Annotated in this window: 52 protein-coding genes, 1 other RNA gene, 2 pseudogenes and 1 other annotated feature (2 of these 56 only partly in view); of the genes and pseudogenes, 28 read left to right on the forward strand and 27 right to left on the reverse strand. The window is 53.4% G+C overall.

Translation table 11 applies throughout. The features are described 5' to 3' along the window. Positions 1 to 128: the beginning of a 7-cyano-7-deazaguanine synthase QueC gene (queC, locus tag AAYN39_RS14215; protein ID WP_000817201.1), read on the reverse strand. 568 nt of this gene lie to the left of the window's left edge; the window shows 128 of its 696 coding nt (coding positions 1-128); it begins with the start codon at positions 126 to 128; its stop codon lies off the left edge, out of view. A 64-nt stretch (positions 129 to 192) separates the two neighbouring features. Further along, complete coding sequence (locus AAYN39_RS14220) at positions 193 to 1893, reverse strand: SgrR family transcriptional regulator (protein WP_001238179.1); 1701 nt, start codon at positions 1891 to 1893, stop codon at positions 193 to 195. Between the two features lie 99 nt (positions 1894 to 1992). On the opposite strand from AAYN39_RS14220, the gene cof reads away from it, so the two are divergent. Both cof and tnpA read left to right on the forward strand, forming a co-directional pair. Next, positions 1993 to 2811, forward strand: coding sequence for an HMP-PP phosphatase (cof, locus tag AAYN39_RS14225; RefSeq protein WP_000113040.1), 819 nt, complete (start codon positions 1993 to 1995; stop codon positions 2809 to 2811). Positions 2812 to 2997: 186 nt separating this feature from the next. Then, complete coding sequence (tnpA, locus tag AAYN39_RS14230; protein WP_010989125.1) at positions 2998 to 3456, forward strand: IS200/IS605-like element IS200F family transposase; 459 nt, start codon at positions 2998 to 3000, stop codon at positions 3454 to 3456. A gap of 115 nt (positions 3457 to 3571) precedes the next feature. Here tnpA and cdsH read toward each other — a convergent pair whose 3' ends face one another. Continuing rightward, on the reverse strand, positions 3572 to 4627 hold the full coding sequence (cdsH, locus tag AAYN39_RS14235; protein ID WP_000987843.1) for a cysteine desulfhydrase: 1056 nt from the start codon (positions 4625 to 4627) through the stop codon (positions 3572 to 3574). Between the two features lie 112 nt (positions 4628 to 4739). Between cdsH and decR the strand changes: the two genes are divergently transcribed. The 5 genes from decR to amtB all read left to right on the forward strand — a co-directional run bounded on the left by decR (position 4740) and on the right by amtB (position 10654). Continuing rightward, a complete protein-coding gene (gene decR / locus AAYN39_RS14240; protein ID WP_000884593.1) occupies positions 4740 to 5198 on the forward strand; it encodes a DNA-binding transcriptional regulator DecR in 459 nt (152 codons plus the stop codon). A 40-nt stretch (positions 5199 to 5238) separates the two neighbouring features. Next, a complete protein-coding gene (locus AAYN39_RS14245) occupies positions 5239 to 7011 on the forward strand; it encodes a SmdA family multidrug ABC transporter permease/ATP-binding protein (RefSeq protein ID WP_001235563.1) in 1773 nt (590 codons plus the stop codon). Further along, positions 7004 to 8785 (forward strand): SmdB family multidrug efflux ABC transporter permease/ATP-binding protein, encoded by a 1782-nt coding sequence (locus AAYN39_RS14250; RefSeq protein WP_001256093.1) that lies wholly within the window; start codon positions 7004 to 7006, stop codon positions 8783 to 8785. Before AAYN39_RS14245 ends, AAYN39_RS14250 begins: the two co-directional genes overlap by 8 nt. Before the next feature lie 212 nt (positions 8786 to 8997). Continuing rightward, the gene (gene glnK / locus AAYN39_RS14255) at positions 8998 to 9336 is read left to right on the forward strand and encodes a P-II family nitrogen regulator (RefSeq protein WP_000780341.1); all 339 of its coding nucleotides are present in this window, start codon (positions 8998 to 9000) and stop codon (positions 9334 to 9336) included. Between the two features lie 31 nt (positions 9337 to 9367). Continuing rightward, entirely contained in the window at positions 9368 to 10654 is a 1287-nt protein-coding gene (amtB, locus tag AAYN39_RS14260; protein WP_000684912.1) for an ammonium transporter AmtB, read from the forward strand. Positions 10655 to 10753: 99 nt separating this feature from the next. Here the strand turns inward: amtB and tesB are convergent, their stop codons facing one another. After that, entirely contained in the window at positions 10754 to 11614 is an 861-nt protein-coding gene (gene tesB, locus AAYN39_RS14265) for an acyl-CoA thioesterase II (RefSeq protein WP_000084179.1), read from the reverse strand. 214 nt (positions 11615 to 11828) lie between these two features. Between tesB and AAYN39_RS14270 the strand changes: the two genes are divergently transcribed. Beyond that, on the forward strand, positions 11829 to 12398 hold the full coding sequence (locus AAYN39_RS14270) for a YbaY family lipoprotein (RefSeq protein ID WP_000779802.1): 570 nt from the start codon (positions 11829 to 11831) through the stop codon (positions 12396 to 12398). Between the two features lie 32 nt (positions 12399 to 12430). On the opposite strand, the gene AAYN39_RS14275 is transcribed toward AAYN39_RS14270, so the two are convergent. Next, positions 12431 to 12820 (reverse strand): MGMT family protein, encoded by a 390-nt coding sequence (locus tag AAYN39_RS14275; protein WP_000961285.1) that lies wholly within the window; start codon positions 12818 to 12820, stop codon positions 12431 to 12433. Between the two features lie 84 nt (positions 12821 to 12904). Between AAYN39_RS14275 and ffs the strand changes: the two genes are divergently transcribed. Continuing rightward, positions 12905 to 13001: signal recognition particle sRNA small type (gene ffs, locus AAYN39_RS14280), an RNA gene on the forward strand. Between the two features lie 49 nt (positions 13002 to 13050). Here the strand turns inward: ffs and AAYN39_RS14285 are convergent. Continuing rightward, positions 13051 to 14601 (reverse strand): EAL domain-containing protein, encoded by a 1551-nt coding sequence (locus AAYN39_RS14285; protein ID WP_000213129.1) that lies wholly within the window; start codon positions 14599 to 14601, stop codon positions 13051 to 13053. Between the two features lie 224 nt (positions 14602 to 14825). Here AAYN39_RS14285 and AAYN39_RS14290 point away from each other — a divergent pair, with 224 nt between their 5' ends. Both AAYN39_RS14290 and ykgO read left to right on the forward strand, forming a co-directional pair. Continuing rightward, entirely contained in the window at positions 14826 to 15086 is a 261-nt protein-coding gene (locus AAYN39_RS14290; RefSeq protein WP_000801415.1) for a type B 50S ribosomal protein L31, read from the forward strand. 5 nt (positions 15087 to 15091) lie between these two features. Then, complete coding sequence (ykgO, locus tag AAYN39_RS14295) at positions 15092 to 15232, forward strand: type B 50S ribosomal protein L36 (RefSeq protein WP_001197749.1); 141 nt, start codon at positions 15092 to 15094, stop codon at positions 15230 to 15232. Positions 15233 to 15287: 55 nt separating this feature from the next. On the opposite strand, the gene AAYN39_RS14300 is transcribed toward ykgO, so the two are convergent. From AAYN39_RS14300 to acrA, 6 genes are all read right to left on the reverse strand, one after another. Further along, the gene (locus tag AAYN39_RS14300) at positions 15288 to 15758 is read right to left on the reverse strand and encodes a YlaC family protein (protein WP_000136183.1); all 471 of its coding nucleotides are present in this window, start codon (positions 15756 to 15758) and stop codon (positions 15288 to 15290) included. 117 nt (positions 15759 to 15875) lie between these two features. After that, positions 15876 to 16427, reverse strand: coding sequence for a maltose O-acetyltransferase (maa, locus tag AAYN39_RS14305; protein ID WP_001278793.1), 552 nt, complete (start codon positions 16425 to 16427; stop codon positions 15876 to 15878). Between the two features lie 178 nt (positions 16428 to 16605). Next, entirely contained in the window at positions 16606 to 16824 is a 219-nt protein-coding gene (locus tag AAYN39_RS14310; RefSeq protein WP_001280991.1) for an HHA domain-containing protein, read from the reverse strand. Between the two features lie 27 nt (positions 16825 to 16851). Further along, positions 16852 to 17226, reverse strand: a complete 375-nt coding sequence (gene tomB / locus AAYN39_RS14315) for an Hha toxicity modulator TomB (protein ID WP_000344807.1) — start codon at positions 17224 to 17226, stop codon at positions 16852 to 16854. A 495-nt stretch (positions 17227 to 17721) separates the two neighbouring features. Continuing rightward, the gene (acrB, locus tag AAYN39_RS14320; protein ID WP_001132507.1) at positions 17722 to 20871 is read right to left on the reverse strand and encodes an efflux RND transporter permease AcrB; all 3150 of its coding nucleotides are present in this window, start codon (positions 20869 to 20871) and stop codon (positions 17722 to 17724) included. Positions 20872 to 20893: 22 nt separating this feature from the next. Beyond that, positions 20894 to 22087, reverse strand: coding sequence for a multidrug efflux RND transporter periplasmic adaptor subunit AcrA (gene acrA, locus AAYN39_RS14325; RefSeq protein ID WP_001039199.1), 1194 nt, complete (start codon positions 22085 to 22087; stop codon positions 20894 to 20896). A 141-nt stretch (positions 22088 to 22228) separates the two neighbouring features. On the opposite strand from acrA, the gene acrR reads away from it, so the two are divergent. Together acrR and mscK are read left to right on the forward strand one after the other, a co-directional pair. Continuing rightward, a complete protein-coding gene (gene acrR, locus AAYN39_RS14330) occupies positions 22229 to 22882 on the forward strand; it encodes a multidrug efflux transporter transcriptional repressor AcrR (RefSeq protein WP_000101755.1) in 654 nt (217 codons plus the stop codon). Between the two features lie 118 nt (positions 22883 to 23000). Then, positions 23001 to 26363, forward strand: a complete 3363-nt coding sequence (gene mscK, locus AAYN39_RS14335) for a mechanosensitive channel MscK (protein WP_000178243.1) — start codon at positions 23001 to 23003, stop codon at positions 26361 to 26363. 41 nt (positions 26364 to 26404) lie between these two features. Here mscK and AAYN39_RS14340 read toward each other — a convergent pair whose 3' ends face one another. The 3 genes and pseudogenes from AAYN39_RS14340 to priC all read right to left on the reverse strand — a co-directional run bounded on the left by AAYN39_RS14340 (position 26405) and on the right by priC (position 28106). Beyond that, entirely contained in the window at positions 26405 to 27328 is a 924-nt protein-coding gene (locus tag AAYN39_RS14340; RefSeq protein WP_000440515.1) for an Rpn family recombination-promoting nuclease/putative transposase, read from the reverse strand. A 69-nt stretch (positions 27329 to 27397) separates the two neighbouring features. Then, the gene (rsmS, locus tag AAYN39_RS14345; RefSeq protein ID WP_000051161.1) at positions 27398 to 27565 is read right to left on the reverse strand and encodes a pleiotropic regulatory protein RsmS; all 168 of its coding nucleotides are present in this window, start codon (positions 27563 to 27565) and stop codon (positions 27398 to 27400) included. 13 nt (positions 27566 to 27578) lie between these two features. Next, a pseudogene (priC, locus tag AAYN39_RS14350) lies at positions 27579 to 28106 on the reverse strand (primosomal replication protein N''). A gap of 68 nt (positions 28107 to 28174) precedes the next feature. Here priC and AAYN39_RS14355 point away from each other — a divergent pair. The 8 genes from AAYN39_RS14355 to hemH all read left to right on the forward strand — a co-directional run bounded on the left by AAYN39_RS14355 (position 28175) and on the right by hemH (position 36515). Next, positions 28175 to 28552 (forward strand): DUF454 family protein, encoded by a 378-nt coding sequence (locus AAYN39_RS14355; protein ID WP_001189860.1) that lies wholly within the window; start codon positions 28175 to 28177, stop codon positions 28550 to 28552. Positions 28553 to 28704: 152 nt separating this feature from the next. Then, positions 28705 to 29256: an adenine phosphoribosyltransferase gene (gene apt / locus AAYN39_RS14360; protein ID WP_000127348.1), complete on the forward strand. Its 552-nt coding sequence runs from the start codon at positions 28705 to 28707 to the stop codon at positions 29254 to 29256. 113 nt (positions 29257 to 29369) lie between these two features. Then, the gene (gene dnaX, locus AAYN39_RS14365) at positions 29370 to 31298 is read left to right on the forward strand and encodes a DNA polymerase III subunit gamma/tau (protein WP_000121969.1); all 1929 of its coding nucleotides are present in this window, start codon (positions 29370 to 29372) and stop codon (positions 31296 to 31298) included. After that, positions 30631 to 30695, forward strand: a sequence feature (DnaX frameshifting element). (Overlaps the previous gene by 65 nt.) A 45-nt stretch (positions 31299 to 31343) precedes the next feature. Then, a complete protein-coding gene (locus AAYN39_RS14370; RefSeq protein ID WP_000467098.1) occupies positions 31344 to 31673 on the forward strand; it encodes a YbaB/EbfC family nucleoid-associated protein in 330 nt (109 codons plus the stop codon). After that, positions 31673 to 32278, forward strand: coding sequence for a recombination mediator RecR (recR, locus tag AAYN39_RS14375; protein ID WP_001195023.1), 606 nt, complete (start codon positions 31673 to 31675; stop codon positions 32276 to 32278). Before AAYN39_RS14370 ends, recR begins: the two co-directional genes overlap by 1 nt. Before the next feature lie 110 nt (positions 32279 to 32388). After that, positions 32389 to 34263, forward strand: coding sequence for a molecular chaperone HtpG (htpG, locus tag AAYN39_RS14380; protein ID WP_001682145.1), 1875 nt, complete (start codon positions 32389 to 32391; stop codon positions 34261 to 34263). 415 nt (positions 34264 to 34678) lie between these two features. Next, positions 34679 to 35323: an adenylate kinase gene (gene adk / locus AAYN39_RS14385; protein ID WP_001220237.1), complete on the forward strand. Its 645-nt coding sequence runs from the start codon at positions 34679 to 34681 to the stop codon at positions 35321 to 35323. A 229-nt stretch (positions 35324 to 35552) separates the two neighbouring features. Beyond that, complete coding sequence (gene hemH, locus AAYN39_RS14390) at positions 35553 to 36515, forward strand: ferrochelatase (RefSeq protein ID WP_001250076.1); 963 nt, start codon at positions 35553 to 35555, stop codon at positions 36513 to 36515. On the opposite strand, the gene aes is transcribed toward hemH, so the two are convergent. After that, the gene (aes, locus tag AAYN39_RS14395) at positions 36512 to 37483 is read right to left on the reverse strand and encodes an acetyl esterase (RefSeq protein ID WP_000801788.1); all 972 of its coding nucleotides are present in this window, start codon (positions 37481 to 37483) and stop codon (positions 36512 to 36514) included. The genes hemH and aes overlap by 4 nt on opposite strands. 152 nt (positions 37484 to 37635) lie before the next feature. Between aes and gsk the strand changes: the two genes are divergently transcribed. Further along, complete coding sequence (gene gsk, locus AAYN39_RS14400) at positions 37636 to 38940, forward strand: inosine/guanosine kinase (RefSeq protein WP_001766867.1); 1305 nt, start codon at positions 37636 to 37638, stop codon at positions 38938 to 38940. A 48-nt stretch (positions 38941 to 38988) separates the two neighbouring features. Here gsk and ybaL read toward each other — a convergent pair whose 3' ends face one another. Together ybaL and AAYN39_RS14410 are read right to left on the reverse strand one after the other, a co-directional pair. Then, the gene (gene ybaL / locus AAYN39_RS14405) at positions 38989 to 40665 is read right to left on the reverse strand and encodes a YbaL family putative K(+) efflux transporter (protein ID WP_000546202.1); all 1677 of its coding nucleotides are present in this window, start codon (positions 40663 to 40665) and stop codon (positions 38989 to 38991) included. A gap of 214 nt (positions 40666 to 40879) precedes the next feature. Further along, entirely contained in the window at positions 40880 to 42100 is a 1221-nt protein-coding gene (locus tag AAYN39_RS14410) for an MFS transporter (protein WP_001251598.1), read from the reverse strand. 172 nt (positions 42101 to 42272) lie between these two features. Here AAYN39_RS14410 and ushA point away from each other — a divergent pair. After that, a pseudogene (gene ushA / locus AAYN39_RS14415) lies at positions 42273 to 43924 on the forward strand (bifunctional UDP-sugar hydrolase/5'-nucleotidase UshA). Positions 43925 to 44040: 116 nt separating this feature from the next. On the opposite strand, the gene ybaK reads toward ushA, so the two are convergent. The 4 genes from ybaK to copA form a co-directional block, all read right to left on the reverse strand. Next, the gene (gene ybaK / locus AAYN39_RS14420) at positions 44041 to 44520 is read right to left on the reverse strand and encodes a Cys-tRNA(Pro)/Cys-tRNA(Cys) deacylase YbaK (RefSeq protein ID WP_000186620.1); all 480 of its coding nucleotides are present in this window, start codon (positions 44518 to 44520) and stop codon (positions 44041 to 44043) included. A gap of 200 nt (positions 44521 to 44720) precedes the next feature. After that, positions 44721 to 45515, reverse strand: a complete 795-nt coding sequence (locus AAYN39_RS14425) for a TraB/GumN family protein (protein ID WP_000421856.1) — start codon at positions 45513 to 45515, stop codon at positions 44721 to 44723. A gap of 76 nt (positions 45516 to 45591) precedes the next feature. After that, positions 45592 to 46428, reverse strand: a complete 837-nt coding sequence (locus AAYN39_RS14430; protein WP_000488556.1) for a lysozyme inhibitor LprI family protein — start codon at positions 46426 to 46428, stop codon at positions 45592 to 45594. 353 nt (positions 46429 to 46781) lie between these two features. After that, positions 46782 to 49283, reverse strand: a complete 2502-nt coding sequence (gene copA / locus AAYN39_RS14435) for a copper-exporting P-type ATPase CopA (protein ID WP_000083918.1) — start codon at positions 49281 to 49283, stop codon at positions 46782 to 46784. 109 nt (positions 49284 to 49392) lie between these two features. On the opposite strand from copA, the gene cueR reads away from it, so the two are divergent. Continuing rightward, a complete protein-coding gene (cueR, locus tag AAYN39_RS14440) occupies positions 49393 to 49809 on the forward strand; it encodes a Cu(I)-responsive transcriptional regulator (RefSeq protein ID WP_001026762.1) in 417 nt (138 codons plus the stop codon). Here cueR and AAYN39_RS14445 read toward each other — a convergent pair whose 3' ends face one another. Together AAYN39_RS14445 and AAYN39_RS14450 are read right to left on the reverse strand one after the other, a co-directional pair. Then, positions 49810 to 50262, reverse strand: coding sequence for an NfeD family protein (locus AAYN39_RS14445; protein ID WP_000561177.1), 453 nt, complete (start codon positions 50260 to 50262; stop codon positions 49810 to 49812). After that, complete coding sequence (locus tag AAYN39_RS14450) at positions 50259 to 51176, reverse strand: SPFH domain-containing protein (protein ID WP_000906145.1); 918 nt, start codon at positions 51174 to 51176, stop codon at positions 50259 to 50261. The genes AAYN39_RS14445 and AAYN39_RS14450 overlap by 4 nt, the downstream gene beginning before the upstream one ends. A gap of 146 nt (positions 51177 to 51322) precedes the next feature. On the opposite strand from AAYN39_RS14450, the gene fetA reads away from it, so the two are divergent. After that, on the forward strand, positions 51323 to 52000 hold the full coding sequence (gene fetA, locus AAYN39_RS14455) for an iron ABC transporter ATP-binding protein FetA (protein ID WP_000166987.1): 678 nt from the start codon (positions 51323 to 51325) through the stop codon (positions 51998 to 52000). Beyond that, the gene (gene fetB / locus AAYN39_RS14460) at positions 51987 to 52766 is read left to right on the forward strand and encodes an iron export ABC transporter permease subunit FetB (protein WP_001002130.1); all 780 of its coding nucleotides are present in this window, start codon (positions 51987 to 51989) and stop codon (positions 52764 to 52766) included. Before fetA ends, fetB begins: the two co-directional genes overlap by 14 nt. 85 nt (positions 52767 to 52851) lie before the next feature. On the opposite strand, the gene cnoX is transcribed toward fetB, so the two are convergent. The 3 genes from cnoX to tesA all read right to left on the reverse strand — a co-directional run bounded on the left by cnoX (position 52852) and on the right by tesA (position 55305). Further along, positions 52852 to 53706 carry a chaperedoxin gene (cnoX, locus tag AAYN39_RS14465; protein ID WP_000116065.1) on the reverse strand — a complete coding sequence of 285 codons (855 nt, stop codon included), beginning with the start codon at positions 53704 to 53706 and terminating at the stop codon, positions 52852 to 52854. Positions 53707 to 53765: 59 nt separating this feature from the next. Beyond that, positions 53766 to 54536 (reverse strand): SDR family oxidoreductase, encoded by a 771-nt coding sequence (locus tag AAYN39_RS14470; protein WP_001172802.1) that lies wholly within the window; start codon positions 54534 to 54536, stop codon positions 53766 to 53768. Positions 54537 to 54690: 154 nt separating this feature from the next. Then, on the reverse strand, positions 54691 to 55305 hold the full coding sequence (tesA, locus tag AAYN39_RS14475) for a multifunctional acyl-CoA thioesterase I/protease I/lysophospholipase L1 (RefSeq protein WP_001010578.1): 615 nt from the start codon (positions 55303 to 55305) through the stop codon (positions 54691 to 54693). On the opposite strand from tesA, the gene ybbA reads away from it, so the two are divergent. Further along, positions 55276 to 55962 carry a putative ABC transporter ATP-binding protein YbbA gene (gene ybbA, locus AAYN39_RS14480; RefSeq protein WP_001110598.1) on the forward strand — a complete coding sequence of 229 codons (687 nt, stop codon included), beginning with the start codon at positions 55276 to 55278 and terminating at the stop codon, positions 55960 to 55962. The genes tesA and ybbA overlap by 30 nt on opposite strands. After that, positions 55959 to 57457, forward strand: partial view of a putative ABC transporter permease subunit YbbP gene (gene ybbP, locus AAYN39_RS14485; protein WP_000561782.1) — the 5' portion only. The gene runs 916 nt beyond the window's last position; only the first 1499 of its 2415 coding nucleotides appear in the window; its start codon is at positions 55959 to 55961; its stop codon lies beyond the right edge, outside the window. The genes ybbA and ybbP overlap by 4 nt, the downstream gene beginning before the upstream one ends.

A 57457-nucleotide genomic window follows, 5' to 3' on the forward strand; every position in this document is an offset into this window, starting at 1 on the left:
ATCTCTGCGCGGTGGCGCTGACCATAATCAAACGTGACACAATGCACTTCATCATACTGATGCCGCGCTTGCGCCAGACAAGTGGTGGAGTCCTGACCTCCACTAAATACAACAACGGCGCGTTTCATAGTTATCCTGATCAATGACGAAAGCCAATATGGTAACGCGTACGGATAATCCCGACCAGCTTCTTCACGGCGAAGGCGGCGGAAGCCAGGCTTCGCTAAATTCAAACCAGCCGCGAGGGGTGAGTCGAACGCCGTTAACGCCCGGTGGGGCGCTGATGCGATAGTGATAATTAAACAGCGGCGTAAGTGTGGCGTCATCCATCAGGTTGGCAAAAACTTGTTGTAGCGCGGCGCGGCGATCTTTTTCATTGGGCTGAATTTGCAGAGCGTCAAGCGTAGCCTGCAGATGGGAAAACGCAGGCGCGTCCAGGACATGTGACCAGATCTGATCGCAACGTAGCCACTGCTCCAGCGTATATTCCGGCGCTTCGCCGATCAGCCTGTCGCCCATCATCAGATCCGCTTGCGCCAACGCAGGGCAGTTATTCCAGTTTTTGGCATTATGAAAAATCAACGTTAACTCACAGCCGAGCGTCGCCAGGTAATGTCGAAGCTGTTCCGCCATCGTATGCAGCTCTACGGGAAGGTGATACGCCAGGGTAAGTTTTTTCGGCAATGGTGTTTCATCAACGTCCTGCCATTGCGGGATTGTCCAGCCGGGTAGCAGCCCCTGACTTGGCATAATCAAGTTCTCATCTACCGGTAAGGTTTTCAGCAGCGAAGTATGATGGATAATATGTATCAGACGCCGCGCCTGCTGTACGTTGAGCCGTGAGCCCTTTTTGAGGGTTAAATAACAAAAGCCAAGACTGATACCACTACTTACCTGACTCAGCGTCGCCAGCTCTTCCGGTTTGCCGATGGCAATCTGCACCGGATGGCGGCAACTGGTGCCCAGATCCTGGGCAAACAGTTGCGGGGTGATCCAGAATTCAATCGCTTTCAGCAGCGGATGGCTGAGGTGATAATGGTCATGACTTTCCAGACGCACCAGTTCCGGCGTGAACAACGCCAGGCGAAAAGGACCGGTGCCGATAAGCGGCAGGTCAGGATGCGCCAGACCGCTACAATAGCTCGCCAGACGATGCGCCAGCCAGTAATCAGGTCGGTGAAGGAGAAAGGTCAGGCACTGAGGATGCGTTACTTCGATCCGTGCGACGCTAATAAACAATTTGCTTAGCGCCGGTAGGGTAAGCAGCCTTTCCAGGCGTTCGTGTAACTGCGCGGTATCCACCGCATCGCCATTATGCCAGTGCAGCGTGGAGCGAATATAAAAATCCCAGCGTAAACCGTCGGCGGAAACCTTCCAGTGATGCGCCAAATCCCCGCAAGGATATTGGCTATCGCGATCGAAGCGCGTTAACCCGGAAAAAACTTGCCCTGCGAGATGCTGTTCCGCGCGTCCTGGCAGGAAACCCGGCTGCAGCGGATCAAGCGGACGATAGTAGGGAATACGCAATGTTGGCGTATCGTTTTGCCATTGGCCGCCCATAAAAGGCTGGAGCATCGCCCGTAACTCGCCAGGCGCCAGCTGCGCCAGTTCCAGTACGTTGAGCTGCTGCCCTTTTTCCAGCGCCTGTTCCATCATGGCGGTGCGGAGCGATTCCGGCGTGACCAGAAACTGGAGCCGTCCACGTTTCCCGCGCCCGGACTGCGCCTCCCATCTTAGCCAACCCGCCTGCTGGGCCTGACGCAGCAGCGTTCGCAGATGGCGCTCGCTACAAAAACAGCGTTCGGCCAGTTCGCTAACGGTGACATGTTGCGTTTCCCCGGCGGAAGGCTGCCAGAGGCGTTGATATTGATTAAGCCGATTCAGTAGCCTCATAAAACCCGGAACACTTCCTTTTATCTGTTCACTATTACTTCCGTATATCTCAGGTAATACTGAACAACAAGTTAACCGCGTTACAGTGTGGAGAAAGAGATGGCCCGTCTGGCAGCATTTGATATGGATGGCACGTTATTAATGCCCGATCACCATTTGGGTAGAGAAACGATCGCCACGCTGTCGCGTCTGCGCGAACGCGATATCACTCTGACATTCGCTACGGGTCGTCACGTGCTGGAGATGCGGCATATTCTGGGGACGCTTTCACTGGATGCTTATCTTATTACCGGTAACGGGACGCGAATTCACTCGCTGGAAGGCGACGTGCTGCATCGTCAGGATCTCGATCCTCAGGTTGCCGATACGGTGATGCACCATGCCTGGGATACCCGAGCCAGTATGCATGTGTTTAATGACAACGGCTGGTTTACAGGCCAGGAGATCCCCGCGCTACTCCAGGCGCACGTCTACAGCGGCTTTCGTTATCAGGTTATCGATATAAAAAGTATTCCGGCCCATCAGGTGACGAAGATCTGTTTTTGCGGCGATCATGACGATCTGATCCGTTTGCGCATTCAGCTCAATGAGGCGCTGGAAGAACGCGCGCACCTCTGTTTCTCTGCCGTCGACTGCCTGGAAGTGCTACCGCTGGGGTGCAATAAAGGATCGGCGCTGGCGGTATTGAGCAACCATTTAGGGCTTTCACTGGCAGATTGCATGGCGTTTGGCGACGCGATGAACGATCGGGAAATGCTGGGCAGCGTCGGGCGGGGGCTCATTATGGGCAATGCCATGCCGCAGCTTATCGCCGCGCTGCCACACCTTTCGGTTATCGGACATTGTGGTAATCAAGCGGTATCACACTTTTTGACGCATTGGCTGGACAATCCGCATCTACCTTATTCCCCCGAATGAGAGATCTCTTCCAGCAAGCCAAACATTCAGTCTGGCTTTTTTTGTCTATGGAAAACCCCCAACTAGGCTGGGGGTTCCGGAAAGCTTTCAGCTTTAAGCCAGTTATTAAAACCCCTTTTGATTTGTTAAAACATCTTGCGGTCTGGCAACTGCAAAAGTTCAACAAGAAATCAAAAGGGGGTCCCAATGAGGGACGAAAAGAGCTTAGCGCACACCCGATGGAACTGTAAATATCACATAGTTTTCGCGCCCAAATACCGAAGACAAGCGTTCTATGGAGAGAAGCGTAGGGCAGTAGGCAGCATATTAAGAAAATTGTGTGAATGGAAAAACGTACGAATTCTGGAAGCAGAATGTTGTGCAGATCATATTCACATGCTTCTGGAGATCCCGACGAAGATGAGTGTGTCGAGTTTCATGGGATATCTGAAGGGTAAAAGTAGTCTGATGCTTTACGAGCAGTTTGGGGATCTAAAATTCAAATACAGGAACAGGGAGTTCTGGTGCAGAGGGTACTATGTCGATACGGTGGGTAAGAATACGGCGAAGATACAGGACTACATAAAGCACCAGCTTGAAGAGGATAAAATGGGTGAGCAATTATCGATCCCGTATCCGGGCAGCCTGTTTACGGGCCGTAAGTAACGAAGTTTGATGCAAATGTCAGATCGTATGCGCCTGTTAGGGCGCGGCTGGTAAGAGAGCCTTACAGGCGCATCAGAAAAACCTCCGGCTATGCCGGAGGATATTTATTTGGTTTCTAGTCGCCGGTAAGTAATTTTGCGATGGCCGCTGACCACGGCGTCAAATCGCCGATATGGTCGCTAACCCAGGCCGGATGGTAATAGGTATCCAGATAGCGATCGCCGCTATCGCACAATAACGTCACGATAGCGCCGGTTTCTCCAGCCTCGCGCATCCGGGCCGCTAGCTGCAGCGCTCCCCACATATTCGTGCCGGTAGAGGCGCCGACTTTACGGCCTAGCTGCGTTTCCAGCCAGTGTGCGGTGGCAACGCTGGCGGCGTCCGGCACGCGCAGCATCTCATCCACGACATCCGGAATAAAAGAAGGCTCTACTCGCGGACGACCAATTCCTTCAATTTTACTGCCTACCGGGCTGCGTAATGAAGCGTCGCGATCCTGCCAGTAAGGTAAAAAGACAGAATTTTCCGGATCCACCACCATGAGCTGAGTATCATAGCCCTGGCAGCGAATATAGCGCCCAATCGTCGCAGAGGTTCCGCCCGTTCCGGCGCTCATGACGATAAATCGCGGTACCGGATGGGGTTCGTTGCGCATCTGGCGGAAAATACTGTCGGCAATATTATTGTTGCCCCGCCAGTCGGTAGCTCGTTCTGCGTAGGTAAACTGGTCCATATAGTGACCGTTCAGTTCATGCGCCAGCCGCTCGGAGGCGGCATAAATTTCGCAGGCGCTCTCCACAAAATGACAGTGGCCGCCGTAAAATTGAATCTGTTCGATTTTACGTTTTGCGGTACAGGCGGGCATGGCGGCGATGAACGGCAGTCCCAGTAAACGCGCGAACCAGGCTTCGGAAATCGCCGTTGAGCCTGATGACGCTTCAATAATCGGAGTGTCTTCTTTAATCCAGCCATTGCACAACCCATAAAGGAACAGCGAGCGCGCCAGACGATGCTTGAGGCTACCGGTGGGATGCGTGCTTTCGTCTTTCAGGTAAAGCTGGATACCTGGAAATGCCGACAGGGGCAAACGAATAAGATGCGTATCCGCTGAGCGCTGGTGGTCAGCGTTAATTTCATTAATGGCATTTTTAACCCAATTGCTACTCATCATTAATATCCATTTATCATTTTGTGCCAAGAGTAGCGAAAAGTACGGAAAAAATTGTTGCTATTTGACCTTTAAATTACAATGTAAGGAGAAAAATATTCTCTATGGAGTGGGTATGTTAGATAAAATTGACCGTAAACTGCTTTGCTTATTGCAGCAGGACTGTACCCTCTCTTTGCAGGCGCTGGCGGATGCCGTTAATCTGACGACAACGCCTTGCTGGAAGCGGCTTAAACGCCTGGAAGATGACGGTATCCTGCTTGGCAGGGTTGCGCTGCTGGACCCGGAAAAACTGGGGCTGGGGTTAACCGCTTTTGTGTTGATAAAAACGCAGCACCACAGCAGTGAATGGTACTGTCGGTTCGTGACCGTCGTCTCTGAGATGCCGGAAGTGCTTGGCTTCTGGCGGATGGCGGGGGAGTACGACTATCTGATGCGAGTTCAGGTGGCCGACATGAAGCGGTATGACGACTTCTATAAACGTCTGGTCAATAGCGTCCCAGGACTGTCAGACGTCACCTCCAGTTTTGCGATGGAACAGATTAAGTACACCACCTCTCTGCCCATTGAATAATTCTCCCGGTATTGCCGGAAATCATATCAGGAAATAACGCGTGCGATTATTTGCTCAATTAAGCTGGTACTTTCGCCGGGAATGGCGTCGCTATCTTGGCGCGGTGGCCCTGCTTATGCTTATTGCGATGCTTCAGCTGATCCCGCCCAAAGTGGTGGGGATTGTCGTGGATGGCGTAACCGCACAGCATTTTACTCCAGGCCGAATAGCGATGTGGATTGGCACCATTGCCCTGATCGCCGTAGTGGTCTATTTGTTGCGCTATGTCTGGCGCGTGCTGCTATTTGGCGCTTCTTATCAATTAGCCGTCGAACTGCGTGAAGATTATTATCGCCAGCTGAGTCGTCAGCATCCTGAATTTTATCAGCGCCATCGAACGGGCGATCTTATTGCGCGTGCGACGAATGATGTGGATCGCGTCGTATTTGCGGCGGGCGAGGGCGTTCTGACGCTGGTTGACTCGCTGGTAATGGGCTGCGCGGTACTGATTGTCATGTCGACGCAAATTAGCTGGCAGCTAACGCTATTAGCGCTGTTGCCGATGCCGATTATGGCGCTGATGATCAAACGTTACGGCGATCGACTGCATGATTATTTCAAACTGGCGCAGGCCGCCTTCTCCAGCCTGAACGACCGCACGCAGGAGAGTCTGACCAGCATCCGCATGATCAAAGCGTTTGGTCTGGAGGACCGCCAGTCTTCGCTGTTTGCGGCGGATGCCGAAGATACCGGCAAGAAAAATATGCGCGTGGCGCGTATTGACGCGCGTTTTGATCCAACCATTTACATCGCCATTGGCATGGCGAACCTGCTCGCGATTAGCGGCGGAAGCTGGATGGTGGTTAACGGCAGCCTGACGCTGGGCGAACTCACCAGCTTTATGATGTATCTGGGGTTGATGATTTGGCCGATGCTGGCGCTGGCCTGGATGTTTAATATCGTGGAGCGGGGTAGCGCCGCTTACAGCCGCATCCGCGCCATGCTGGCGGAAGCGCCGGTAGTTAAGGATGGCGAAGAGCCCGTCCCGGCGGGGCGGGGCGAACTGACGGCGGCCATTCGTGAGTTTTGCTATCCGCAAACGACGCATCCGGCGCTGGAGAATGTGAACTTTCGTCTTAAACCGGGTCAGATGCTGGGGATATGCGGTCCGACCGGCGCGGGGAAAAGCACAATCTTGTCGCTTATCCAGCGCCATTTTGATGTGACGCAGGGAGAGATCCGATTCCATGACATGCCGTTGACGCATCTGCAACTGGATAGCTGGCGTAGCCGACTGGCGGTCGTCAGCCAGACGCCGTTTTTGTTCTCGGATTCTATTGCCAATAATATTGCGCTCGGACGCCCGGAGGCGACCCAGGAAGAGATTGAACGGGTGGCGCGTTTAGCCAGCGTACATGAGGATATTCTCCGTTTGCCTCAGGGCTATGACACGCAGGTAGGTGAACGTGGCGTCATGTTATCGGGTGGGCAAAAACAGCGTATCTCGATAGCCAGAGCGCTACTGTTGAATGCGGAAATTCTGCTTCTTGATGATGCGCTTTCAGCAGTAGATGGTCGTACGGAGCATCAGATTTTGCATAATTTGCGCCAGTGGGGCGAAGGGCGTACGGTCATCATCAGCGCGCATCGTTTATCCGCGCTGACCGACGCCAATGAAATTATCGTTATGCAACATGGTCATGTTGTTCAGCGCGGCGATCACGATCAACTGGCGCAGCAGATTGGCTGGTATCGCGATATGTATCGCTATCAGCAACTGGAGGCCGCTCTGGATGACGCGCCGGAACGCGGCGAGGAGGCGGTGAATGCGTAGTTTTGGACAGCTATGGCCGACGCTGAAACGGTTGCTGGCGTATGGCTCGCCATGGCGAAAACCGCTCTCTGTCGCGGTGATGATGCTGTGGATTGCGGTGGCGGCGGAGGTTAGCGGTCCGCTGCTGATCAGCTATTTCATTGATAACATGGTGGCCCGCCACCATTTACCGTTGGGCAAGGTCGCGGGGCTGGCGGCCGCCTATGTGGGGCTACAGTTTCTGGCGGCGGGTCTGCATTACGCCCAGTCTTTATTATTTAACCGGGCGGCCGTTGGCGTGGTTCAGTCCTTGCGCACGGACGTCATGGATGCCGCCTTGCGCCAGCCGCTAAGCGCCTTCGACACGCAGCCTGTCGGACAATTAATTTCACGCGTGACCAACGATACGGAAGTCATCCGCGATCTGTACGTCACGGTCGTCGCAACGGTATTACGTAGCGCGGCGTTGATCGGCGCCATGCTGGTCGCCATGTTCAGCCTTGACTGGCGGATGGCGCTGGTGGCGGTTTTGATTTTTCCGGCGGTATTGACCGTGATGGTCATTTATCAGCGCTACAGCACGCCGATTGTACGCCGCGTGCGGGCATACCTGGCGGATATTAACGACGGCTTTAACGAAATCATCAATGGGATGAGCGTAATTCAGCAGTTTCGCCAGCAGGCGCGCTTCGGCGAACGCATGGGCGAGGCCAGCCGCTCGCACTACATGGCGCGGATGCAGACGCTGCGCTTGGACGGCTTTTTATTGCGTCCGCTGCTTAGCCTCTTTTCCGCGCTCATTTTATGCGGTTTGTTGATGCTTTTCAGCTTTACGTCTGCCGGCACGATTGAGGTCGGGGTGCTGTATGCGTTCATTAGCTATTTGTCACGTCTGAACGAGCCGCTCATTGAACTGACCACCCAGCAATCCATGCTACAGCAGGCGGTTGTGGCGGGAGAGCGTGTTTTTGAACTGATGGATCGCCCGCGCCAGCGCTATGGCAGCGACGACAGGCCGTTACAAAGCGGGGCGATTGATATTGATCATCTGTCGTTTGCTTACCGCGACGATAATCTTGTTTTACAGGACATTACGCTATCAGTACCGTCCCGTAGCTTTGTGGCGCTGGTGGGGCACACCGGCAGCGGGAAGAGCACGCTCGCCAGCTTATTAATGGGGTATTACCCCCTGACACAAGGCGAAATTCGGCTGGATGGGCGAGAAATCGCCTCTCTTAATCATCGCGTTTTACGCCAGGGCGTGGCGATGGTTCAACAGGACCCGGTAGTGATGGCGGATACCTTTCTGGCTAATGTGACGCTGGGGCGCGATGTCTCCGAGGCGCAGGTGTGGCAGGCGCTGGAAACGGTACAACTGGCAGATCTGGCGCGCGGCCTGAGCGACGGGCTGCATACGCATCTCGGCGAGCAGGGAAATACGCTGTCCGTCGGGCAAAAACAGCTATTGGCGCTGGCGCGCGTGCTGGTTGACGCCCCGCAAATATTAATTCTTGATGAAGCGACGGCCAGCATCGATTCCGGCACTGAGCAGGCGATACAGCAGGCGCTGGCGGCGATTCGCGAGCGCACCACGTTGGTGGTTATTGCCCATCGGCTATCGACAATCGTGGAGGCGGATACCATTCTGGTTCTCTATCGCGGCCAGGCGGTGGAGCGCGGGACGCATCAACAATTGCTGGCGGCGCAAGGGCGCTACTGGCAAATGTATCAATTACAGTTAGTTGGCGAGGAGTTAGCCGCCAGCGTACACGAAGAATCCGGCCCTACGGCGTAAGGTTTGGCGCCACAGGGCAAAACCTCGCCCATTATGCACCGTCGTGGTGCGTTTTTCTTTCCCTGCTTCGTTTTTGGGGCGCGTCAATATAAAGACGCGCCGCTAACCGCGCTTTTCCTCGCTCGCCAGCTTCTGGCACATCCTTTGCAATATCCATCCTGAAGAGTCCATGCGCGGCGGCAGCCGTTACCTAATTCTGACTGGAGGGTTCTATGAAGCTGGTTACCGTGATTATCAAACCGTTCAAGCTGGAGGACGTGCGGGAGGCGCTTTCTTCCATTGGCATTCAGGGACTGACCGTCACCGAAGTGAAAGGGTTTGGCCGTCAGAAAGGACACGCCGAACTGTATCGCGGCGCGGAGTACAGCGTGAATTTCCTGCCGAAGGTCAAAATTGATGTGGCTATCGCCGACGACCAACTGGAAGAGGTGATCGATATCATCAGTAAAGCGGCTTACACCGGAAAAATTGGCGACGGCAAAATTTTCGTCGCGGAGCTCATGCGCGTTATTCGGATTCGTACCGGCGAAGCTGACGAAGCAGCGCTGTAAGACCCGCCACACAGCAACAGGAAATGAAAAAATGAAGATAGCGATGATAAAAACCACACTGGCTTCACTGGCGCTGCTGCCTGGGCTAACGATAGCCGCGCCAGCGGTTGCCGATAAAGCGGATAGTGCTTTTATGATGATTTGCACCGCGCTGGTGCTGTTCATGACGATACCGGGTATCGCGCTGTTTTACGGCGGATTAATTCGCGCCAAGAATGTGCTGTCAATGTTAACGCAAGTGACCGTCACCTTTGCGCTGGTCTGTATTTTATGGGTGGTGTACGGCTATTCGCTGGCTTTTGGCGAAGGGAATCATTTCTTCGGTAATGCCGATGGGGCGATGTTGAAGAATATCGCGTTGACGGCGGTAACGGGTACGATTTATCAGTATATTCATGTCGCGTTTCAGGGATCTTTCGCCTGTATTACCGTCGGGCTGATTGTCGGCGCGCTGGCGGAGCGTATTCGTTTTTCGGCGGTACTGATTTTTGTCGTGGTGTGGTTCACGCTCTCTTATATCCCGATTGCGCACATGGTGTGGGGCGGCGGCCTGCTGGCTGCTCACGGCGCGCTGGATTTTGCCGGTGGTACGGTGGTGCATATTAACGCCGCTATCGCCGGGCTGGTGGGGGCTTATTTAATTGGCAAACGCGTCGGCTTTGGGAAAGAAGCATTTAAACCCCATAACCTGCCGATGGTCTTTACCGGTACTGCGATTCTGTATATCGGCTGGTTTGGATTTAACGCGGGTTCTGCGGGTAGCGCAAACGAGATAGCAGCGCTGGCCTTTGTGAACACCGTGGTGGCGACCGCCGCCGCGATTCTGGGGTGGATTATCGGCGAGTGGACGCTACGCGGTAAGCCTTCCCTGCTGGGAGCGTGTTCCGGCGCGATTGCCGGTCTGGTCGGCGTGACGCCAGCCTGTGGCTATGTTGGCGTTGGCGGCGCGCTGGTTATCGGCGTTATTGCGGGTCTGGCGGGATTGTGGGGAGTCACCATGCTTAAACGTCTGCTACGGGTAGATGATCCGTGCGACGTATTTGGCGTTCACGGCGTTTGCGGAATAGTCGGCTGTATCCTGACCGGCGTTTTTGCCGCCAGTTCGCTGGGTGGCGTCGGCTTTGTCGACGGCGTTACGATGGGACATCAGGTGATGGTACAGCTGGAAAGTATTGCTATTACGGTCGTCTGGTCCGGCGTTGTCGCGTTTGTTGGTTACAAACTGGCGGATATCCTTGTTGGACTGCGTGTACCGGAAGAGCAGGAGCGCGAGGGGCTGGATGTGAACAGTCACGGCGAGAATGCGTATAACGCGTGATTGCGCAACATGCCTGATGGCGCTGCGCTTACCCAGTCTACCGTAGGCCGGATAAGCGCAGCGTCATCAGGCCATTAACGCCGCATAGCGGCATGTTTTTTAATTGTGATTACGCATTACCCCTTCCTGCACGGTTGAAGCGACCAGCGCGCCATCCTGAGTATAAAACTCGCCGCGAACAAAGCCCCGGGCGCTGGAGGCGGAAGTGCTCTCCACGCTATAAAGTAGCCATTCATTAAAATTGAACGGACGATGGAACCACATAGAGTGATCGATAGTGGCGATCTGAATGCCCTTTTCCAGAAAACCGATGCCGTGAGGCTGAAGCGCGACGGGAAGGAAATTCAGATCCGAGGCGTATCCCAGTAAATATTGATGGACGCGAATGTCATCCGGAACGGTGCCGTTGGCGCGAATCCATACCTGACGCACAGGCGCGGAGACGTGACCTTTCAACGGATTGTGAAATTCGACGGGACGAATTTCCAGCGGGCGATCGCAGAGAAACTTTTCTTTCAGAATCGGCGGCAGTAAATGCGCCAGCGATTGCGCGATTTCCGTTTCTGACGGTAGTCCTTCCGGCCCGACTGCCGTCGGCATGGTTTTTTGATGTTCAAAACCCGGTTCCGGTGCCTGGAATGAGGCGGTCATGTAAAAGATGGGTTTCCCGTTCTGAATAGCGGCAACGCGGCGGGCGCTGAAGCTATTCCCATCGCGCAGCACTTCTACGTCATAGATAATGGGTTTTTGGCTGTCGCCTGGCCGCAGAAAATAACTGTGGAATGAATGCACCAGTCGCGCTTCCGGCACCGTTTCTTTGGCGGCATAGAGCGCCTGGCCCACCACCTGACCGCCAAATACCTGGCGCAGCCCTAAGTCTTCACTTTGGCCCCGAAAGAGTCCTTCTTCAATTTTTTCCAGATTCAATAATGTCAGCAAATTATTCAGTGTCTGACTCATACATACTCTCCAGGTGACAACGATGCCGAAGCGAGGTAGGGCAGAGTATAACGCAATTTTGCAAGTGGTCCGATGGGTACAAAAGTCTGAATAACAGACCAATTCCAGGCAAAAATGAGTGACATGTGCCACACTTAATCACGTTGTATTTCTGTTAACCACTCTTCCGGCGGGGGGAAAGGCCTGCTGGTGCATTGATGATAAGGAGAATTGAATGAAACTCGTGCACATCGTAAGTGGTTTAGCGGTTGCGATATCTCTGGCGGCCTGCGCTGATAAAAGCGCTGATATCCAGACGCCTGCGCCAAACCCTAACATGTCGATTACAGCTAACCAGTCTACTATTCAGCAACCCAATGTTTCCGGTACCGTCTGGATCCGCCAGAAGGTCGCTCTGCCGCCAGATGCGGTGCTGACCGTGACGCTTTCAGATGCTTCGCTGGCTGATGCGCCGTCTAAGGTGCTGTCGCAAAAAGCGGTACGTACCGAAGGTAAACAGGCGCCTTTCAGTTTTGTGTTGCCGTTTAACCCATCAGATATTCAACCTAACGCGCGTATTCTTCTGAGCGCGGCCATCACCGTTGACAATAAGCTGGTATTTATTACCGATAGCGTGAAACCGGTGATTAACAATGGCGGCACTAAAGCGGATCTGACGCTGGTACCGGTACAGCAAACGGCGGTGCCTGTGCAGGCCAGCGGCGGTGCGACGACGACGGTTCCATCGACTTCGCCGACCCAGGTCAATCCGTCTTCTGCCGTTCCTGCGCCTACCCAGTATTAATCCTGCGCCAACCCTCTCCGTTACGGAGAGGGTTAATACACCCAGCGATAGCGTTGTAAATCGATTTGTCCGCTTCCCGACACCACCACGCCTTCCGCCAGTAATGCCTGACGTTGCCGCTGTAGATCCGGCCCGGTAAGTGATATTGCGCCGTGGCGGTTCACCACCCGATGCCATGGTAAAGTGCTGCCTTCCGGCAGACGTTTTAAAACTCCGCCGACCTGACGCGCCGCCCGAGGGGAACCGGCAAGCCGGGCGACATCACCGTAGGTCGTGACAAACCCTTCCGGGATCGAGGCGACGATTTGCCAGACGCGTTGAGGAAATGTGTCCTGAATATCCATAATAGAATCCTGCGTTAATGCTTCAGGATAATCTGGAATAAGGGGGGAGGAAAGCCCGGATGCGCAAGAAACCAGCATCCGATGCCTGATAGGTTGCAATTGCACGATATAGCAGTGATAATGCGCCTGCGCGTTGGTTCACAACGCTCTCAATGGGGGCTCTGTTGGTTCTCCCGCAACGCTACTCTGTTTACCAGGTCAGGTCCGGAAGGAAGCAGCCAAGGCAGATGACGCGTGTGCCGGGATGTAGCTGGCAGGGCCCCCACCCAATTCTGCCTTTCCACACTGTTCTTTTCTGCTGTGCGACGTTATAGCCGCTGTTCCACCCAAAGAATAAATGCCGTAGCGGGTAGGGGCTTACTGTATAACCAGCCCTGACCATAATGTACGCCATGCTGGCGTAGCCACTGTTCTTGCCTGGTCGTTTCGATGCCTTCTGCGACCATCTTAAGTTTGAGCGTTTTCGCCATTTCAATAATATGCGGCGTGACGTTTTTATATTCCAGCGCATCGACAAAAGATTTATCAATTTTAAGGACATCCACATCCAGATTTTGTAAGTAGCTGAGGCTGGAATAGCCGGTGCCAAAGTCATCAATATAAATGGAATGTCCCGCGTTACGGTATCTGGCGACAATGGGCGCGCTGGTTTTCGGATCGGCGAACTCGCGCTCCGTTAACTCAAGCGCGATTTGCGACGGAGAAATTTGGCTACGGTTCAGCAGCGTGCTTAACAGCGTCGGGAGCGTTTCCGACGCCAGATCGGATGCCTCAAGATTGATTGAAATATGTTGTTCGGGATGGGACTTTAACCAACTCCCCATGTCTTCAAAAACGGTGTCGATGATTAGCCGGGTTAGCGGCTCCGTGAGCCCGGTTTGTTCAGCCAGCGCGATAAAAATTTCCGGCGAAAGGAAAGTGCCGTCCGCCTGTTGCCAGCGAGCTAAGGCTTCGGCACCGACAATTTTTCCGCTGCTCAGGGAGACAATAGGCTGATAGTGTACGTTAATTTCGCGATTGTCTATCGCATCCTGGAGACGGTGGCGGGGCGATTGTAGCCGACGCAAAATACGCAGAATAAAGGCCGCAGCCAGCAGACCCGTTACGATGCCCGCCGGTAGCCAGATAAACGCTTGTCGATACCAGCTCCTTTCCAGCGGAGCGGTCGGTGCCCAGCTTACGATAGTAATGCCCATTTCCGGAAAGGGGTGGATAGCATACTGAATGCCTCGGTTTTCCAGCCGCAGGGGCGTCTCATGGTGAATGAGCGGAAGAATAGCGTGGTCAAGGTTACCGCTGCTGGCAACCACAGTATTGCGTTCCCGGCCAATAATAGCGACGTCAATCGGCCATGCGCCAAACGGAATCACATCGATAAAGGACGCCGGGTCGATCATCACGATATAGCTGTCGCTCCCGAGTGCCGCCATATAGCGTTTTATACCCAGATCGTTTTGCGCCGTAAACCAGGCGCGATAACCGTCGCGAGTGATTTTCATGGGCGGAGGGAAAGCGGGAATATGGCTCTCTTTTTCAAGTGAGGAGCAAACGGGAATCGAATTTTTAAGATACAGAACTTCCTGGACATACCGAAAGCTATAAGACACGCGGCGCATGGCGAGTAAATGGGCGCTGCTGCAGGGCTCGCCTTTAAAGGAGGCAATATGCGTTAACGCGGCTTTTGCCTGGTCACTGACCCTTTCTGTACGTAGCGCCACCCGGGACGAGAAGATATCCAGCTCTTCGTTAAACCTTTTTTCAACTTGACGGTGCGCCAGCCACAGGCTCAATCCTATCGGGAAAAGGACAGACAGGATAAGCACTCCCGTTACCAGGCTGACCAGATGTCGTGTTGTCACAGTGATGTCCTTATAAACACAGCGTAGAGAAAGTATATCCGATCGTAAATCGCGCCCTCGAATGATAAAGCTATTTTATCGATTTTACAGATACAGGGGCCAGACTAACGCGTTACGCCACGTTGCTTTTGCCGCCAGGAAGAGATCGTGAATGTTTACCGGTTGAAAAAGGAGCGTTGATAGCGTATTTTATTGTTATGTTATAACATAATTGAGAGAGCGCAATGAAACCTGATATTCATCCTGTATACCGAACCGTCGTATTTCACGACACCAGCGCAAATGAATATGTGAAAGTGGGATCAACTATCAAAACTGAACGTGAAATCGAACTGGACGGCGTGACATATCCGTATGTCACTATTGATGTGTCATCAAAATCGCATCCTTTTTATACCGGTAGACAGAAAACGTTTGATAGCGAAAGTAGCGCCGCACGCTTCCAGAAACGTTTTGGTCATTTTATCGGCGCTAAACGGGGGTAAATGAAATGCAGGTGTTAAACTCACTTCGCAATGCAAAACAACGGCATCCGGATTGCCAGATAGTCAAACGCAAAGGACGCTTATACGTGATTTGTAAAACAAATCCGCGTTTTAAGGCGGTTCAGGGGCGTAAAAAAAGACGTTAAAAAACCAACAGTTCAGGGAAAGCAGTGCGTACCAGGGAGGGTGCGCACTTTTTTATTACCGGCTGGCTTCTGCGCGGGCCAGCGTAAAAATATCGTAGAAGGAAAGTTCGCCCTTACGGGCAACCATTTTTTGCAGCTGGACTTTATGTTCATTATCCACCTGTGGAGACTGAAGAATCGTCTCAATGAGCGTGGGGGGAACAAAGCGGGTGTTGTACCATTCGCCGTTGTAACAGACCCGGAGGTCCAGCACATCGATGTCGTTATAGTGATAACGCGGGGCGATGTCGAAAAAGAAGAAGCCATTAAATGCGATAAATAACACCACTAACAGCCACACTGACCCCACCAGCGTTTCTGATTGCAGCATGACCGCCAGCGTCGCAAACCAGGCTGCATACATCGCGATAAATAACCCAGGATGCTTGCGGATAAAACTTATACTAAAACGCGGCCTGTTATCGCGTTTTTCACGGACGTTTAAGTCATCAATAGTTTCGCTAAGCAGGCGCTGTATCTCTGTCATCTTTTGCCTTCATGATTTCTGCGACATAGGGGGTAGTAACAGCCCATTTTAAAGGGAGGTGTAACGTGAAAAAAGTAACAGATTAACCACGAATTAGCATAACAGTTATCATTTGAACTACAATTTTTTAATGATTCGCGCCGGATTTCCGCCTACCACGACGTCTGGCGGTACGTTTTTTGTCACCACAGCGCCTGAAGCGACGACGACGTTATCGCCGATGGTTACGCCAGGATTAACGACGGCTCGTCCGCCTATCCAGACGTTATTTCCGATAGTGACGGGTTTACCTAATTCTCTGCCGCTGTTGCGTTCGACGGCGTCCAGCGGGTGCGTGGCGGTATAGATATGTACCCCTGGCGCGAGCATACAATTATCGCCAATATGAATTGGGCAAACATCAAGCATGACGCAGTCGAAGTTAGCGTAAAAGGAGTGACCAAGAAAAATATTATAGCCGTAGTCGCAACGGAAGGAAGGTTCAATATAGGCGTCTTCGCATCGACCCAACAGGTCGCGTAAAATCGCCTGACGCTTATTTATTTCATCAGGCGTAGTATAATTGTATTGATGGATGAGTTGACGCGCCCGCAGTCGATCCTGGCATAAAGTTTCATCGGTCGGGCAATACAGTGCCCCAGCGATCATTTTTTGTTTTTCGTCACTCATCGCGCGCTCCCCTTGGTGGATATTATCGCAATAGAAGCAATAATAAAGTATTAGAGGGAACGTTCCCTGCTATTGGTATGTGATCTATATCACTGTTCTATAATAGCCCGTTGTGTTATTAGCCAGAACGAGGAGGCAGATAACACCTGCGTGTTCTCTAAAAAGTAATGTAGCGTGATTAACGAATGAATTTCCATACTGAAGAGGGGATCTTGTCGTAGAGTTTGTTCATCGTCAATTCTGCAAGACGGTGATCCGCAGCTGAGTAAAATACAGCCAGCTCATTGTCGGACAATTCATATTTATTTTTCTCAATGACGCGCTCCAGAGTGTCAATTGTCTGACAGCGCCGTAAACGCATCAAATAATCAGTTTTAGTTAATGGTTTATCAGACATAAATTCTACCTATGATTGTAATAATTTTTAACAAGACAAACTAACAGGATTAGCCCTGGTGGCGTTGACGAAACAACGGAACAGGCGGTTGCCCGATTTACGCCATTTTTGCAAATCCTGCGTATTAATACCATAGCTGCTGAACAACATAAAGGTGTCGTCCAGGTATTCATCTATCTGCGCAATCAATTTATTGTCTTCATTGTACTTAATTTTATAATTAAGCGCGAAAGTTGCAATATGCTCTATCAGCTCATTGAGCTGCAGGTTGACTGCTGAGGTCGGGTCATTAACCCAGCCATGGTTGCTTTCTTCAAGGTTTGCAAGACAGTCATGATACAGGGTTTCGCAAAGAAATTTAAGCTGTGCTATATCATGTCTTTTGGGTGAGTATTCGTCCATAATGCATCCCCTTTTTAGTGGCTTAAACTAACCGAACACCTTCGGGATGGATACAACTAACTAACCTGGTACTTCCCACGTCACCTTATGATTTAACTATAATCTACTCTAAAAAACTTTTCATCGTCATATTACTAAAAATTACAATTGCGTGAAAGCCGTGTGTCGCCATACTTTTTCGAATTTTAACAGTGAACGTCGGTCGCCTAAAAAGGAACCAGTTTTATTGCTCGTATAATCATTGGGTTAACGTTTTTTAGCTTTTCAGGCTAAAACAATAGACTCTGACAGGAGAAAATAGCTAGGAATATTCTTAATATTTCTTAATTAATGGCTGAATTAAGAAATGGCCAACTTTCCTAAGAAAAGCCTTTAACGCAGTAAGGATTATACCTTTTATTAATATGGCAAAAAATAATCAATCTAACAATAAGCGTATTTTATGATTTTTGCGTAAAAAAGGCCGCTTGCGCGGCCTTATCAACAGTGAGCAAATCAGCGATGTTCTGTCGAATGACTATGCTCAATATCTTCGCTTTTACGGCTAAAGCGGCGGCGTACCACCACGAAGAAGACTGGTACGAAGAAAATAGCCAGTACGGTTGCCGTTACCATCCCGCCCAGTACGCCAGTACCTACCGCATTCTGCGCGCCGGAACCCGCGCCGGAACTGATAACCAGCGGCATAACCCCCAGCATGAACGCTAACGAGGTCATCAGAATCGGACGCAAACGCATCCGGACGGCCTCCAGCATCGCTTCTACCAGACCTTTCCCTTCTTTATCCATTAAGTCTTTGGCGAATTCGACGATAAGTATCGCGTTCTTCGCCGACAACCCAATGGTTGTGAGCAGGCCCACCTGGAAGTAAACGTCGTTAGTCAGTCCGCGGAAGGTCGCGGCCAGCAGCGCGCCGATAACCCCAAGCGGAACAACCAGCATTACGGAGAACGGGATAGACCAGCTCTCATACAATGCCGCCAGACACAGGAAGACGACGATTAGCGAGATAGCATACAGGGCAGGGGCCTGGTTGCCGGACAACCGCTCCTGGTAGGACATCCCGGTCCAGTCATACCCAATGCCTGACGGCAGCTTGCTGGCCAGTTCTTCCATCATCGCCATCGCTTCACCAGTACTCTTGCCTGGCGCCGCCTGACCCAGAATTTCCATCGAAGGCAGACCGTTATAGCGTTCCAGACGCGGCGAACCATATTCCCAGCGGGAAGAGGAGAATGCGGAGAACGGCACCATCTGACCATCGCTACCACGAACGTACCAGTCGTTAATATCATCCGGCAACATGCGGTATTTCGCTTCGGACATCACGTAAACTTTCTTCACACGACCGCGATCGATAAAGTCGTTTACATAGCTGCCGCCCCATGCTGCGCCCAGCGTGGTATTAATGTCGCTAATAGACACGCCCAGCGCCTGAGCTTTTTCCTGGTCGATATCGATTTTAAACTGCGGCGTATCTTCCAGACCGTTAGGTCGAACGCCGACCAACAGATCAGGATATTTCGCCACCTCGCCGAACAACTGATTACGTGCCTGGGTGAGTTTTTCGTGACCAAGTCCCGCCTGGTCAATCAACTCGAAGTCAAACCCGGTTGCGGTGCCCAGTTCAACAATCGCCGGTAGGTTAAAGGCGAAGACCATCGCATCTTTAATTTGTGAAAACGCTGCGGTTGCCCGCTGGGTAATCGCTTCAACCTTGTTTTTTTCGCCTGGACGATCGGCCCAGTCTTTCAACGACACAAATGCAATACCGGTATTCTGACCGCGCCCTGCAAAACCGAAGCCGTTGACGGCGAATACCGATTCAACGTTGGCTTTCTCTTTGTTCAGATAGTAATCCGTGACCTCATCCAGCACTTTTTGCGTGCGCTCTTGCGTCGCGCCGGCGGGGAGCTGGACCATTGTCAGGAATACGCCCTGGTCTTCATCCGGCAAGAAAGAGCTTGGCAGACGAACGAACAGATAAGCCATACCGACGACGATAATGAGATAGAGCAGCAGATAACGCCCGGTGCTGCGCAGAATATTCCCTACGCTATCGGTGTAGTGATGCGTGCTCTTATCAAACAGGCGGTTAAACCAGCCGAAAAAGCCTTTTTTCCCTTCGCCATGATCGCCTTTGGCGACGGGTTTGAGCATCGTCGCGCACAGCGCGGGCGTCAGGATCAGCGCGACCAGCACCGACAGCGCCATCGCCGATACGATGGTGATAGAGAACTGACGATAAATTGCCCCGGTTGAGCCGCCAAAGAAGGCCATCGGAATAAATACCGCCGACAGTACCATCGCGATACCCACCAATGCGCCCTGAATCTGGCCCATGGATTTGCGCGTCGCTTCCTTCGGCGGAAGGCCTTCTTCCGTCATAACACGTTCGACGTTCTCGACCACCACGATGGCGTCATCCACCAGCAAGCCGATGGCGAGCACCATCCCGAACATCGTCAGCGTGTTTATCGAGAAACCGAATGCCGCAAGCACGGCAAAGGTTCCCAACAACACCACCGGAACCGCAATAGTCGGAATCAACGTCGCGCGGAAGTTCTGCAGGAACAGGTACATCACCAAGAACACGAGGATAATCGCTTCGACCAGCGTTTTTACCACTTCATGAATAGAGATCTTCACGAACGGCGTGGTGTCATACGGGTAGACGATTTTCATCCCTGGCGGGAAGAACGGTTCCATTTTTTTCAGTTCGGCGCGAATAGCGGTAGCGGTATCCAGCGCGTTGGCGCCGGTAGCCAGTTTGATGCCAAGACCTGACGCTGGCTGACCGTTAAATTTCGCGATGACGTCGTAGTTTTCGCCGCCAAGCTCAATTTTCGCTACATCCCGCAGACGAACCTGAGAGCCATCCTGATTCACTTTCAGCAGGATTTTGCCAAACTCATCCGTTGAGGTCAGACGCGTTTGGGCAATAATCGATGCGTTAAGCTGCTGGCCTTTTACCGGCGGTGTACCACCGAGCTGACCTGCCGCGACCTGGGCGTTCTGCGCTTTGATCGCGTTAATCACGTCGACCGGCGTCAGTTGGTATTTGGTCAGCTCTGTCGGATTCATCCAGATACGCATCGCATACTGCGAACCAAACAGCTGGACGTCGCCCACCCCAGAGGTACGGCTGATCGGATCTTTCATATTGGCGGCAACGTAATCCGAAATATCCTCCTGGGTCATGGTGCCGTCGGTGTTAATGACGCCCACTACCATCAGGAAGCTACTTGAGGACTTCTCAACGCTCACGCCCTGTTGCTGTACTTCCTGGGGAAGTAACGGCATTGCCAGTTGCAACTTGTTCTGAACCTGAACCTGCGCGATATCCGCATCGGTGCCGGATTCAAAGGTCAGCGTGATCTGTACGGTCCCCGTGGAGTCACTGTTGGAGGACATATACATCAGGTTATCGATACCGTTCATATTCTGTTCGATAACCTGCGTGACGGTATCCTGTACCGTTTTCGCATCAGCGCCAGGGTAGGTTGCGGAGATCGTCACTGCTGGTGGCGCAATCGTCGGATATTGCGCTACCGGCAATTTGAGGATCGCGAGCCCCCCTGCCAACATGATGATGATGGCGATCACCCACGCAAATATAGGGCGATCGATAAAGAAATTAGGCATGTCTTAACGGCTCCTGTTTAAGTTAAGACCTGGGCTGAGCAGGTTGATCACCGCTTGCGGCTTGCTGTTTGTTATCCGCGGTAATTTCCTGCACTTTAACCTGTGCGCCAGGACGTACTTTTTGCAGCCCGCTGACGACTACGCGGTCGCCCGCTTTCAACCCGTCAGTCACCAGCCACTTATCGCCGATCGCCTGGCTTGCGACGATTTGGCGGGTTTCCACTTTGTTATCAGCGCCAACCACCAGCACCGTGGCATCGCCGCGTGGAGTACGGGTAACGCCCTGTTGTGGAACCAGTAATGCCGTCGGTTTTGTCCCTTCCTGCAGACGTGCGCGAACGAACATTCCTGGCAATAAGGTGTGATCCGGGTTAGGGAAGATGGCGCGCAAAGTAATAGACCCGGTGCTTTGGTCAACGGTCACGTCGGAGAATTCAAGCGTACCGGACTGCGGGAATTTGATACCGTCGCTTGTCACCAGATCGACCTTCGCTTTGCCGTTTTCCTGCTTCAGCGAACCATTTGCCAGCTCCTGCTTCAGGCGCAGGAAGTCATTGCTGGACTGGGTCACATCGACATAAATAGGGTCCAGCTGCTGCACTGTCGCCAGCGCCGACGCCTGACCGTTCTGTACCAGCGCGCCTTCCGTTACGGACGACTTACCAATACGACCGCTAATCGGTGAGGTGACTTTGGTATACGCCAGGTTGATACGTGCGGTTTCAACGGCGGCTTTTGCTGCGACAACGGCGGCAGTCGCTTGTTGCGCGTCAGCCAGCGCCTGATCGTATTCCTGCTTACTGATGTACTGCGTACCCAGCAGCTTTTGATAACGCTTCACCGTCAGTTCAGCGATATTCGCGGCGGCCTGCGCTTTTGCCAGATCGCCCTTAGCGCTGTCGTAAGTCGCCTGGTAAGTCGCAGGATCAATCTGATAGAGAGAGACTCCCGCTTCGATATCACTTCCCTCAACGAAATTACGCTTCAGGATAATGCCGCTTACCTGCGGGCGAACTTCGGCGATACGGTAAGCAACGGTACGACCCGGAAGTTCAGTTGTGATTTGCAGTGGTTCCGTTTTTAGTGTGACAACCCCAACTTCTGGCATCTGCTGGCCGCCTTGCTGGTCCTGTTTGTCGTCACATCCTGTTAGCGCTAAGCTGCCTGAGAGCATCAGAACGACCGCCAGAGGCGTTAACCCTCTGTTTTTGTTCATATGTAAACCTCGAGTGTCCGATTTCAAATTGGTCAATGGTCAAAGGTCCTTAAACCCATTGCTGCGTTTATATTATCGTCATGCTATGGTACATACATCCATAAATGTATGTAAATCTAACGCCTGTAAATTCACCGACATATGGCACGAAAAACCAAACAACAAGCGCTGGAGACACGACAACACATCCTGGATGTGGCCCTGCGTTTGTTCTCGCAGCAAGGCGTATCGGCAACCTCGCTGGCGGAGATTGCGAACGCTGCTGGCGTGACGCGCGGCGCAATCTATTGGCATTTCAAAAATAAGTCGGATTTATTCAGTGAGATCTGGGAGCTATCAGAATCCAATATTGGTGAGCTTGAGATTGAGTATCAGGCAAAATTCCCCGACGATCCACTATCTGTATTAAGAGAAATTTTAGTTCATATTCTTGAAGCTACTGTAACAGAAGAACGACGCCGCTTATTGATGGAGATTATATTCCATAAATGTGAGTTTGTCGGAGAAATGGTTGTGGTTCAACAGGCGCAACGTAGCCTTTGTCTGGAAAGTTACGATCGGATTGAACAAACGTTAAAACATTGTATTAATGCTAAAATGCTGCCTGAAAATCTGCTGACCCGTCGTGCGGCGATACTGATGCGCAGCTTTATTTCAGGGCTCATGGAAAACTGGTTATTTGCTCCGCAATCGTTTGATTTAAAAAAAGAAGCTCGCGCCTACGTCACGATCCTGCTGGAGATGTATCAATTGTGTCCGACGCTGCGCGCGTCGACGGTCAACGGCTCCCCCTGATAATATTCCAGGAAAACTCCTGGACATTTTCTGTGTCGCTATTCTGTTTGTTACAGGCGTGATATTCTTGCGACTCAATTATTTCCGGTCTGCTTGCCGGTTCAGACACTTCATTCTCATGACTATGTTGCAGCTTTATAAACGTTCACAGCATTTTGTTTTTATTACAATTAGCGTTCTTATTATCCTGCTGTCCTGTCAGTCTCTGGCGTTTGCCCGGGGGCAAACGAATGGCGACCTGCCGTCAAAAGCGGATGTGCAAAACCAGCTGGATACGCTGAATAAGCAAAAAGATCTCTCCGCCCAGGATAAGCTCGTCCAGCAAGACCTTATTGATACGTTAGCTACGCTGGAGAAAATCGAGCGGGTAAAAGAGGAGACCGTACAGCTACGGCAGAAGGTGGCGCAGGCGCCTGAAAAAATGCGTCAGGCGACGGCTGCGTTGAATGCGCTGAGCGATGTCGATAATGATGATGAAATGCGAAAAACGCTGAGTGCGCTTTCGCTACGTCAGCTTGAGCTGCGCGTGGCGCAGGTACTGGATGATTTGCAAAACTCGCAAAACGATCTTGCCGCTTATAACAGCCAGCTTGTTTCGCTACAAACCCAGCCGGAGCGCGTGCAAAACGCCATGTATACCGCCTCACAGCAAATACAGCAAATCCGTAACCGTCTGGACGGCAATAACGTCGGCGAAGCCGCGCTTCGCCCCAGCCAACAGGTGTTATTACAGGCACAACAGGCGCTGCTTAATGCGCAGATCGACCAGCAACGTAAGAGTCTTGAAGGGAATACCGTTTTGCAGGACACCCTGCAAAAACAGCGGGATTACGTGACGGCCAACAGTAATCGCCTTGAACATCAGCTTCAACTTTTACAGGAGGCGGTCAACAGTAAACGACTTACGCTAACGGAAAAAACGGCCCAGGAGGCTATTTCGCCGGACGAAACGGCGCGTATCCAGGCGAACCCGTTGGTAAAACAGGAACTGGATATTAACCATCAACTCAGCCAGCGTCTGATTGTCGCGACCGAAAACGGCAATATGTTGATGCAGCAAAACATTAAAGTAAAAAACTGGCTCGATCGCGCTCTGCAGTCGGAAAGAAATATCAAAGAACAGATTGCCGTCTTAAAAGGCAGCCTGTTGCTGTCGCGTATTCTTTATCAACAGCAGCAAACCCTGCCCTCCGCCGACGAACTCGAAGATATGACCAACCGCATTGCGGATTTGCGTCTGGAGCAGTTTGAAATCAACCAGCAGCGTGATGCCTTATTCCAAAGCGATGCCTTTGTCGACAAGCTGGAGGAGGGGCATACCAGCGAGGTGAATGATGAAGTTCATGATGCGTTGCTTCAGGTGGTGGAGATGCGCCGTGAGCTATTGGATCAGCTAAATAAACAGTTGGGTAACCAGCTGATGATGGCGATTAACCTGCAAGTTAACCAGCAGCAGTTGATGAGCGTCTCGAAAAATCTGAAAGCCATTCTGACGCAGCAGATTTTTTGGGTGAACAGTAACCGCCCTATGGACTGGGACTGGCTTAAAGCGTTCCCCCAAACGTTAAAAGAGCAATTCAGCGCCATGAAAATCACGGTGAACTGGCAAAAAGCCTGGCCCGCAGTATTTATTGCTTTTTTGGCCGGGTTGCCGCTCTTGCTCATCGCCGGTTTAATCCGCTGGCGTCTGAAATGGTTAAAAGCGTATCAACAGAAGCTGGCCGCCGCCGTGGGATCGCTGCGTAACGATAGTCAGCTCAATACGCCAAAAGCTATTCTGATCGATCTGATCCGCGCGCTGCCGGTGTGCCTGATTATCCTCGCGATTGGATTGATCCTGCTGACCATGCAGCTAAATATCAGCGATCTGCTCTGGGCCTTTAGTGAAAAGCTCGCGATGTTCTGGCTGGTCTTTGGGCTGTGCTGGAAGGTGCTGGAAAAAGAAGGCGTGGCGATACGCCATTTTGGTATGCCGGCGCAGTTGACCAGCCACTGGCGTCGCCAGATTGTACGCATTAGCCTCGCATTGCTGCCGCTGCACTTTTGGTCTGTGGTGGCGGAGTTGTCGCCGCTGAATCTGATGGATGACGTGCTGGGGCAGGCGGTTATTTTCCTCAATCTGCTGGTCATAACATTGCTGGTGTGGCCACTGTGCCGGGAAAGCTGGCGCGATAAAGAATCTCACGGCATTCGACTGGTGACCGTGACGATTCTTTCCATTATTCCAGTGGCGTTAATGGTATTAACGGCGACTGGCTATTTCTATACCACCCTGCGCCTGGCGGGGCGCTGGATTGAAACCGTCTATCTGGTCATTATCTGGAACCTGCTTTATCAAACGGTGCTGCGCGGGTTAAGTGTAGCGGCGCGCCGGATTGCCTGGCGACGCGCGCTGGCTCGTCGTCAGAACCTGGTAAAAGAGGGAGCGGAAGGGGCGGAACCACAGGAAGAACCCACCATCGCGTTGGAGCAAATTAACCAGCAAACATTACGTATCACGATGCTGCTAATGCTTGCCCTGTTTGGCGTTATGTTCTGGGCGATTTGGTCCGATTTGATCACCGTATTCAGCTATCTTGATAGCATCACGCTGTGGCACTACAACGGCTCCGAAGCTGGCGCTGCGGTGGTGAAAAGCGTGACGATGGGCAGCTTGCTATTTGCCATTATTGCCGCGATGGTGGCCTGGGCGCTCATCCGCAACTTACCCGGCCTGCTGGAAGTGCTGGTGCTTTCACGCCTGAATATGCGCCAAGGGGCTTCGTATGCGATCACCACGATCCTTAACTACGTCATTATCGCTGTTGGCGCGATGACAGTATTCGGATCGCTCGGCGTCTCGTGGGATAAACTCCAGTGGCTGGCGGCGGCGTTGTCGGTAGGTCTCGGTTTTGGGCTACAGGAGATCTTCGGTAACTTTGTCTCGGGTTTAATCATCCTCTTCGAACGTCCGGTACGCATTGGCGATACGGTAACGATCGGCACCTACTCCGGCACGGTCAGTAAGATTCGTATTCGCGCCACCACTATTACCGATTTTGATCGTAAAGAAGTGATCATTCCGAACAAAGCGTTCGTAACGGAGCGGCTGATTAACTGGTCCCTCTCCGATACCACGACACGTCTGGTGATCCGGCTTGGCGTGGCCTATGGCTCGGATCTGGAGAAAGTGAAAAGAGTCCTGCTACAGGCGGCGATGGAGCATCCGAAGGTGATGCACGATCCGGAACCTGCCGTATTCTTCACCACCTTTGGCGCCAGCACTCTGGATCATGAACTGCGTCTGTATGTGCGTGAATTGCGTGATCGTAGCCATACGGTGGATGAACTGAACCGCGCGATCGATCGACTGTGCCGTGAAAATGATATCAATATTGCCTTTAACCAGCTTGAGGTGCATCTGCATAACGCGAAGGGCGACGAAGTCACTGAAGTGAAGCGCGATCTCAACGGCGGCGATCTGGCGCCGGCGGCAAGCTAAAAGGCGGTGGGCCGCGCGCTTTATGAGTGCGCGCGGCGCCGCTAATGCGAAAGCGTAGAAAGCTCTTCCGGCGTAATGCCGGTGACGCTGGCGATGAGCCCGGGTTCCAGCCCGTTGGCAAGCATTTTGCGGGCAATAGCGCGCGCTTCGGCCTCACGGCCTTGTGCCAACCCTTGCTCAAGCCCTTTTCGCAACCCTTCCGTTCGGCCTTTTTCTTCCAGCCATTCCGCTATTGTCATCAGTTGTTCCTTATACTGCGGCGCGCCCTGCGCCAGTTGACGAATTAGCGCCCCGGGTTCTGCGGCGTTTCCTGCTTTCAACATATAGTTGATCAGCACACTGAGCTGCGCGTCCGTCAAATGATCCTGCGTTAAAAGCGTGATAAGGGGGTCGAGCAGTTCGCTTAAATCGCGTTGACGAATATGTTTTTGCAGGAGCTCTAACATCGCTATCCGCCGATGCTGCAAAAGCTGATTATCCGGCATTATCGTTAGGTCGACCAGCGCAAATTCATGACTGTATAAGGCTTTCGCCATATCCGGTTTCACAAACATATTATGCCAGTTAAGGCTATAGGGCCACGGGCTTTCCGGACCGTGATAAAAGAGGATTGGTACCACCAGCGGCAAGGTATCATGGCCGGCATCCAGATGACGCTGCATGGCGGCAATGGCGTACCGCATCAGGCGAAAAGCCATCAGCCGGTCTGATTTGCTCTGATGTTCAATAAGCGCGTAAACATACCCGGGGCCGTGTTGGGTATGCAGAGAGTAGAGAATATCTGAATAGCGGCTGCGTAAATTGTCTTCAACAAAACTCCCCGACTCCAGCTTCAGTGAATCCAGATCGCAGATTGCAAGAAAGTCTTCTGGCAAGTGGATAGCCAGAAAGTCGCGGGCGACCTCTTTTTGCATCAGCATCTGTCGGAATACCGCATCGTGCGGCGTGGTGGGTAGACGTTCCATGCCCCGTCCTTTGTTGCCTGACTGTAGCGACCACTTTGTCAGCGACAACGAGGACAAACCAGGGGGCTATTACTCTGTTTGCGAGTCGTCTTCCGTACTTTTTAACTTGTTTTCATAATCACGCATAACTATTTCCAGCGCGCGTAGCACCGTTCGTGCCGGTAAGCGATTCTCTTCAAGCAGCACAATTAAATCCACGGCCAGTTTGACTTCATCAGGGGCATTTTCAAGCGACATACTTTCTCCTGGGTTAACGGGGTAAACGCGCCAGTACGTTTTCTATTTTCTCCAGCGCATGTCGGCAGCGCGCCAGCCGTCCTTCATAGATCTCGACTTCCTTTTGCAGCGTTTGTTGTTCGACAAGGCCGGTCGCCTGCGCCAGACGAATTTTGCGCTCCTGTGTCATCGCCAGCAGTCGACATTCAAACTCCTGATGCTGTATTCGTCTGCGCTGCCAACGGCCAAGCCCTGGTGCGGCGGCATCCCACTGGCGCAGCGACCAGGCGGCGGTTTCACGCGATATCGCCTCCAGTTGCGAAGCCAGATGTTCCGCCAGCCAGGCGACTTGCGGCAGTTGCTCATGTTTTACCGCCTGACGCAACGCGGCGAGATTGGCGTCTGCCTCTTCCAGATATCCCTGCAACAGAGTACTGCGGGTACGGAAAAGGTGTCGGTCAAAGCGCGCGCTTAACGTCGCATGTTACGCCAGCGGCGCGCAGCGTTGGCGTAGCGTCGCCAGCTTCTCTTCCAGCGTCTGTAACAGCATAGCGGTTTTCAATTCAACACCCCGATGAAAATAAGACAGGCTGTGCTACAGTAGCCTTCTGTTTGATAACGATTCGCATTATGCAACGTACTATTTTAATCATCATTGGCTGGCTGGCGGTAGTATTAGGGACACTGGGCGTGGTTTTGCCCCTGTTGCCGACTACGCCGTTCATTTTACTGGCAGCCTGGTGTTTCGCCCGCTCGTCGCCGCGTTTCCATGCTTGGTTGTTATACCGCTCATGGTTTGGCGGTTATCTGCGCCACTGGCAGCGCTATCGGGCCATGCCGCCGGGAGCGAAACCGCGAGCGATCGCGTTGATATTGCTGACCTTTGGTATTTCGCTGTGGCTGGTGAATATGATGTGGGTGCGGGTGCTGCTGTTGGTTATTTTGGCCTGCCTGCTGATTTTTATGTGGCGGATACCGGTGATTGATGAAAAGCAACAAAAGCGCTGAAGCACACGAATCGCTGTTGCAATTGTCGTTCACAGCCAGTAAATTCGACCGTTTTCGAGCACAGGCGCAGGCGGTCAAAGAGTAACCGAGCGTTACCCCTGACTGAAAAGTATTGCGCCGTGAGTAACACCGTACTTAGCAGGCATATATCCATGACCGCGACTGCACAGCAGCTTGAGTTTCTCAAAAACAGCATCAAAAGCATTCAGGATTACCCGAAACCGGGCATTCTTTTCCGTGATGTCACCAGCTTACTGGAAGACCCGAAAGCCTACGCGCTCAGTATTGAACTGTTAGTTGAGCGTTATAAAAATGCGGGTATCACCAAAGTGGTCGGCACCGAAGCGCGTGGCTTCCTGTTTGGCGCGCCGGTTGCGCTTGGGCTGGGCGTTGGTTTTGTTCCGGTACGTAAACCGCGCAAATTACCGCGTGAAACTATTGCCGAGACCTATGAATTAGAGTACGGCACCGATCAGCTGGAAATCCATGTCGACGCGATTAAACCTGGCGACAACGTGCTGGTCGTGGACGATCTGCTGGCGACTGGCGGCACCATTGAGGCGACCGTGAAGCTGATCCGTCGTCTGGGCGGGAAAGTCACCGATGCGGCGTTCATCATCAATTTGTTCGATCTGGGCGGCGAGCAGCGTCTGGAAAAGCAGGGGATTACCTGTTATAGCCTGATGCCGTTTCCAGGGCATTGATTCAGGCTATTCGCACTGCTATTTTAGCCAGAGAGACAACCTCGCTGTATCGGCGAGGTTGTGTTAGCATTACCCTTCTATGAATCCACCTTCCAGCGTTTCAGAGCCTGCCAATGAGTTATCAGGTCTTAGCCAGAAAATGGCGCCCACAAACCTTTGCTGACGTCGTCGGCCAGGAACATGTGCTGACCGCACTGGCGAACGGCTTGTCGTTAGGGCGCATTCATCACGCATATCTTTTTTCCGGCACGCGCGGCGTCGGTAAAACTTCTATCGCCCGACTGCTGGCGAAGGGGCTGAACTGCGAAACCGGTATTACCGCGACGCCGTGCGGCGTTTGCGATAACTGTCGGGAAATTGAGCAAGGGCGTTTTGTCGATCTCATTGAGATTGACGCCGCATCGCGTACCAAAGTCGAAGACACCCGCGACCTGCTGGATAACGTCCAGTACGCGCCTGCGCGCGGTCGCTTTAAAGTCTATCTGATCGATGAAGTCCACATGCTGTCGCGCCACAGCTTTAATGCGCTACTTAAAACGCTTGAAGAGCCGCCAGCGCATGTGAAATTTTTACTGGCGACCACCGATCCGCAGAAGCTGCCGGTGACCATTTTGTCGCGCTGCCTACAGTTTCATCTCAAAGCGCTGGATGTTGAACAGATTCGCCATCAGCTTGAGCATATTCTCAATGAGGAACATATCGCTCACGAACCCCGCGCGTTGCAGTTGTTATCACGCGCGGCTGACGGCAGCCTGCGCGATGCATTAAGTCTGACTGACCAGGCGATCGCCAGTGGCGACGGGCAGGTTTCGACGCAGGCGGTAAGCGCCATGCTCGGTACGCTGGACGACGACCAGGCTTTGTCATTAGTCGAGGCAGTGGTTGACGCTAACGGCGAACGCGTCATGTCGCTTATCAACGAGGCGGCGGCGCGCGGTATTGAATGGGAAGCGCTGCTGGTCGAAATGCTTAGCCTGCTGCACCGTATTGCGATGGTGCAACTTTCGCCTGCCGCGTTAGGCAGCGATATGGCGGCTATCGAGCAACGGATGCGCGAACTTGCCCGGACGGTGCCTCCCGGCGATCTTCAGCTCTATTATCAGACGTTGTTGATTGGTCGCAAAGAATTGCCCTGGGCGCCGGACCGGCGGATGGGCGTTGAAATGACGTTATTGCGTGCGCTGGCGTTTCACCCGCGTATGCCCTTGCCGGAGCCTGAAACGCCGCGGCAGTCTTTTGCGCCCGTGGCCCCAACGGCGGTAATGACGCCGCCGCAGGTGCAGCAGCCGTCGGCGCCCGCGCCGCAGACATCGCCAGCGCCGCTGCCGGCGTCTACCAGTCAGGTGCTGGCGGCGCGCAATCAGCTACAGCGCGCGCAGGGAGTAACCAAAACAAAAAAGAGTGAACCGGCAGCCGCATCCCGCGCGCGGCCGGTGAATAACTCTGCGCTGGAGCGGCTGGCCTCGGTTTCGGAGCGCGTACAGGCGCGCCCGGCGCCGTCTGCGCTGGAAACGACGCCAGTAAAGAAAGAGGCTTATCGCTGGAAGGCCACCACGCCGGTAGTGCAAACCAAAGAAGTGGTGGCTACGCCAAAAGCGCTTAAGAAAGCTCTGGAGCATGAAAAAACGCCGGAGCTGGCGGCTAAACTGGCGGCGGAAGCGATTGAGCGCGATCCGTGGGCGGCGCAGGTAAGCCAGCTTTCTTTGCCTAAGCTGGTGGAGCAGGTGGCGCTCAATGCCTGGAAGGAGCAGAACGGCAACGCGGTTTGTCTGCATCTGCGCTCGACGCAGCGGCACCTCAATTCCAGCGGTGCGCAGCAAAAGCTGGCGCAAGCGCTCAGCGATCTGACGGGAACGACGGTTGAACTGACCATCGTTGAAGATGATAATCCCGCGGTGCGTACGCCGCTGGAATGGCGTCAGGCCATTTATGAAGAGAAACTCGCGCAAGCGCGTGAGTCAATTATCGCGGATAATAACATTCAGACGCTGCGTCGATTCTTCGACGCCGAGCTGGATGAAGAGAGTATCCGCCCCATTTGATCGTAAGCCCGGCTTGCGATTGTGAACCATCAAGAGAGAGAGCTTATGTTTGGAAAAGGCGGTCTGGGCAATCTGATGAAGCAGGCCCAGCAGATGCAGGAAAAAATGCAGAAAATGCAGGAAGAGATTGCGCAGCTGGAAGTGACCGGCGAATCCGGCGCGGGTCTGGTGAAGGTTACCATCAACGGTGCGCATAACTGCCGCCGTGTGGAAATTGACCCAAGCCTGCTGGAAGATGACAAAGAGATGCTGGAAGATCTGGTCGCTGCGGCCTTCAACGATGCGGCGCGCCGCATTGAAGAGACGCAAAAAGAGAAGATGGCTTCCGTCTCTTCCGGTATGCAACTGCCGCCAGGCTTTAAGATGCCATTCTGATGCAAACCAGTCCGCTGTTAACTCAGCTTATGGAAGCGTTGCGCTGCCTTCCGGGCGTCGGCCCTAAGTCGGCGCAACGGATGGCGTTTACCCTGTTGCAGCGCGATCGTAGCGGCGGAATGCGCCTGGCGCAGGCGCTGACCCGGGCGATGTCGGAAATCGGCCACTGCGCCGACTGCCGCACCTTTACCGAGCAGGATGTTTGTAATATCTGTTCGAACCCGCGGCGCCAGGAAAACGGCCAGATTTGCGTGGTGGAGAGTCCTGCGGATATCTACGCCATTGAGCAGACCGGGCAATTTTCCGGGCGGTATTTCGTGCTGATGGGCCACCTGTCGCCGCTGGACGGCATCGGGCCGGATGATATCGGTCTCGATCGTCTGGAACAGCGGCTGGCGTCAGAAAAAATCAGCGAGCTGATCCTCGCGACCAACCCGACGGTTGAAGGGGAGGCTACCGCGAACTATATTGCCGAGCTGTGCGCGGAGGCCGGCGTCGAAGCCAGTCGTATCGCCCACGGCGTGCCGGTTGGCGGCGAACTGGAGATGGTCGACGGTACGACGCTGTCCCACTCGCTGGCGGGACGCCATAAGATTATTTTCTGAACAAACGGAGGCGGCGTTCGCGGCCTCCGCTTGAAATCACACCCGCTTGTCCCCATCTCACCCTCAACGTATTTTTACCATTAAAAATGGCATTGTTGAGGTCTATCCACATGAAAGGACAAGAAACGCGTGGTTTTCAGTCAGAAGTTAAACAGCTTCTGCACCTGATGATCCATTCTCTTTATTCCAATAAAGAAATCTTCCTGCGTGAACTCATCTCTAACGCCTCAGATGCGGCGGACAAGCTGCGTTTCCGCGCTCTGTCAAACCCGGACCTGTATGAAGGAGATGGCGAGCTGCGTGTGCGCGTCTCTTTCGATAAAGATAAGCGTACGTTGACCATTGCCGATAACGGCGTGGGGATGAATCGTGATGAGGTGATTGACCACTTAGGCACCATTGCCAAGTCCGGCACCAAATCTTTCCTCGAATCAATGGGGTCCGATCAGGCGAAAGATAGCCAGCTCATCGGTCAGTTTGGCGTAGGCTTCTACTCCGCGTTTATTGTGGCCGATAAAGTGACCGTACGTACCCGTGCGGCAGGCGACAAGCCGGAAAATGGCGTGTTCTGGGAATCGGCAGGCGAAGGCGAATATACCGTTGCCGATATCACCAAAAATGACCGTGGTACGGAAATCACCTTACACCTGCGTGAAGGCGAAGATGAATTCCTCGATGACTGGCGCGTACGCTCAATTATCAGTAAATATTCCGATCACATCGCATTGCCGGTAGAGATTGAAAAACGGGAAGAAAAAGACGGCGAAACCGTGATTTCCTGGGAGAAAATCAACAAGGCCCAGGCGTTGTGGACCCGTAACAAGTCGGAAATTAAAGACGACGAGTACAACGAGTTTTACAAGCACATCGCGCATGATTTCACCGATCCGCTGACCTGGAGCCACAACCGCGTGGAAGGTAAGCAGGAGTACACCAGCCTGCTGTATATCCCGTCGCAGGCGCCGTGGGATCTGTGGAACCGCGATCACAAACATGGTCTGAAGCTGTACGTACAGCGTGTGTTCATTATGGACGATGCCGAGCAGTTCATGCCGAACTATCTGCGTTTCGTGCGCGGCCTGATTGATTCTAATGACCTGCCGTTGAATGTCTCCCGTGAAATCCTGCAGGACAGCACGGTAACGCGTAATCTGCGCAGCGCCCTGACCAAACGCGTTCTGCAAATGCTGGAAAAACTGGCGAAAGACGACGCGGAAAAATACCAAACCTTCTGGAAACAGTTCGGTCTGGTGTTGAAAGAAGGCCCGGCGGAAGATCACGCCAACCAGGAAGCGATCGCTAAACTGTTGCGCTTTGCCTCCACCCATACCGACTCTTCCGCCCAGACCGTGTCGCTGGAAGATTACGTCTCCCGGATGAAAGAAGGGCAGGAAAAAATCTACTACATCACCGCAGACAGCTATGCGGCGGCGAAAAACAGCCCGCACCTGGAGCTGCTGCGTAAGAAAGGCATCGAAGTGCTGCTGCTCTCCGATCGCATCGACGAGTGGATGATGAACTACCTGACCGAGTTTGACGGTAAAGCATTCCAGTCGGTCGCTAAAGCCGATGAGTCCATCGAAAAACTGGCGGATGAAGTCGACGAAAACGCGAAAGAAGCGGAAAAGGCGCTTGAGCCGTTCGTGGAGCGTGTCAAAACCCTGCTGGGCGATCGCGTGAAAGAGGTGCGTCTGACACACCGTTTAACCGACACGCCGGCGATTGTCACCACCGATGCGGATGAAATGAGCACCCAGATGGCGAAACTGTTCGCCGCGGCCGGTCAGTCCGTGCCGGAAGTGAAATACATCTTTGAGCTCAACCCGGATCATGTGCTGGTCAAACGCACTGCCGATACCAAGGATGAAGCGCAGTTTAAAGAGTGGGTCGAGCTGCTGCTGGATCAGGCGCTGTTCGCTGAACGCGGTACGCTGGAAGATCCGAACCAGTTTATCCGCCGTATGAACCAGTTGCTGGTGTCCTGATAACGCTCATCTGATTGCCGGATAGCGACGCGAAGCGTCTTACCCGACCTACGGGCGGGTACTGTTTTGTGACTGCCGGATGGCGACGCGAAGCATCTTATCCGGCCTACGGACGGGTACTGTTTTGTGACTGCCGGATGGCGACGCGAAGCGTCTTATCCGGCCTACGGGCGAGTACTGTTTTGTGACTGCCGGATGGCGACGCGAAGCATCTTATCCGGCCTACGGACGAGTACTGTTTGTAGGCCGGATAAGCGCCAGCGCCATCCGGCATTTTTTATAATACCTTCTCTTTTCTGGATTTCTCTTCGTTAACCGTTTCAGCATCAGGCGACTTCCTTGAGCGAAATGCGTGATGGTGGTATCGTTTAGCGCTTTTTAAAAAATATCGACAACCTTTGAGGGGATTTTCGTAATGCGTATTATTCTGCTTGGCGCTCCGGGCGCGGGTAAAGGAACTCAGGCTCAGTTCATCATGGAGAAATATGGTATTCCGCAAATCTCCACTGGCGATATGCTGCGCGCCGCAGTGAAATCAGGCTCCGAGTTGGGCAAACAGGCGAAAGATATCATGGACGCCGGTAAACTGGTGACCGATGAACTGGTGATTGCGCTGGTTAAAGAGCGTATCGCCCAGGAAGACTGCCGTAACGGTTTTCTGCTGGACGGTTTCCCGCGCACGATCCCGCAGGCTGACGCGATGAAAGAAGCGGGTATTGTGGTGGATTACGTGCTGGAATTCGACGTACCGGACGAACTGATCGTTGACCGTATTGTGGGTCGTCGCGTACACGCCGCCTCTGGCCGCGTTTACCACGTTAAGTTTAATCCGCCGAAAGTGGAAGGCAAAGATGACGTCACCGGCGAAGATCTGACGACCCGTAAAGACGATCAGGAAGAGACCGTTCGCAAACGTCTGGTGGAATATCATCAGATGACCGCGCCGCTGATTGGCTACTACCAGAAAGAAGCGGAAGCGGGCAACACCAAATACGCTAAAGTTGACGGTACGCAGGCCGTTGCCGACGTGCGCGCAGCGCTGGAAAAAATCCTCGGTTAATTTTTTTCGCGTAGTGAACCGCTTATCAGGCCTGCCATTATCCCGCAGGCCTGATAAGCGTAGCGCCATCAGGCAATCGGTGCCGAATGGCGGCCTGAACGCCTTATCCGGCCTACCGGTATCGTTAGCGCCATTCGGCAAATTCTCGTCTTACCTCTCGCAGCAATTAGTTCTTCTTTATCGCTTTTCCGCTACAATTATCAACAATTTGAATAGATAAGAGGCGGCAATGCGTCAGACGAAAACCGGTATCCTGCTGGCTAACCTTGGCACGCCAGATGCCCCAACTCCTGAAGCGGTAAAGCGCTACCTGAAACAATTTTTAAGCGACAGACGCGTGGTGGATACTCCTCGTCTGCTGTGGTGGCCGCTGCTGCGTGGCGTTATTTTACCGCTGCGTTCGCCGCGCGTCGCGAAACTCTATCAATCTATCTGGATGGATGGCGGTTCGCCGCTCATGGTATATAGCCGCGAACAGCAACAGGCGCTGGCCGCGCGGTTGCCAGACACGCCCGTCGCGCTGGGGATGAGCTACGGCTCGCCCTCGCTGGAAAGCGCTGTCGATGAACTGTTAGCAAGCGACGTCGACCATATCGTCGTGCTGCCGTTGTACCCGCAATATTCTTGCTCAACGGTGGGCGCAGTCTGGGACGAACTGGGGCGGATACTGGCGCGTAAACGTCGTATTCCCGGGATCTCATTTATTCGCGATTACGCGGATGACGGCGCTTATATCGATGCGCTGGCGAAAAGCGCGCGTGAGTCGTTCGCCAGACACGGCGAGCCGGATTTACTTCTGCTCTCCTATCACGGCATTCCACAACGTTATGCGGATGAAGGCGATGACTACCCGCAGCGCTGTCGCGATACCACGCGTGAACTGGTTTCCGCATTGGGACTGCCGCCGGAAAAGGTAATGATGACGTTCCAGTCGCGCTTTGGCCGTGAACCGTGGCTGACGCCGTACACCGATGAAACGCTAAAAATGTTGGGTGAAAAGGGGACTGGCCATATTCAGGTCATGTGTCCGGGGTTTGCCGCGGATTGTCTGGAGACGCTGGAAGAGATAGCGGAACAGAACCGCGAGATTTTCCTTGAAGCGGGCGGTAAAAAATATGCGTACATTCAGGCGCTGAACGCGACGCCGGAACATATTGATATGATACTGAAACTCACGGCGCCGTACCGTTAACGCGGCGTCTTCATCCTCGCCATAAAGAAGCGTGCGCCGTCCTGCAAGGCATCGTCGGCGATTGTCATCATTCGCGAATAGTGCAGGAAGGCGTGCAGCGTGCCGGGATACATTTTGTATTCGCAGGGCTGCTGGTGCGCCTGTAATGTCTGGTGCAGCAAGCGGCTGTCATCAATGAGCGGATCAAACTCCGCGCTGGCAATAAAGCAGGGCGGCACATCGCGCGTGAGATCGTTATTAAACAGACAATACCAGGGCGATTCCCGATCTTCATCGTTACGCAGATAGGCCTTTTCGTACATGTCCAGATCTTCACGCGTCAGGCCGTCCCACGCGCCGCCGAACAGACGGCGGCTTACCGAATCTTGCAACCCATACAGCCCATACCACAACAGAATCGCGATAACGTTACCGCAGCGAATGTGCTTATCACGTAGCCAGAGCGCGCTGGCAAGCGCCAGCATGGCGCCTGCGGAATCTCCGGCGAAACCGATTTCCTCCACGTTGAGCGAGTATTCATCGGCATGTTGAGAGAAGTAGCTGCATACCGCGACGGTTTCTTCAATGGCCTGCGGATAACGCGCTTGCGGCGACAGCGAATAATCAATACCGATCACGGTGCAGCCGGTATAACGCGCCAGCAGACGCATTATCCGGTCATGCGTATCCAGATTACCGAGGATAAATCCGCCGCCGTGCAGATAGTATAAGGTGGCCTGACTGGTCGGCTGCGGCGAGTAGAGCCGGGTTGTTACATCGCCATAAGGCGTAGAGACGGCGCAGGTGCGGGTGGTCATGGACGGCGCGTCGGCATTCCAGAAACGGCGCTCAAGAAGATAATACTGACGCTGGGTCTCAATATCGCCATCGGCAGGCCAGGGGGGAAGGCCTGGTTGCTGGAAGTTTACGACGGCTGTCATTTCGTCAGACAGTCGGGTGAGTACGGGAATTTTATTTTCCGGCTTCATAAAACGCTCCTTGTGAAAGTGAACCATTGTAAAAAACGCGGCTGGAGAAACTGCGATCTCGTCGTCCGATATTGAAACGCCATCGTCCGTCGCGCGCAGCAGGGGGAATGTGCTACCATGCAGCGCTCCGTTATTCATCCGTAAGCACAATCATGAAATTTCCCGGTAAACGTAAATCCAAACACTATTTTCCCGTCAATGCGCGTGACCCGTTGTTGCAACAAATTCAGCCAGAACAGGAAACCAACGCCTCCTGGGTCGTCGGTATCGACCAGACGTTGGTGGATATTGAGGCGAAAGTGGATGACGATTTTATTACACGCTATGGATTAAGCGCCGGGCATTCTCTGGTGATAGAAGACGAGTTGGCGGAGAAGCTGTATCAGGAACTGACGCGGGAAAATCTGATCACCCATCAGTTTGCTGGCGGCACCATAGGCAATACGATGCATAATTACTCGGTACTGGCGGATGACCGTTCGGTGTTACTGGGCGTGATGTGCAGCAACATTGAGATTGGCAGCTACGCTTATCGCTACCTGTGTAATACTTCCAGCCGTACCGACCTGAATTATCTGCAAGCGGTAGATGGTCCGATTGGCCGCTGTTTCACGCTGATTGGCGAATCCGGCGAGCGTACCTTCGCTATCAGCCCCGGCCATATGAATCAGCTACGGGCGGAAAGTATTCCGGAAGCGGTGATCGCTGGCGCTTCCGCGCTGGTGTTGACCTCATATCTGGTGCGCTGTAAGCCTGGCGAACCGATGCCTGACGCGACGATGAAAGCGATCGAATACGCGAAAAAGCATAACGTGCCGGTTGTCATGACGCTGGGCACCAAATTTGTGATCGCCGATAATCCGCAGTGGTGGCAGGCGTTTCTCAAAGAGAATGTCTCGATTCTGGCAATGAATGAAGAAGAAGCGGAAGCGCTGACCGGCGAAAACGACCCGCTGCTGGCGGCGGATAAGGCGCTGGACTGGGTCGACCTGGTGTTATGCACCGCCGGGCCGATAGGGTTATATATGGCAGGCTTCACCGAAGAGGAAGCAAAACGTAAAACCCAGCATCCTCTGCTGCCGGGGGCTATTGCTGAATTTAACCAGTATGAATTTAGCCGGGCAATGCGCCATAAAGATTGTACTAATCCGCTGCGCGTTTATTCGCATATTGCGCCGTATATGGGCGGGCCGGAAAAAATCATGAACACCAACGGCGCGGGCGATGGCGCGCTGGCGGCGCTGCTGCACGATATTACGGCGAACAGTTACCATCGTAGCAACGTACCGAACTCCAGTAAGCACAAATTCACCTGGCTGACCTATTCGTCGCTGGCGCAGGTGTGTAAATATGCTAACCGTGTCAGTTATCAGGTACTGAACCAGCATTCTCCGCGTCTGACACGCGGGCTGCCGGAACGTGAGGACAGCCTGGAAGAGTCGTACTGGGATCGCTAATCTGGCTTGCCCGATGGCGCTGCGCGCATCGGGCCGTCCGGCAAACCCTTAACTGGCGACGACTTCACCCGCGGGCGGCGTTTCAAGCAGTTCCAGCATCGCCCGGGCAATTTCTCGCTCGCCCATCACTACCTGATTGGCTCCCCGCTCGGTAATATATTTCACTTCATCATCATAGTGCGCGCGGGCGATTATCTCGATATCAGGGCTTTTTTCTCGCGCTGAGGCGACAATCTCACCGGCTTCGTAACCGTTGGGGATGGTCAATAACAGCCAGCGGGCGCAGTCCAGATGCGCCAGATTCATGATTTCTTCGTTAGCGGCGTTGCCCAGTACGGCGCGAATCCCGCGTTCGCGCAGTTCATCCACGCGGGTACGGGACGTTTCGATAACCACCAGCGGAATCCCCGCCGCCAGTAATTTTTCTCCCAGCAGACTGCCTACGCGGCCAAAACCCACCAGCAGGGCATGATTACAGATATCCACCGGAATTTGCTTCTCTTCTTCGATAGCCTCTTCCAGAGTTTGCTCTTCCAGCGTTTCGGTTTTCGCCAGATACTTCTCCAGCAGGGTAAACAGTACGGGATTAAGCATAATCGACAAAATAGCGCCTGCCAGCACCAGGTTCTGTCCCGCCTGCGGCAGCAGATTGAGCGCCATACCGAGTCCGGCGAGAATAAAGGCGAACTCACCGATTTGCGCCAGGCTGGCGGCAATGGTCAGCGCGGTTCGCGGCGAGTGGCCGAACATACGCACCAGGAAAAACGCAGCGATCGATTTACCAAAGACGATAATGGCAAGCGTCGCCAACACCGCCAGCGGCTGTTGAATCAAGACTAGCGGATCGAACAACATGCCGACGGAAACAAAAAACAGGACGGCAAAGGCGTCGCGCAGTGGCAACGTATCGTGCGCCGCCCGGTGACTCAGTTCCGACTCATTAAGCACCATTCCAGCGAAGAACGCGCCCAGCGCAAAAGAGACGTCAAACAGTTCTACCGCGCCAAACGCAATGCCTAACGCCAGCGCCAGTACGGAAAGGGTAAATAACTCGCGCGAGCCGGTGGCGGCGCTGCGGGCCATAATCCACGGCACCAGGCGGCGTCCGACCAGCATCATGATGGCGATAAACGCCACCACTTTACCAATGGTTATCCCCATATCGACTGCCAGCGAGGCTATGCCGACATCGCCTTTTTCCACCATGCCGGCAACGGCGGGCAGCAAGACCAGCGTCAGCACCATCACCAGATCTTCGACAATCAGCCAGCCGATGGCGATTTGCCCGCGCTGGCTATCAAGGAGTTGTCGCTCCTCAAGCGCGCGCAGCAGGACGACGGTACTGGCGGTAGACAGACAGAGCCCAAAAACGATGCCGGTCATTAATGACCATCCCAGCACGGCGGAAAGCGCCATACCCAGCAGCGTCGCCACCGCTATCTGAGCGACAGCGCCGGGAATGGCGATAGACTTTACCGCCATCAAATCCTTCAGCGAAAAATGCAGCCCGACGCCGAACATCAATAGAATCACGCCGAGCTCCGCCAGCTCCGGCGCCAGTTTGGTATCCGCAACAAAACCTGGGGTAAAAGGTCCCGCCAGAACGCCCGCTAACAGATATCCCACCAGTGGAGAAATACGCAATTTGTTGGCAATCATGCCGAGAATAAAAGCGAGCACAAGGCCGCCGACAATGGTGGTGATAAGCGGGGTAGCGTGATGCATTCCGTCTCCTTTGGTTGCTGGACTCCAAAACTCCGGGTAATAGTTTATGACAATTTCAATCAGGATGTTTATAAAAAATGGTTGTGTTTTATAAAAAGATACGATCTGAAGGCAAAAAGAGCATGGAACGTAAAAGTGATAAGCATGGGATGGACAAAGCAAGATGGCATCAGGATGTACAGGCGGTTAAAGCATACCTTTAACCGCCATAAAATCATGCTTTATGTCGATTATCAGGTAAGAATATGGTCAGTATCCCCAGAAGCGGCAGAAAAGCACAGATTTTATAAACTAAATAGATACTGGTATGGTCTGCAATCAGCCCCAGCACCGCTGCGCCCAGGCCTCCCATCCCGAAGGCAAACCCGAAAAACAGGCCGGAAACCATGCCGATGCGTCCTGGCAGCAGCTCTTGGGCATACACCAGAATGGCGGAAAACGCCGACGCGAGAATAAAGCCGATAATCACCGTTAAAATCCCCGTCCAGTACAGCGTGGCGTAGGGTAAAACAAGGGTAAACGGCGCGACGCCGAGAATAGAGCCCCAAATCACATATTTTCTGCCGATTTTATCGCCCACCGGCCCGCCGATAACCGTCCCGGCAGCCACCGCAAACAGGAAGGCAAACAGATGGAGCTGCGCGTTTTGTATTGATAATCCGAATTTTTGCATCAGATAAAAGGTGTAGTAGCTACTGATGCTCGCCATATAGAAATATTTCGAGAAAATGAGTAGCAATAACACGCTGACCGCCAGCACGACTTTATTGCGCGGCAGCGGGTTAGCGATTATCGCTTTTGGCTTGCCTTTCGCTATCCGGTGCTGGGCTGCATACCAGCGGCTGATCTGCGCCAGCACCACGATCGCCAGCAGCGTGGCCAGCACAAACCAGGCGACATTCCCTTTGCCATAGGGCGCGATAATCACGGCGGCCAGCAGCGGGCCCAATGAACTGCCGAAGTTACCGCCGACCTGGAAGATAGACTGCGCCAGACCATGACGTCCGCCGGAGGCCATGCGCGCCACGCGGGACGATTCCGGGTGAAAAACGGACGAGCCGGTACCCACCAGCGCCGCAGCGAGCAATACGCCGCCAAAACTTCCCGCCATTGCCAGCAGTACCAGCCCGCTCAGGGTAAAACACATGCCGACAGGCAGCGACCACGGCATGGGATATTTATCCGTCCAGTAGCCGACGACCGGTTGCAGTAGCGATGAGGCGAGCTGGAACGTCAGGGTGATCAAACCTATCTGGACGAAAGTCAGCGAAAACTCCGCCTGCAACAGGGGATAAATAGCTAAGATTAGCGACTGGATCATATCGTTCAGCAGATGGGAAAGACTGATCGCGCCCAAAATACCAAACGAAGTACGTGCTTTAGCGGCCGCTGCGGGCGCGCCGGCTAACGGCTGGGTTGGTTCACTCATGGCCATAGAAAGTCACTTAAATTTTATGCGATGTTGGAGATAGTAGGATGTGTAATTATTACTTGCCTAACATACCTGTGAAATGTGTTTGAAGGAAGTCTCAATTCTGAAAACATATTTGTCTATTATTGCAAGGAAAGGTAATTTCTGCGGTTGATATTGAGTCAGGGAGAGAAAGATGAAATTTTTGAAACGGGGTGTGGCGCTGGCGTTACTGGCGGCGTTCGCGCTGACGACTCAGCCTGCACAGGCTTACGAAAAAGATAAAACCTATAAAATTACTATCCTGCATACCAACGATCACCACGGTCACTTCTGGCGCAGCGAATATGGCGAATATGGTCTGGCGGCGCAAAAAACGCTGGTGGACAGTATCCGTAAAGAGGTGGCGCAAGAGGGGGGAAGCGTCCTGTTGTTATCCGGCGGCGACATTAATACCGGAGTGCCGGAATCCGATCTCCAGGATGTGGAGCCCGATTTCCGCGGGATGAATCTGATTGGCTACGACGCTATGGCCGTCGGTAATCATGAATTTGATAATCCGCTCACCGTATTGCGCCAGCAGGAAAAGTGGGCGAAGTTTCCCTTTCTTTCCGCCAATATTTATCAAAAAAGTACCGGCGAGCGTCTGTTTAAGCCGTGGGCTATTTTTACACGCCAGGATATAAAAATCGCGGTAATCGGCTTAACCACCGATGACACGGCGAAAATAGGCAACCCGGAATATTTCACCGATATTGAGTTTCGTAAACCTGCTGAAGAAGCAAAGGTGGTGATTCAGGAACTTAATATGAATGAAAAACCGGACGTGATTATCGCGACCACGCATATGGGACATTATGACAACGGCGATCACGGTTCGAATGCGCCGGGCGACGTTGAGATGGCGCGTAGTCTGCCTGCCGGTTCGCTGGCGATGATTGTGGGCGGTCACTCACAAGACCCGGTATGCATGGCGTCGGAAAATAAAAACAGGTGAATTACGTAACGGGAACGCCCTGCGCGCCGGATAAGCAAAATGGCATCTGGAGCGTGCAGGCGCATGAGTGGGGTAAATATGTGGGCCACGCGGATTTCGAATTCCGTAACGGCGAGATGAAAATGGTTAACTACCAGCTTATTCCGGTAAATCTCAAGAAAAAAGTGACCTGGGATAACGGGAAAAGCGAGCGTGTACTTTACACGCCGGAAATCGCCGAAAATCCGCAAATGCTCTCGTTATTAACGCCGTTCCAGAATAAAGGTAAAGCGCAACTGGAGGTGAAAATTGGTAGCGTGAATGGCCTGCTTGAAGGCGATCGCAGTAAGGTCAGATTTGTCCAGACCAATATGGGACGGGTGATTCTGGCTGCGCAGATCGCGCGCACCGGTGCCGATTTTGGCGTGATGAGCGGCGGCGGTATTCGCGACTCGATTGAGGCGGGAGATATTACCTATAAAAGCGTGCTCAAGGTACAGCCGTTCGGCAACATTGTGGTGTATGCCGATATGAGCGGCAAAGAGGTGGTTGATTATCTCACCGCCGTAGCGCAGATGAAACCGGACTCCGGCGCCTATCCACAGTTCGCCAATGTGAGCTTTGTCGCCAAAGAGGGCAAGCTCACCGATCTGAAAATCAAAGGCGAGCCTGTTGATCCGGCCAAAACCTACCGCATGGCGACGCTGAGTTTCAACGCCACGGGCGGCGATGGTTATCCGCGCATCGATAACAAACCGGGCTACGTGAATACCGGGTTTATTGACGCGGAAGTGCTGAAAGAGTTTATTCAGCAGAATTCACCGTTGGATGCGGCGGCGTTTACGCCAAATGGCGAGGTGAACTGGCTGTAGCGGTACTGATAGCCATCTCTGCCTGATGGCGCACAGCCTTAAGGCCTACGGATTATGTATGCTGTAGGCCGGATAAGGCGTTTGCGCCGCTATCCGGCAATGTATTTTACGCAGGCTTAATCCCGACGCGCGATATCAGCGAATTTAGCACTCAGGATGGCGGCCAAATCGTCAGCCGCCAGTTCAATATCCAGCCCGCGTTTACCACCGGAAACATAAATAGTGGCAAACGTGCGGGCTGGCGCGTCAATCAGCGTAGGCAGCCGTTTCTTCTGTCCCAGCGGACTGATCCCGCCGACCAGGTATCCCGTGGTGCGTTGCGCCACCATCGGGTCGGCCATATCGACCTTTTTCGCGCCCAGAGCTTTGGCGACTTTTTTCAAATCCAGCTGCCCGGCTACAGGCGTCACGGCGACGGCCAGTTGCTTCATATCGCCATTCACGGCAACCAAAAGCGTTTTATACACCTGATCGGCGTTTAGCCCGAGCTTACGCACCACTTCATCGCCAAAGTTAGTTTCATTCGGATCGTGATCGTAGGTGTGAATGTTAAACGGAATCTTGTTCTTTTCGAGTAACTTAACTGCGGGTGTCATAACGTTCCTTCTTACTACAGACGTGATTTGCCATCAGCATACGCCCGAAAGCGGACTAAAAAATAGTATAATCTTGTGCATTAGGTCTTGGCAGTTGCGGCAACTTTGAGCGACAATCTGAAGATCCGAAGCGAAAGCGTCGGGATAATAATAACGATGAAATTCCTCTTTGACGGGCCAATAGCGATATTGGCCATTTTTTATTTCAATATTTGCGGTAGGTTGCCTTCGCCGTACAGATGTAGCGCCCCTACGGCTACCACGTAGCGTCCCGGTGGCAGTGCCAGCAGCGCGTCGCGCCAGGCTTCATTGCGTTTCACCATCAGTACATCATACAGCGGTTGGCTAAACGTTCTGGGGAGCGAAGCGCCGATGCTGGTCGGCGGCTGTTCAAGCCACCAGCCGATCATCACCTGCAAAAGCCGTGCGTTGGTGTGCCAGTGCGTCAGCGTGTCGTCGAGCAGCGCCATCCCGCCATCGGGCAGATCGCATAGTAGTTCGAGCTGGTGTTTCGCCCCTTCCAGCTCTTGCACCGGCAGCGACATTTCGCGGGCAGCCTGTAATAGCTGATAATCAATGCCATAGTCCGGGCGCAATCCCAGCCGTTGCGCCTGCGTGGCCTGTAGCACCATAGCTATCTGCCATAAAGGTTGATTATCAAAATGGATCAGCGGCATACCCAACTCGCTGACCCGTTTTTCCAGTGTGTTTAGCAGCCCGGCGCTGAGACGTTCGACCAACGGCGGGCATTTGGGGAGATTGCTGAATGGCGTTTCGTTACCGGAAATATCCGCTTCAACGACCAGCGCGTCGGCCTGGCGTAGCTTTTTCACCAGCTTTGCTGGAAGAGGAGCTATATCGCGCGTCCCCATATGAATACTGCCAACCAGATGCAGATGACGACCGCCGGGCAGGGAGAGATCGATAGCAGGCCAACTATTTGGGGTACCACGCAGCGCGCGGCATAAACGTTTAAGTTGATTTAATAGCTCCATACGCGCTCCCTTTGAAAAAGCTCATGCTAGCGCGTTGGAGAAAAGGGCGCAATGCGCCCTGACGGGACGTCAACGATCAGTCGGGTAGTTCGCTGCCGTCGAGATAGGTCGTTCTGGCGATGGTCATTTCAAGCTGGCATTTATAAATACTGATGCGCTTTTCAGCAGGTATGTCCTCGGATTTTGCATCGCTAAGTTTGCCGCACTGTTGCTCTTTTTTTGTCACCCAGACTCGCTGCTCTTGTTTTAATGCCGTTCGGGCAGAGGTGGGTAGCGAATTCCAGACCTGATTAAGCTCGCGATCTCTACTCTCAAATTTCTTTGCTGCGATTTCAATCAGTGAGTTATTTTTTTTCTTTATAATGCTATCACCAGATACCGTCATTCTTGCCATTACATAAATAGACCGCGCCAATTTATCGGTTTTCTGCACAGGGGTGACAACAATATCTTTATTGTTGTCTGCTAGCTGAATATTGTAGTTAACCTGTTTCCAGGTCACCGTATTGTTTATTACCTGTCCATCCCCTTGTGAAATATAGAATAGAGTATTTGGTAAGTCTTTCATTAATTTAAACAATGGCTGAGGAATACTCATGGCGACGGTAGCCGAGCAAGTTCGTAGGTTGGCATTTTCTGGTTGAGGGTTCTGCGTGATTACATCACTGAATTGAACAGGAATAGCCCGGAGTTGCTGCTCGTATTGAGTCTGGGGGATATCGAAGAAAAGCGTGGAGGGCTCTTTAATATAGTCTTGCTGTAAACGACCTAATGCTTCATTGTAAATCCACTCTTTTGCCGCCGTGACTGCATTATCGTTGCCACATTTTAACTCTGGAGTGGAATCAAATAATCCTGCATAACTAACTGCGGGAGAAAGCAGGAAAAGAAGCGTAACTGCTTTTCTAAACATAAATAACACATCCTTATGATTCAAAAAAACATTATAAAATGTTGTTTTTATTTTTCTATAGGATGTGCGGTTAAATTTTTATATATTGATACGGTAAATTGCTGATGGCTTAATAATATATCAGGCAGCTGATGCTGCCTGATATATACCCTTCATACTTCAAGTTGCTTATGTGTTGGCTACGGATTACTCGGCCCATCCATGGGCCTCGCCCTGACGGGCCGTCGCACGCGACGTTCAAATCTGCTCCCGGCAGATTTGTCGCTCACCCCAGTCACATAGTTATCTATGCTCCTGGGGACTCACTCCCTTGCCGCCTTTAAGCAACTCGAATTATTTTGGGTATAGACTTTTTACGCTTTCGGTTTAAAGCGCAATAGCCGGTTGGCATTGCTGACGACGGTAATGGAAGACAGCGCCATTGCCGCGCCCGCTACTACCGGGTTTAACAAGGTACCGGTAAACGGCCACAGAATACCGGCGGCCACCGGGATACCAATGCTGTTGTAGATAAATGCGCCAAGCAGGTTTTGTTTCATATTGCGCAACGTCGCGCGCGAAATGGCCAGCGCATCCGCCACGCCCATCAGACTATGGCGCATCAGCGTAATCGCCGCGGTTTCAATCGCCACATCGCTGCCACCGCCCATCGCGATACCGACGTCCGCCTGCGCCAGCGCGGGCGCATCGTTGATACCATCGCCGACCATCGCAACCTGACGACCCTGGCTTTGCAGGCGTTTAATCGCATCGGCTTTGCCATCCGGCAGAACGCCCGCAATCACTTCATCAATACCCGCTTCTTTGGCAATCGCGTTAGCCGTCGTTGGGTTATCCCCGGTGAGCATTACCAGACGGTATCCGGCATTGTGCAGGCGTTCAAGTGCGGCAATACTATCGCTGCGCAATGGATCGCGTACCGCCAGTAACGCCGCCGCTTTACCGTCAATCGCCAGCAGGACTGGAGTCGAGCCTTGCGAGGCCTGCGCGGTGATTTCCGCCGTCATATCATCCGTGGCGACGTGCTGTTCGTTCAGTAACGCCTGGTTCCCCAGAAGCAGTTGATGACCTTCCGCTTCACCGCTGACGCCCAGTCCGCGCAGCGTTCTGAAACCGTTCACCTGCGGCAGTTTATCATCGCCGGCTTTTTCCAGAATCGCATGGGCCAGCGGGTGGCTGGAGCCTTGTTCGAGCGCGGCTGCCAGACGTAATGCCTGAGCTTCATCAACGCCGTTAAAGGTTTTTACCGCCACCACTTGCGGCTTGCCTTCCGTCAGCGTCCCGGTTTTATCAAAAACGAGGGTATCCAACGTACTGGCGCGTTGCAGGGCATCGGCGTCGCGTACCAGCACGCCGAATTCGGCCGCGCGGCCTACGCCGGAAATAATCGACATTGGCGTCGCCAGGCCTAATGCGCAAGGGCAGGCGATAATCAGTACGGTGGTGGCGATGACCAGCGTATAAACAATTTGCGGTGCCGGCCCGAAGAAATACCAGATAGCGGCGCTGAACAGCGCAATGGCCACCACTACGGGAACGAATACCGCGGAGATTTTATCGGCCAGTTGGCCAATTTCCGGTTTACTGCTCTGCGCCTGGCGTACCATGCGAATAATGCGTGACAGCGTGGTATGACTGCCCACCGCGCTGGCGCGGAACAGGATGCTGCCGTCCTGGACGACGGTGCCGGCATGAACGCTGTCGCCTTCGCCTTTTTGCTGCGGAATAGGTTCGCCGGTCAGCATGGCTTCATCAAGCCACGCTTCGCCCTGGGTAATTTCGCCATCCACCGGCACGCGATCGCCGGTAGTGAGCCGCAGCAGCATCCCTGGCTGAACGTCCGCCAGCGGGACGCTTTTTTCGCCGTCTTCTGTTACGACGCGTGCGGTGGGCGGGGTGAGATCGAGTAATTTTTCCAGCGCTTTTGAGGAACGCTGACGGGCGCGCGCTTCCAGCATGTGTCCGAGATTAATCAGACCGATAATCACCGCGCTGGCTTCGTAATAGAGGTGCCGTGCTTCCATCGGGAACCACTGCGGCCACAGGTTGACGCTCATGGAGTAGAGCCAGGCGACCCCGGTGCCGAGCGCCACCAGCGTATCCATCGTCGCCGTGCCGTTCAGCAGGCTTTTCCACGCGTTACGGTAAAAGTGACCGCCCGCAAAAACCATCACCGCAAGCGTGATCAGGCCAATAGCCAGCCACAGGCTGCGGTTGTCGCCGGTCACCATCATGTTATCGCCGATCATCCCCCAGACCATGACCGGTATACCGACCGCCAGGGCGACGATGGCCTGCCAGCGAAAACGTTTCATGGTGGCGATGGCGGTTTCCTGCTGGCGCTCGCGGCGTTTGATGTCATCTTCAATCGCCTCTGCGCCGTAGCCGGCTTTTTCCACCGCCTGCACTAAATCAGCGGCGGACGCGCTGCCCATCACCAGCGCAGTGCGTTCCGCCAGGTTTACCCGTGCCTGCGTGACGCCCGGTACGCTTTGTAGCGCATGTTGTACGCGGGTGACACAACTGGCGCAGCTCATGCCGCTTAACAGCAACTGTTGGCTTTCTTCATCGGCCGTCGCTACCGGAAGCTCATGAGGAACCGCTGCCAGTGCTTCCGACGGGATTGATGACTCCGTCAGCGGTTTAGCCTTTGGGTGGCTTAACGTCGCGCCATACCCGGCTTGTTTGATGGTTTCAATTAACGCGTCCGCACTGGCGGTACCGGTAACGTGCGCTTCGGTTACGGTAACGTCCGCCAGCTCAACATCCGGACGTTGTTCAAGACTTTCTTTCACGCGTTTAACGCAATGACCGCAGGACAAACCGTCCAGGGTCAGGTCGATAGTTTGAGACATAGTAAAAACTCCTTTATGATTGGTCATCAATTCATTGACATTAGTAATCGTAGTGACTCACTGTGATAAAGGTTAAACCTTCCAGCAAGGTTAAGGTCAAGGGGGAAATATGAATATTAGCGATGTGGCGAAAAAAACCGGTTTAACCAGCAAAGCCATTCGGTTTTATGAAGAGAAAGGGCTGGTGACGCCGCCATTACGTAGCGAAAATGGTTATCGCACCTACACGCAGAAGCATTTAAACGAGCTGACGTTGCTGCGACAGGCGAGGCAGGTGGGGTTTAATCTGGAAGAGTGTGGCGAACTGGTCAATCTGTTTAACGATCCGCGACGCCATAGCGCAGATGTGAAAAAGCGGACGCTGGAAAAGGTCGCGGAGATCGAACGCCATATCAGCGAGCTGCAATCAATGCGCGATCAACTGTTGGCGATGGCGGAGAGTTGTCCCGGCGATGACAGCGCCGACTGCCCGATTATTGATAATCTTTCCGGCTGCTGTCATCACAAGGCGCAAAAGTTACGTTGATTAAACGGCGCGAATGCGTAGGGTGATGCCTTCCACGGCGATCACTTCGACATGCGTACCTGCGCGCAGGTCTTCGTCAGCGCATACCGGCCACGAGCTGTCACCGACACGCATATGACCCCGTCCGTTCACTAACGCGGCATCAAGCATAAACCGGCGGCCTACCAGTTGTTGTCCGCGTTGGTTAAGGCGGCTGTCGGTCGGCTTTTGTTCCCGCACGCGACGCGCCAGCCAGCGCCACCAAAGCCAGGCCGCCAGCAACGTTAAGGCCGCAAACAGCACGCCCTGCCATTCCCAGCCGAGCGGTAAGAGCCAGACGGTTAAGCCGGTAATCACTGCCGCCACGCCGCTCCACAGCAAATAGCCGTTACCGCCGAGCATTTCCGCAGCCAACAACAGGCCGCCGAGGCTAAGCCAGAAGATATGTGGATGTACCAGAATCATCGCTATCATGCTTTTTTCCGTTCGCTGGCGCTGTCCTTAACCAGCTCGCTGATCCCGGCGATAGCGCCCATCAGACTGCTGGCATCCAGCGGCATCATGACCACTTTGCTGTTATTCGCCGAGCCGATTTGCTGTAACGCTTCGGTGTATTTCTGCGCCACGAAGTAGTTTAACGCCTGAATATCCCCGGCGGCGATGGCTTCAGACACCATCTGCGTAGCGCGGGCTTCCGCTTCGGCGGAACGTTCGCGCGCTTCCGCCTGCAGGAAAGCGGACTGACGTTCGCCTTCGGCTTTCAGAATCTGCGACTGTTTTTCCCCCTCGGCTTTCAGGATTTCCGCCTGACGCACCCCTTCGGCCTCAAGGATATAGGCGCGTTTGGTACGTTCCGCTTTCATCTGGGCGTTCATCGAGGAGATCAATTCCGCGGGCGGACGGACATCGCGAATTTCGATACGGGTAACTTTAATTCCCCACGGATTGGTGGCTTCATCGACAATATGCAGCAGCCGCGCGTTGATGCTGTCGCGCTGGGAGAGCATTTCATCCAGCTCCATCGAACCGAGCACCGTACGGATATTGGTCATGGTCAGGTTAATGATCGCCAGTTCCAGGTTACTGACTTCATAAGCGGCGCGCGGCGCATCGATAACCTGAATAAAACAGACCGCATCGATAGTGACGTTGGCGTTATCTTTTGAGATCACCTCCTGCGACGGAATATCCAGCACCTGCTCCATCATATTGATCTTGCGGCCAATTCTGTCCATAAACGGTACAACAAGGCTTAATCCCGGCTGCAGAGTTTTGGTGTAACGTCCAAAGCGCTCCACCGTCCACTGGTATCCCTGCGGAACGATTTTGACGCCCGCGCCGACGATCACCAGCGCGACGAAAATGAGAATAGGGATAAGAATGAGCATAGCTAAACCTCCTGTTGCGTTGTCCATAAACCGATTTTGCTGACGAATTAAGCGAATTATACCTGATTCAGTAAAGCATGTTCCCCCCTTATTAATTACAGGGATACACTATCGCTATAAAAATATGAACAACGGATGCGCAATAAATGACAAAACGTAGCATGTTGCTTGAGTTAAAGCAGGTCGGTTACCAGACTGCGACGACAAAAATAGTGAATAACATCAGTTTTACGCTGCAACGCGGCGAATTTAAGTTAATTACCGGTCCTTCTGGCTGCGGAAAAAGTACGTTGTTGAAAATGGTGGCCTCGCTAATAAGCCCTGATATCGGCGTGATTCTTTTTGAGGGGCGGGATATTACTACTCTGAGTCCGGAAGCCTATCGCCAGCAGGTTTCTTATTGCGCTCAGACGCCAGCGCTATTCGGCGATACGGTTTACGATAACCTGATTTTTCCCTGGCAAATTCGCCATCAGCGCCCGCAGCCGACAGCCTTCGCAGACGATCTGGCGCGTTTTGAACTGCCGGAGACGATTCTGCAAAAACCGATTGCCGCGCTTTCCGGCGGGGAAAAACAGCGTATTGCTCTAATTCGTAATCTACAGTTTCTGCCGAAAATACTGTTACTCGACGAAATAACCAGCGCGCTGGATGAACATAACAAACGGAATGTGAATGATATTATTCATCGCTATGTTCGCGATAAGCAGGTCGCTGTCTTGTGGGTAACGCATGATAAAGATGAAATTCAACACGCGGATAAGGTGATAACGTTAACGCCATCTGCCGGAGAGATGCAGGAGGCGCGTTATGAACGAGCATAATATTACCAATACCTCGCTGGCGTTATCGATGCTGCTGGTGGTGGTCGCGATGCTCATCAGTCACAAGGAAAAGCTGGCGCTGGAAAAAGATATTCTGTGGAGCGTATGCCGGGCGGTGATACAGCTCATTATTGTCGGCTATGTACTGAAATACATCTTTGGCGTTAATCATGCCGCCCTGACGCTACTGATGGTGCTGTTCATCTGTTTTAACGCCGCATGGAACGCGCAAAAGCGCAGTAAATATATCGATAAGGCATTTCTCTCCTCGTTTATCGCCATCACCGTCGGCGCCGGACTAACGCTGACGGTACTGGTGCTTACCGGTTCGATTGAATTTGCGCCGATGCAGGTGATTCCCATCGCTGGCATGGTCGCCGGCAATGCGATGGTGGCGGTAGGGCTGTGCTACAACCAACTGGGGCTGCGTTTTCATAGCGAGCAGCAGCAAATCCAGGAAAAATTAAGTTTGGGCGCAACGCCGAAAATGGCCTCCGCCGGGCTTATCCGCGATAGCATCCGCGCATCGCTTATCCCGACGATCGACTCGGCAAAGACCGTTGGGCTGGTGAGCCTGCCGGGGATGATGTCCGGGCTGATTTTTGCCGGGATCGATCCGGTAAAAGCGATTAAATATCAAATTATGGTAACGTTTATGCTGTTATCGACAGCCAGCCTGTCTACCATCATTGCCTGCTATTTAACCTACCGGAAGTTCTATAATTCGCGTCATCAGTTGGTAGTGATGCCGCTCAAGAAATCATGATAGTTGCCGGATGATGGCGCAAGCGCCTTATCCGGCCTGAGGACGACAGGTAGGCCAGATAAGCGCGCCATCAGGCAAGAGAGGATTAATACAGTAGCGCGTACAACTGGCGGCGGTATTTCGACGCCAGCGCGTCGCCGGTGCCGAGCGCGGCAAGGATCTCCTGGAAGGTTTTGCGCGTCTGTCCCTCGGCGGCGGCAAGATCTTTTCTCAGATGGCTGAACAGCAATTCCAGCGCTTCTTCATTACGTCCGACCTGGTGCAACTGCAACGCCAGTTGCGTTGCCAAAGCCGCATCCTGCGGATTATCCGCGACTTGCTGCTGAAGTTGCTGAATTTCCGGCGTATCCGCCGCCTGTTTAAGCAGTTCGATCTGCGCGACCAGCCCCTGATAACGGGTATCCTGATCCTGTAGCGGGATAGTTTTTAATACCGCTTCGGCCTCTTCAGAGCGGTTCAGCGCAATTTGCGCTTCCGCCAGTAACAGGCCAATCTCACTGTTCTGCGAAGAGAGCTGCCAGGCGTCTTTGAGTAACGGCAGTGCGTCAACGTAGTTGCCCTCCTGCATTAACTGCATCGCTTGTTGCGCTTTTAGCTCTTCTTCACGCGGCAGTACTTTATCCAGCAGAGCGCGGATTGCCTCTTCCGGCTGCGGCCCCTGGAAACCATCGACCGGTTGGCCATTCTGGAACAGATAGACTGTCGGGATGGCGCGTAGACCAAACTGAGCGGCGATCATCTGTTCGGCGTCGCAGTCCAGCTTTGCCAGAATAAACTGACCGTGGTACTGGGCAGCCAGACTTTCCAGCACTGGCGTTAATTGCAGACAGTGTTGGCTGCGTTCAGACCAGAAATAGAACAGTACCGGCGTGGTCATGGACTGCTCTAAGGTCTGCTGCAGGTTGGATTCATTAATATTGACAATGTTCTGTACGGACATGGCGTCGCTCTCTTTTGTCTGTGTCACGTTTACATGGGGGCTGACGGGCGCGCTTCAACTCAGCTTTGTAAAATTTTATCCAGCATCCGGCCCGGCAATATGCGTTTCAGCGCCATCACCGCCCAGGTGACCAGCGTAACGGGATAGCGCAGCCTGGGTTTATCGCTTGCAAAAGCATGACGCACTTTCGCTACTACCGCGTCAGGATCGCGGGTGAAACGCGCGGCGATGCCGGGATTTTCTACCGGTTTATCACGCTGCGTCTGGTTAACGTTATCGGTAAAACGGGTACGAATCGGCCCCGGTTCTATCAGGCTCACTTTAATGCCTGTGTGCCGTAGCTCCATACGTAGCGCGTCAGACCAGGCTTCGAGCGCATATTTGCTGGCGGCGTAAGCGCCGCGCCCTGGGGTGGAAATCAGCCCCATCACCGATGAGGTCATCACAATGCGTCCTTCGCCATGCGGCAACATGGCGGGAAGTAAGCGCATGGTAAGCTGATGCGCGCCGAAGAAATTACTGGAAAACTGTTGCTCCATCTGTTCACGGCTGATGGTGGAAAGGGGGCCATACACGCCGTAGCCGGCATTGTTAAAGATCCCATACAGACGATTATCGGTCAGGGCGATCACTTCATCGGCGGCACGATCCACGCTTTCAGGGGAGTCGAGATCGATCAACACGCCGGTAAATCCCATACTGTTCATCCGGGCGACATCATCAGGTTTGCGGCAGCCCGCCAGGATTTGAAAGCCCTGGCGTTTAAGTTCAAGCGCGCTGTCCAGACCGATTCCGCTGGAACATCCTGTTATTAAGACCGATTTTTGCATAACTTTACCTGTCAGGATCTCCGTTGATTTAAGAGTCGTGGTTAACTATATCCGTCATACTTCAAGTTGCCTGTGCGTTCGTTTACTCCAGTCACATAGGTATCTATGCTCCTGGAAATTCTCTTACGTGCCGCCTTCATGCAACTCGAATGATTCAGGAGAGAAAAGGGGTCAACTGCTTCGCCATCCAGTCGGCAATAAACGGCTGCGCGTCGCGGTTGGGATGAATACCGTCATCCTGCATCCACTGTGGTTTCAGATATACCTCTTCCATAAAAAACGGTAATAGAGGAATATCGAACTCTTTGGCGAGCTTAGGATAAATGGCGCTAAAGGATTCATTATAACGGCGACCGTAGTTAGCGGGCAGATGAATTTGCATCAGTAACGGTTGGGCATCGGCGGCTTTCACCGTCTGAATGATTTTACGTAGCGTCTGTTCGGTTTGCGCAGGCGCAAAACCGCGTAGGCCATCGTTGCCGCCAAGCTCCACCACTACCCAGCGCGGGTGATGCTGTTGCAACAGCGCCGGCAAACGCGCCAGTCCCTGCTGCGAGGTATCCCCGCTTATACTGGCATTAACGACCGACGTTTTGTTTTGCCATTTATCATTAAGGAGCGACGGCCATGCCGCGCTGGCGGTCATACGGTAACCGGCGCTGAGGCTATCGCCCAGAATTAATAAGGTGTCTGCGGCGGCGGCACGGAAAGTTAACAGGATCAAAAACAGGAAGGGCAAATGCCAGCGGAAAACAGTGTTGAAGTTCATCGTCTCAGGAAGTCCGTCGGTCAGGGTGAGCATGAGCTTTCCATCCTTACCGGAGTTGAACTGGTTGTCAAACGCGGCGAAACCATTGCGCTGATTGGCGAATCAGGATCGGGAAAATCTACGCTGCTGGCGATTCTCGCCGGACTGGATGACGGCAGTAGCGGAGAGGTCAGTCTGGTCGGGAAACCGCTTCATCAGATGGACGAAGAGGCGCGGGCGCAGCTTCGCGCTCAGCATGTCGGTTTTGTTTTTCAATCCTTCATGCTTATTCCTACGCTTAACGCGCTGGAAAACGTTGAGCTACCGGCCCTGCTACGCGGTGAAAACAGCGGTCAGAGTAAGGCGGGGGCGAAAGCGCTGCTCGAACAACTGGGACTGGGAAAACGGCTTGACCACCTTCCGGCACAGCTTTCCGGCGGCGAACAGCAGCGCGTAGCGCTGGCGCGCGCGTTTAACGGGCGTCCTGATGTGCTGTTTGCCGATGAGCCGACGGGCAACCTTGACCGTCAGACCGGAGATAAAATCGCCGACCTGCTATTTTCGCTTAACCGCGAGCACGGCACTACGCTGATTCTGGTGACGCACGACCCGGCGCTGGCGGCGCGCTGCGACCGGCGGCTACGGTTGGTCAACGGTCAGTTACAGGAGGAGGCATGATAGCCCGCTGGTTCTGGCGCGAATGGCGCTCGCCGTCGCTGATTATTGTCTGGCTGGCGTTGAGTCTGGCGGTGGCCTGCGTACTGGCGCTCGGCAGTATCAGCGACCGGATGGAAAAAGGGTTAAGTCAGCAAAGCCGCGAGTTTATGGCAGGCGATCGGACGCTGCAAAGTTCGCGGGAGGTACCGAAAGCCTGGCTTGAAGAGGCGCGTAAACGCGGCCTTAACGTGGGCGAGCAGTTAACCTTTGCGACCATGACGTTTGCCGGCGATACGCCGCAACTGGCCAGCGTGAAGGCGGTAGATAGCGTTTATCCGATGTACGGCGAATTGCAAACCCGTCCAGGCGGAGTGAAACCGCAGCCGGGTAGCGTACTGCTGGCGCCGCGTCTGATGGCGCTGCTTAATTTGAAAACGGGCGATACCATTGATGTCGGCGACGTGACCTTGCGTATTGCTGGTGAAGTGGTGCAGGAGCCGGATTCCGGATTTAACCCTTTTCAGATGGCGCCGCGTCTGATGATGAATATGGCCGATGTGGCAAAAACCGGTGCGATACAGCCGGGGAGTCGCGTGATGTGGCGGTATAAATTCGGCGGAACGCCGCAACAGCTTGCTGGCTATGAAAGCTGGCTGTTACCGCAGCTTAAACCGGAACATCGCTGGTACGGACTGGAGCAGGATGACGGGGCATTGGGGAAATCGCTCGAACGTTCGCAGCAGTTTTTGCTGCTTTCGGCGTTATTAACGCTACTGCTGGCGGTAGCTGCCGTCGCGGTGGCGATGAGCCATTACTGCCGTAGCCGCTACGATCTGGTGGCGATTTTAAAAACGTTGGGCGCGGGCCGGGCCCAGTTGCGTAAACTTATCATCGGACAGTGGTTGATGGTGCTGGGGCTTTCCGCCGTCACGGGAGGCGCGATTGGGTTACTGTTTGAAAACATATTGCTGGTGCTGCTAAAACCGGTATTGCCCGCCGATTTGCCGCCCGCCAGCCTGTGGCCCTGGCTGTGGGCGCTGGGCGCGATGACGGTCATCTCTCTGCTGGTCGGTTTACGGCCTTATCGATTGTTGCTGGCGAGCCAGCCGCTACGGGTGCTGCGCCGCGATGTTGTCGCTCGCGTCTGGTCGTTAAAAATTTATTTGCCTGTCGCCTGCGCCGTCGTGGTGGCGCTGCTCGCCGGATTGATGGGCGAAAGTATGCTGTTGTGGGCGGTTCTGGCGGGCGCCGTGATACTGGCGCTGCTGTGCGGTCTGGTGGGCTGGATGCTGCTTAACGTGTTGCGCGGCATGACGTTGACGTCGCTACCGCTGCGTCTGGCCGTCAGCCGACTTCTGCGTCAGCCGTGGTCAACGTTGAGTCAGCTTTCGGCGTTTTCGCTTTCGTTTATGCTGCTGGCGCTCTTGCTGGTGCTGCGCGGCGACCTCCTTGATCGCTGGCAACAGCAGCTCCCGCCGGAAAGCCCGAACTATTTCCTTATCAATATTGCTTCAGA

It is taken from the genome of Salmonella sp. K21076, assembly GCF_039650795.1.
GTDB lineage: Bacteria > Pseudomonadota > Gammaproteobacteria > Enterobacterales > Enterobacteriaceae > Salmonella > Salmonella enterica.

Excerpts from the sequence above, each read along its gene's own strand:
- cdsH (WP_000987843.1), bottom strand. The coding sequence starts at position 4,627 with ATGATGAGTAGCAATTGGGTTAAAAATGCCATTAATGAAATTAACGCT.
- acrR (WP_000101755.1), top strand. The coding sequence starts at position 22,229 with ATGGCACGAAAAACCAAACAACAAGCGCTGGAGACACGACAACACATC.
- ybaL (WP_000546202.1), bottom strand. The coding sequence starts at position 40,665 with ATGCATCACGCTACCCCGCTTATCACCACCATTGTCGGCGGCCTTGTG.
- dnaX (WP_000121969.1), top strand. The coding sequence starts at position 29,370 with ATGAGTTATCAGGTCTTAGCCAGAAAATGGCGCCCACAAACCTTTGCT.
- decR (WP_000884593.1), top strand. The coding sequence starts at position 4,740 with ATGTTAGATAAAATTGACCGTAAACTGCTTTGCTTATTGCAGCAGGAC.
- AAYN39_RS14300 (WP_000136183.1), bottom strand. The coding sequence starts at position 15,758 with ATGACAGAGATACAGCGCCTGCTTAGCGAAACTATTGATGACTTAAAC.
- AAYN39_RS14250 (WP_001256093.1), top strand. The coding sequence starts at position 7,004 with ATGCGTAGTTTTGGACAGCTATGGCCGACGCTGAAACGGTTGCTGGCG.
- ybbA (WP_001110598.1), top strand. The coding sequence starts at position 55,276 with ATGCCAGCGGAAAACAGTGTTGAAGTTCATCGTCTCAGGAAGTCCGTC.
- adk (WP_001220237.1), top strand. The coding sequence starts at position 34,679 with ATGCGTATTATTCTGCTTGGCGCTCCGGGCGCGGGTAAAGGAACTCAG.
- AAYN39_RS14370 (WP_000467098.1), top strand. The coding sequence starts at position 31,344 with ATGTTTGGAAAAGGCGGTCTGGGCAATCTGATGAAGCAGGCCCAGCAG.
- copA (WP_000083918.1), bottom strand. The coding sequence starts at position 49,283 with ATGTCTCAAACTATCGACCTGACCCTGGACGGTTTGTCCTGCGGTCAT.
- fetA (WP_000166987.1), top strand. The coding sequence starts at position 51,323 with ATGACAAAACGTAGCATGTTGCTTGAGTTAAAGCAGGTCGGTTACCAG.
- tesB (WP_000084179.1), bottom strand. The coding sequence starts at position 11,614 with ATGAGTCAGACACTGAATAATTTGCTGACATTATTGAATCTGGAAAAA.
- recR (WP_001195023.1), top strand. The coding sequence starts at position 31,673 with ATGCAAACCAGTCCGCTGTTAACTCAGCTTATGGAAGCGTTGCGCTGC.
- tomB (WP_000344807.1), bottom strand. The coding sequence starts at position 17,226 with ATGGACGAATACTCACCCAAAAGACATGATATAGCACAGCTTAAATTT.
- AAYN39_RS14355 (WP_001189860.1), top strand. The coding sequence starts at position 28,175 with ATGCAACGTACTATTTTAATCATCATTGGCTGGCTGGCGGTAGTATTA.
- gsk (WP_001766867.1), top strand. The coding sequence starts at position 37,636 with ATGAAATTTCCCGGTAAACGTAAATCCAAACACTATTTTCCCGTCAAT.
- amtB (WP_000684912.1), top strand. The coding sequence starts at position 9,368 with ATGAAGATAGCGATGATAAAAACCACACTGGCTTCACTGGCGCTGCTG.
- acrB (WP_001132507.1), bottom strand. The coding sequence starts at position 20,871 with ATGCCTAATTTCTTTATCGATCGCCCTATATTTGCGTGGGTGATCGCC.
- aes (WP_000801788.1), bottom strand. The coding sequence starts at position 37,483 with ATGAAGCCGGAAAATAAAATTCCCGTACTCACCCGACTGTCTGACGAA.
- cof (WP_000113040.1), top strand. The coding sequence starts at position 1,993 with ATGGCCCGTCTGGCAGCATTTGATATGGATGGCACGTTATTAATGCCC.
- tesA (WP_001010578.1), bottom strand. The coding sequence starts at position 55,305 with ATGAACTTCAACACTGTTTTCCGCTGGCATTTGCCCTTCCTGTTTTTG.
- AAYN39_RS14450 (WP_000906145.1), bottom strand. The coding sequence starts at position 51,176 with ATGCTCATTCTTATCCCTATTCTCATTTTCGTCGCGCTGGTGATCGTC.
- tnpA (WP_010989125.1), top strand. The coding sequence starts at position 2,998 with ATGAGGGACGAAAAGAGCTTAGCGCACACCCGATGGAACTGTAAATAT.
- fetB (WP_001002130.1), top strand. The coding sequence starts at position 51,987 with ATGAACGAGCATAATATTACCAATACCTCGCTGGCGTTATCGATGCTG.
- AAYN39_RS14425 (WP_000421856.1), bottom strand. The coding sequence starts at position 45,515 with ATGGAGCTATTAAATCAACTTAAACGTTTATGCCGCGCGCTGCGTGGT.
- AAYN39_RS14220 (WP_001238179.1), bottom strand. The coding sequence starts at position 1,893 with ATGAGGCTACTGAATCGGCTTAATCAATATCAACGCCTCTGGCAGCCT.
- mscK (WP_000178243.1), top strand. The coding sequence starts at position 23,001 with ATGACTATGTTGCAGCTTTATAAACGTTCACAGCATTTTGTTTTTATT.
- AAYN39_RS14470 (WP_001172802.1), bottom strand. The coding sequence starts at position 54,536 with ATGCAAAAATCGGTCTTAATAACAGGATGTTCCAGCGGAATCGGTCTG.
- rsmS (WP_000051161.1), bottom strand. The coding sequence starts at position 27,565 with ATGTCGCTTGAAAATGCCCCTGATGAAGTCAAACTGGCCGTGGATTTA.
- AAYN39_RS14445 (WP_000561177.1), bottom strand. The coding sequence starts at position 50,262 with ATGATAGCGATGATTCTGGTACATCCACATATCTTCTGGCTTAGCCTC.
- ybaK (WP_000186620.1), bottom strand. The coding sequence starts at position 44,520 with ATGACACCCGCAGTTAAGTTACTCGAAAAGAACAAGATTCCGTTTAAC.
- cueR (WP_001026762.1), top strand. The coding sequence starts at position 49,393 with ATGAATATTAGCGATGTGGCGAAAAAAACCGGTTTAACCAGCAAAGCC.
- maa (WP_001278793.1), bottom strand. The coding sequence starts at position 16,427 with ATGAGTGACGAAAAACAAAAAATGATCGCTGGGGCACTGTATTGCCCG.
- AAYN39_RS14270 (WP_000779802.1), top strand. The coding sequence starts at position 11,829 with ATGAAACTCGTGCACATCGTAAGTGGTTTAGCGGTTGCGATATCTCTG.
- glnK (WP_000780341.1), top strand. The coding sequence starts at position 8,998 with ATGAAGCTGGTTACCGTGATTATCAAACCGTTCAAGCTGGAGGACGTG.
- ykgO (WP_001197749.1), top strand. The coding sequence starts at position 15,092 with ATGCAGGTGTTAAACTCACTTCGCAATGCAAAACAACGGCATCCGGAT.
- htpG (WP_001682145.1), top strand. The coding sequence starts at position 32,389 with ATGAAAGGACAAGAAACGCGTGGTTTTCAGTCAGAAGTTAAACAGCTT.
- acrA (WP_001039199.1), bottom strand. The coding sequence starts at position 22,087 with ATGAACAAAAACAGAGGGTTAACGCCTCTGGCGGTCGTTCTGATGCTC.
- hemH (WP_001250076.1), top strand. The coding sequence starts at position 35,553 with ATGCGTCAGACGAAAACCGGTATCCTGCTGGCTAACCTTGGCACGCCA.
- AAYN39_RS14410 (WP_001251598.1), bottom strand. The coding sequence starts at position 42,100 with ATGGCCATGAGTGAACCAACCCAGCCGTTAGCCGGCGCGCCCGCAGCG.
- cnoX (WP_000116065.1), bottom strand. The coding sequence starts at position 53,706 with ATGTCCGTACAGAACATTGTCAATATTAATGAATCCAACCTGCAGCAG.
- AAYN39_RS14340 (WP_000440515.1), bottom strand. The coding sequence starts at position 27,328 with ATGGAACGTCTACCCACCACGCCGCACGATGCGGTATTCCGACAGATG.
- AAYN39_RS14310 (WP_001280991.1), bottom strand. The coding sequence starts at position 16,824 with ATGTCTGATAAACCATTAACTAAAACTGATTATTTGATGCGTTTACGG.
- AAYN39_RS14275 (WP_000961285.1), bottom strand. The coding sequence starts at position 12,820 with ATGCTGGTTTCTTGCGCATCCGGGCTTTCCTCCCCCCTTATTCCAGAT.
- AAYN39_RS14290 (WP_000801415.1), top strand. The coding sequence starts at position 14,826 with ATGAAACCTGATATTCATCCTGTATACCGAACCGTCGTATTTCACGAC.
- apt (WP_000127348.1), top strand. The coding sequence starts at position 28,705 with ATGACCGCGACTGCACAGCAGCTTGAGTTTCTCAAAAACAGCATCAAA.
- AAYN39_RS14430 (WP_000488556.1), bottom strand. The coding sequence starts at position 46,428 with ATGTTTAGAAAAGCAGTTACGCTTCTTTTCCTGCTTTCTCCCGCAGTT.